Genomic DNA, 57,054 nt, shown 5'->3' with positions numbered 1-57,054 from the left:
CCCTCCTCGCTCTCCCTGTCCGGTTCCACCGTCGAACGTCCTGCCGGCTGCGAGCTGCTCGGCTTCGAGGGCGAGATCGCCCTCGTCATCGGCTCCCCCGCCCGCCGGGTCTCCCCCGACACCGCGTGGAGCCACGTCCGCTGGGTCACGGCCGCCAATGACCTCGGCGTCTACGACCTGCGCTACGCGGACAAGGGGTCGAACCTGCGGTCCAAGGGCGGGGACGGTTTCACCCCGGTGGGTCCCGGGCTCCTGCCGGCCGACGCCGTCGACCCCGCCGCCCTCCGGATCCGCACCTGGCACAACGGCGCGCTGGTACAGGACGACACCACCGCCGACCTCCTCTTCCCGTTCGCGCGGCTCATCGCAGACCTGTCCCAGCTCCTCACGCTCGAACCCGGCGATCTGATCCTCACCGGCACGCCGGCGGGAGCGTCGGTCGCCGGTCCGGGCGATGCGCTGGAGGTCGAAGTGACCGCGGGCGGCCTGTCCACGGGACGGCTGGCCACGACGGTCAGCGAGGGCACGACCCCCCTGGCCCCGTTCGGTGCCCGTCCGAGGGTGGACGACGTCCAGCGCGAGGAGGCCTACGGCTCCCGCGAGGCGGCCGGACTGCCCACGCCGCAGAAGGTCCTGACACCCGCACTGAAGGCGACGCTCGAAAGCGTCTCCACCGCCACCCTCTCCTCCCTGCTGCGCAAGCGGGGGCTGAACAACGTCAGCATCGACGGCCTGAGCTCCACGCAGCCGGGCCGGCGCGTCGTCGGACTCGCCCGCACCCTCCGGTACGTGCCGAACCGCGAGGACCTCTTCACCGCCCACGGCGCCGGGTACAACGCCCAGAAACGCGCCATCGACACCGTCGACGAGGGGGAGATCCTCGTGATGGAGGCCCGCGGCGAGAAGGGCACGGGCACGGTCGGGGACATCCTGGCCCTCCGTGCGCAGGTGCGCGGAGCGGCGGCGATCATCACCGACGGAGGCGTCCGCGACTTCGCCGCAGTGGCCTCCATGGACATGCCCACCTTCTACGCCAACCCGCACCCCGCCGTGCTGGGGCGGCGCCACATCCCGTGGGACACCGACGTCACGATCGCCTGCGGAGGGACGACCGTCCAGCCCGGCGACATCATCGTGGCGGACGCCGACGGCATCCTCGTGATCCCGCCCGCCCTCGCGGCGGACCTGGCCGAGGACGCCGTCGCCCAGGAGCGGGAGGAGACGTTCATCGCGGAGATGGTGGCCGACGGGCACGGCGTGGACGGCCTGTACCCGATGAACGCCGCCTGGAGGAAACGCTACGGCCAGTGGCAGGAACGGCATGCTCATGGCTGAGCCGGTAGCGACCGACGACGCCCCCGCGGCGGGCAGCAAGTCGCAGCAGGCCTACGGTGCCGTGAAGCAGCGGATCGTGGACGGCGCCTATCCTCCCGGACACCGGCTGGTCCTGGCCGCCATCGCGCAGGACCTGGGGGTCAGCGTCGTGCCCGTGCGGGAGGCCATCCGCCGTCTCGAGGCCGAGGGCCTGGTGACCTTCCAGCGCAACGTGGGAGCGACGGTCGCGGGGATCGACCCCACCGAATACCTCTACACCATGCAGACCCTGAGCCTCGTCGAGGGAGCGGCGACGGCGCTGTCCGCACCGCTGATCGACGCCGAAGTGCTGGACCGGGCCGCAGCGGTCAACGAGGAGATGCGCGCCTGCCTGCAGGACTTCGATCCCCTCCGCTTCACCCGGCTCAACCAGGACTTCCACGCCATCCTCTTCGAGCGCTGCCCCAATCCGCACATCCTCGACCTGGTGCACCGCGGGTGGAACCGGCTCGCGTCGCTGCGGTCCTCGACGTTCCGCTTCGTGCCCGAGCGCGCCCGCGACTCCGTCGAGGAGCACGCGCACCTGCTCTCCCTCATGGCTGACGGTGCCGACGCCGACACCATCGAACGCTTCGCGCGCCTCCATCGCAGCGCCACCCTCGACGCCTACCTGACGCACTTCAGCGCCACCGAAGCAGCCACCGACGCAGACCCTGACGCAGCACACGACCACGGTTAGGACCCACCCATGACGAGCCCCGGTGCACAGCCGATCGCAGCAACCGAGCAGCACATCCCGGAAGGACTGCCGTCCTCCCTCCAGCACTACATCAACGGCCGGTTCGTCGACTCCGTGGGCGGGGCGACGTTCGATGTCCTCGATCCGGTGTCCAACACCACGTACGCCACCGCGGCGGCCGGCCAGCAGGAGGATGTCGATCTCGCGGTGGCCGCCGCACGGGAGGCCTTCACCGACGGACCGTGGCCGCGGATGAAGCCCCGCGAGCGCGCCCGCGTGCTGAACCGGATCGCCGACGCCGTCGAGGCGCAGGAGGCCCGGCTCGCCGAGCTCGAGACCTTCGACACGGGCCTGCCGATCACGCAGGCGAAGGGCCAGGCCCTGCGCGCTGCCGAGAACTTCCGCTTCTTCGCGGACCTGATCGTCGCCCAGTTCGACGACGCCATGAAGGTGCCCGGCTCCCAGATCAACTACGTGAACCGGAAGCCGATCGGCGTCGCCGGCCTCATCACCCCGTGGAACACGCCGTTCATGCTGGAGTCCTGGAAGCTCGCGCCCGCCCTGGCCACCGGCAACACGGTGGTCCTGAAGCCCGCCGAGTTCACGCCCCTCTCCGCGTCCCTGTGGGCGCAGATCTTCAGGGACGCCGGGGTGCCCGACGGCGTCTTCAACCTCGTCAACGGTCTCGGCGAGGAGGCCGGGGACGCCCTCGTCAAGCACCCCGACGTCCCCCTCATCTCCTTCACCGGGGAGACCACCACGGGCCAGACGATCTTCCGGAACGCCGCGGCGCACCTGAAGGGACTCTCGATGGAGCTCGGCGGGAAGTCCCCGTGCATCGTCTTCGCCGACGCGGACCTCGACGCCGCCATCGACTCGGCCCTCTTCGGGGTCTTCTCCCTCAACGGCGAGCGCTGCACCGCCGGCTCCCGCATCCTCGTCGAGCGGCCCGTGTACGAGGAGTTCTGCGATAAGTACGCGGCCCGCGCGAAGACCATCGTCGTCGGCGATCCCCACGATCCGCGGACGGAGGTCGGGGCGCTCGTGCACCCGGAGCACTACGCCAAGGTGGCCTCCTACGTGGAGATCGGCAAGACGGAGGGCCGCCTCCTCGCCGGCGGCGGGCGCCCCGAGCACCTGCCCGAGGGCAACTACATCGCGCCCACGGTGTTCGCGGATGTCTCCCCCGACGCGCGGATCTTCCAGGAGGAGATCTTCGGGCCCGTCGTCGCCATCACCCCGTTCGAGGACGACGCCGAGGCGCTGGCGCTGGCCAACAACACGCGCTACGGGCTCGCGGCCTACGTGTGGACGAAGGACCTGACCCGCGCCCACACCTTCGCGCAGAACGTGGAGGCCGGGATGGTGTGGCTCAACAGCCACAACGTCCGCGACCTCCGGACGCCCTTCGGTGGCGTGAAGTCCTCCGGCCTCGGGCACGAGGGCGGCTACCGTTCCATCGACTTCTACACCGACCAGCAGGCCGTGCACATCACCCTCGGCTCCGTCCACACCCCGAAGTTCGGCAGCGTCACGGACTCGGCCGCCAACGAAGGCTGAACCTTCCCCGTTTGCCCGACGAAGAGAGAATCCCATGACCACTCCTGTTCCCACACCCTCGGTCCCGGCACCGGACATCGTCCGCTGCGCCTACATGGAGATCGTGGTCACCGACCTCGCCCGCTCGCGTGAGTTCTACGTGGACGTCCTCGGCCTGCACGTCACCGAGGAGGACGACGACGCGATCTACCTCCGCTCCCTCGAGGAGTTCATCCACCACAACCTGGTGCTGCGGCGCGGCCCGGTCGCCGCCGTCGCCGCCTTCGCCTACCGGGTGAAGTCGCCCGCGGAGGTGGACGCCGCGGAGGCGTACTACCGCGAACTGGGCTGCCGGACCGAACGACGCCGGGACGGGTTCACGAAGGGCGTCGGCGACTCGGTGCGCGTCGAGGACCCGCTGGGCTTCCCGTACGAGTTCTTCTACGACGTCCAGCACGTGGAGCGCCTCACCCAGCGCTACGACCTGTACTCGGCCGGCGAACTCGTGCGGCTGGACCACTTCAACCAGGTCACCCCCGACGTCCCGCGGGGACGTGCGTACCTCGAGGACCTCGGCTTCCGCGTCTCCGAGGACATCCAGGACTCCGACGGCGTCACCTACGCCGTGTGGATGCACCGGAAGCAGACCGTGCACGACACCGCCCTCACCGGAGGCAACGGCCCGCGCATGCACCACGTGGCGTTCGCGACGCACGAGAAGCACAACATCATCCAGATCTGCGACAAGATGGGCGCCCTGCGCATCAGCGACCGCATCGAGCGCGGGCCCGGGCGGCACGGCGTCTCCAACGCCTTCTACCTCTACATCCTCGACCCGGACGGCCACCGCGTCGAGATCTACTGCCAGGACTACTACACGGGCGATCCGGACAACCCGACCATCACCTGGGACGTCCACGACAACCAGCGCCGCGACTGGTGGGGCAACCCCGTGGTGCCATCCTGGTACTCGGAGGCCTCCCTCGTGCTGGACCTGGACGGCAACCCCCAGCCCGTCGTCGAGCGGGAGGAGCGCAGCGAGATGGCCGTCACCGTTGGCGCCGACGGCTTCTCCTACACCCGCAGCAAGGACGACGGCGTCGAGGGCTTCAAGCTCGGCACCCAGCTCTGACCGCCGCTCCGCCACCGAAGGAACCCGATGCTCGATCCGCAGACCATCAGCCAGATCGCCGACGAACTCCTCGACGCCGCCCGGACGAGGACCCCGGTCCCGCTGCTGACGGCCCGCTACCCGGGTATGACCGTCGAGGACTCCTACGCGGTGCAGCGCCTGTGGCGGCAGCGGAACGAGGACGCCGGCCGCACGCTCGTGGGGCGGAAGATCGGGCTCACCTCACGGGCGATGCAGGCCGCGACGGGCATCACGGAGCCGGACTACGGGGCGATCTTCGACGACATGGTGTTCGAGACGGGCTGCTCGGTAGCGTGGGACACCTACACGCATCCACGGGTCGAGGTGGAACTCGCCTTCGTGCTCAAGCATGATCTCGTCGGGCCGGGCTGCACGATCTTCGACGTCCTGAATGCCACCGACTACGTGGTGCCGGCCCTCGAGATCCTCGACTCGCGCATCGAGATGCAGGGGCGCACCATCGTGGACACCATCGCCGACAACGCGGCGATGGGCGCCATGGTCGTCGGCGGCAGGCCGGTGAGGCCGGACGCCGTCGACCTCCGCTGGGTGTCCGCCATCCTCTACAAGAACCAGGTGGTCGAGGAGACCGGCGTGGCCGCCGGGGTCCTCGACCACCCGGCCGCGGGCGTGCACTGGCTCGCCAACACGATCGCCGCCCACGGGGACGGCCTGAAGGCGGGCGACATCATCCTCGCCGGATCATTCACCCGGCCCATGTGGGTTCATGCGGGCGACACCGTCCACGCCGACTACGGACCGTTGGGGGCCGTCACATGCCGCGTCCACTAGGGGATTCCTTCCGCGAGGCGCTGGCCGCCGCCGACCGCCCGCTCGTGGGCATGTGGGTGTGCTCGGGTAGCCCGCTGGTCGCCGAGATCTGCGCCGGCGCGGGGCTGGACTGGCTGCTCGTGGACGCCGAGCACAGCCCGAACGGCCTCGAGTCGATCCTCGCCCAGCTGCAGGCCGTCCAGGGGTACCCGGTGCGGACGCTCGTCCGGCCACCCGTCAACGACGCCGTCCTCATCAAGCAGTACCTGGACCTGGGCGTGCAGAACCTGCTGGTCCCGATGGTGCATTCCGTCGCGGACGCCGAGGCCGCCGTCGCCGCGACCCGCTACCCACCGGAGGGCGTGCGCGGCGTCGGGTCGGCGCTCGCCCGAGCCGCCCGCTGGAACCGGGTGCCCGACTATTTGGCGCGTGCGTCATCGACGATCAGTGTCACCGTGCAGATCGAGTCGACGGTAGCCGTTGACGCGGTGGAGGACATCCTCGCGGTCGACGGCGTCGATGCGATCTTCGTCGGCCCGTCCGATCTCGCGGCGTCCATGGGTGTTCTCGGCCGGCAGGAACACCCCGAGGTGGTGGCCGCCGTCGAGCAGTGCCTCGCGGCCGCGACGCGGGCCGGCAAGCCGGCGGGTGTCAACGCCTTCACCCCGTCCGTCGCACGGCGGTACCTGGACAACGGGGCCGGGTTCGTCCTCGTCGGGGCAGACGTCGCCCTGCTCGCCCGCGGCTCCGAGGCCCTCGCCGCCGGCTTCATCCCGGCAGCCGACGGCGGTCCCCGCGCGAGCTACTGACGGCTCGGGGCCGGATACTGCTCCCGGACCCTGTGGTGGACGTCTGCCGCAGATGCCGCACCCGCGGCCGCCGCATGGACCAGCGCCGCCACCCGGGCGGTCCCGCTGCCCAGCCGGGTGGGGGACGACAGGTCGAGCACGTCGACCGCCAGCAGCACTTCGATCGCGAGGAGATCCGAGAGCAGTCCCAGGGCCTCCTCCGTCTTCCTGACACCGAGGACAGCCCCCGTGGCATGATCCTCGACGCCCAGATCCAGGACGGTCGAATTGAGTGTCGCGGGGGCCGCCAGAAGACGGAGGGCCGTGAAGCAGGCCGACGCGGCGTACCGGAGCTGGACGCCGGGCAGTGACGCCGGGCCCATCGCCGGAGGTGGAGTCCCCCGTTCCAGAGATCCCATGACGGCGTCCCACAGGTGGCTCATGCGCCGCTCGCTGAGCTGCCCCACATGGACGAGGGCCACGCGCAGGGCGTCGAAGGACACGGCCATCACGATGGGATGGAAATTGCCGTTGCTGATCATGGTGCCCGAGGTGACGTCGGCCAGAGGGTTGTCACTCGCGGAGTTCAGTTCGACCTCCACCGACCGGCGCGTGGCCGCCAGGAACTCCCGCAGGGCCCCGTGGACCTGGGGGACCACCCGGAACGACAGTGCATCCTGGACGGACCGTGGTCCTGCAGCGTCCAGCAGCCGGCTGCCCTGGAGCAGGCCCAGAAGGTGCACCGCGGCGGCGATCTGCCCGGGGTAGGGCTTGGCGCGGCCGACCGCGGGCAGGACGATGGACGGATTGCCGCCCGTCGCCTCGAGGGACAGGGCGGCGGCTTCATCGGCGGCGTCGGCGACCCGGGCGGCGTGGGCGGTCACGATGGCGCCGTGCCCCACGGAGACCCCGTTGGAGGAGATCAGGGCGAGGCCGTCCTTCCCCTCGAGGCGCAGCGGCGGGATCCCGGCACGGCGCAGCGCCTCCCCGCCCGGGAGGGTCACGCCGTCGTACCGGGCAAGGCCGGCGCCGACGGCCACCTGCGCGATACCCGCCATGTGGCCGATGTCCGCGGCCCCGATGGAGCCGGTTCCGGGCAGGACCGGATGCACCCCGGCGTTGAGCATGGACACCAGGGTGCCGGCTGCCGCGAGGCTCGCCCCGGAGCCCCCTCTCGCCATGCCGTTGATCCGCACGACGATGGCCGCCCGGACGACGTCCTGTGCGAGCGGCGGCCCGAACGCTCCTCCGTGGGTGTCCACGAGCATCCGCTGCTGCCGTTGGAGTTCCTCGCGACGGACGCGCTGGTCCTTGCCGTGCCCGACATTCGTGGAGAGCCCGTAGACCGGGATGCCTGACGCGATCGCCTCGTCGATCAGCACCCGGCCCGCCGCGATCCGCGCTCGCGCCGCCTCGCCGAGCCTCAGTTCTGCACCCTCGACGGCGGCCAGGAGGTCCTCGATGGTCAGGGGTTGGGCGTCGACAGTGACGGGGTCCATCATCGCCTCCAGGATCGGGTCCGCCGAGGAACGTCGCTGCGGACGTGGCGACACTGTACCCCTGCCGGCCCTTCATGGGGAGGCCGGCGGTGAAGCTCCGGGCCGCGCAGCCCACAGCAGATCTGCCTGCGGCAGCGTGCCATTGCCCGGGCACGGCGGCGGGACGAGGGTGGGGCCATGACCGACGAACGCAGATCACCATCCCTCGACGACACCCTGACCCAGCAGCTCATGAGCCACCGGATTCTGCTGCTCGGCACCGAACTGGACCAGGAGGGCGGCAACCGGCTGTGTACGCAGCTGATGCTCCTCTCCGCCGAGGATCCTCAGCGCGACATCAGCCTGTGGATCAACTCCCCCGGCGGATCCGTGCCCGCGATGCTCGCCATCCGCGACGTCATGCGCCTCATCCCGAACGAGGTCTCCACCGTGGTCCTCGGCCTGGCCCTGAGTGCCGGACAGTTCCTCCTCAGCTCCGGCACGCACGGCAAACGGTTCGCCCTGCCCCACGCGCGGGTCCTGCTGCATCAGGGCTCGGGAGGAATCGGCGGCACCGCGATGGACATCGCCATCCAGGCGGAAGACCTTCGGCACACGCGGGACACCGTGCTCGGGCTCATCGCCGCGGACACCGGCCAGCCGATCGAGCGCGTCACGGCCGATTCCCTGCGGGACCGCTGGTTCACCGCAGCCGAGGCCCGGGCGTACGGGTTCGTGGACAGGATCATCGACCACGTCGACGACATCCGGCCGGGCCGACGCCCCGCCGTCAGCCTGGGAGGCGTGCGATGAGCAGCTACACCATCCCCTATGTCACCGTGCACCACGGCAACGGGTCGCAGCAGACGCTCGACATCTTCAGCAGCCTGCTCACGGAGCGCATTATCTACCTCGGCACGCCGCTGGACGACGGCGTGGCCAACTCGCTCATCGCGCAGCTGCTCCATCTGGAGTCCGTCGGCTCGTCGCTGCCGATCGACCTCTACATCAACTCGCCGGGCGGGTCCATCAGCGCCATGCTCGCCGTGTACGACGCCATGCAGTACGTCACGTCCCCGGTCCGCACCACGTGCATCGGGCAGGCGACCTTCACCGCGGCGGTGCTGCTCGCCGGGGGTGAGCGCGGTGCGCGCTCCATCCTGCCGCGCGGACGCGTGGTGCTGCACCAGCCGACGGTCGACACGGGCAGGGGCACCATCCCGGACCTCATCCTCGAGGCCGACGAGGTGGAGCGGATCACGGCGCTGCTGGACGAGCTCCTCGCCCGGCACACGGGGAAGTCGGTGGAGGACATCCAGCGGGACACGGACCGGAACCTCGTCCTCGACGCCCGGCAGGCGGTGGACTACGGGGTGGTCGACACCGTGGTGGAGTACCGGAAGACCGACCTGCCGGGATAGGGACGCTCAGGCGGCGAGGTGGACCTGCGACGAACCGCCCTGGGCCATGCGGGCGGTGGCATGGGAACTCAGGGTCCGGACCGTCACGCCGAGCGAGCGGGCGATGGCGGCGAGGATCTCCGACGAGGCGTCCTTGCGTCCGCGTTCGATCTCGGAGAGGTACTGCGGCGAGATGGCTGCACGGCCTGCGACGTCCGTGAGCCGCTCGCCCCGGTCCAGGCGGAGGTCGCGCAGCACGTCGCCGTAGGCCTCCCGCAGGAGCGGTTCGCGCTCCCGGCCGGTTCCCGGGGTGCGCGGAGGACCGGCCGGGCGGCGTTCCTCCCGGGGCGGGACCTCCCGCGGTCGTCCGGTGGATGCAGGTGACGGAAAGTACAGAATCTCGCCCATGCAGCCCGACTGTAGTCCGGCGAGGAGCTCTATGGGGGCCGCTCTGCTCAGAGCGGAGCGGCCCCCGATCGCAGCTTCCTCGCGAACGATTCCCTGGCGTGGCCGCATTCGCTACGATCCGAGCATGACCCGACGTCCGTTCCGCCGCGCCCCGCAGGGGCCGGTCGACCTCCCCGCCGCCCTCCTCGCCGTCGTCGGCGGCTTCCAGGCCGCACTCGCCGCAGGCGCGCCGTGGGGAGAAGCGGCCTACGGGGGCGCCCACCGGGGTGTACTGCCGGCGAAGTACCGGGCATCGAGCGCCCTGTCCACGCTGGTGTACGCCGCGCTGGTCCAGGTCACCCTCGGCAGGGGCCCGGGCCCGACGGCGCGGCGCCGGATCCTCACGGCGGCGTCCGGACTCATGATGGTCGGCACGGCGATGAACCTCGCGTCGCGGTCCCGGATCGAACGGCTGGTGTGGACGCCGGTGGCGGGGACCCTCGCGGTCACGCTGCTGCGTGCGGCCCGCGCACCCCGTACGGGGGTTACGTCGGGTCCTGGAAATCCAGGACGACCTTGACGTCGTCGTCGTGCTGCTCGAAGGCGTCCCGGAAGTCGTCGATCCTCACCCGTCGCGTGATCATCCGCTCCAGCCAGGACTCGTCGGCTGCTGCGAGAGCTGCGGCCGCTGACGTGTAGTGCCGCTTGTTCGCGTTGACGGTACCGAAGATGACCTCGTTCTGGAGGACAGTGGTGCGGTTGAGATCGCCGATGTCCGTGGGGGTCTTCCCGCCGACCCCGGAGATCCCGGTCAGACAGGTGATCGAATTCTGCCCTCCCCCGGTGATGGCCTCGAGGATGACCGGGGCGACGCCGGTGCATTCGATGATGACATCGGGACGCACCTGCGAGTCCTGCAACGAGTCCGTGTGATAGACGGCGCCGAGGTCGCGCACCAGTCCGGGCTTCGGCCCCTCCGTGATGAGGTCGTACACGTGTACTTCCAGTCCGCGCTGGATACCGAGAAGCGCTGCCAGGAGGCCGACGGGACCCGCTCCGGTCACAGCAACGGTTTCCGGCGCGAAGTAGGCCCTCTGGCCGATCCGCTCGATCTGCTCCCACGCCTTGCAGACGACGGTCGTCGGTTCCAGGAGCACACCGACCCGCTGCAGGGCGGGGTCCAGCTTCACCAGGGCGTCCGCCTGGCCCCGCCACTGCTGGCGGGCGAACCCGTCGAGTTCCTTGATGCCATGTTCTGCATAGCGGCCGTTCAGGCACATGTCCCACTCGCCCGCGGCGCACGCCCCACACGGAACCGGGTCAGGCCTTCGGACGATGCCGACCACGATATCGCCCGGCGCCAGATCCGAGCCGGCAGGGGCCTCAGCAACCCGGCCCAGATTCTCATGCCCCAACACCAGGTGGTCCTGTCCCGGAGGAGCGACACCGAAGTCGCCGGCGACGATCTCGGAATCGGTTCCGCACAACCCCACCGACAACGTGTCGACGAGCACGTCGCCCTCCTCGGGGGGCGGCGCGGCAATGTCACGCAGCTCCAGTGAGTCCGCCACCCCGGGGGTGACCGTCAACGCACGCACGCTCTTCTCCTTCCGCTGGTCTGCCGGCAGGTGCCGATCCCTATCATCCGAAAGTCGGTGGCGGAAGCGCAGGCGGATGAAGCGACAGGAGACATCTTGACAGGGGCGCCTGCAGCGATGCTCGAGGCAAGGAACCGTCCCGCGCCGGTGGCGGGTGCTCCTGCCGACGATGGGCACTACCGTGGTCCTCGTGCTTGCCTCTGATCTATCCTCGCTGCGTCGGCCGATCATCGGCGCGCCCATGGCCGGAGGGCCCTCCACCCCTGAGCTGGTAGCAGCGGTCACCAATGCGGGTGGCCTGGGGTTCCTTGCCGGCGGGTACAAGTCGCCGGATCACCTCGCCCAGCAGATCAGCGCCACCCGGACCCTTACCGGGGGCCCGGTGGGGGTGAACCTCTTCGTCGTGTCCGCGGACGACGCGGACGGGAAGGAGCTCGAGGCATACCGCCAGGAGCTCCAGGTGGAGGCGGACCGGCACGGGGTCGAACTCGGACGGCCCCGCTGGGACGACGATGCGTGGGAGGGCAAGCTCGACGTCGTGCGCGCGGCGAAGCCGGAAATGGTTTCCTTCACGTTCGGCTGCCCGGCCGCCGCCATCCTGCGCGACCTCGACGAGCTGGGGATCCTCACCGCGGTGACCGTCACGGATGCTGCTGAAGCACGCACCGCTGCAGGCAACGGCGCCCAGGTCCTCGTGGTGCAGGGACCCGGAGCCGGAGGCCATCGCGCGACCTTCGATCCTGCCGCCGAACCCGGTACCCATCCGCTGACCGAACTTCTCGCCACCATCAGGACCATGACCGATCTGCCCCTGATAGCAGGCGGGGGCATCAGCACACGGCACCTCGCCACAGAGATCCTCGGTGCCGGGGCTGCTGCCGTCCACGTGGGAACGGCTCTGCTGCTGGCCGACGAGGCAGGAACAACCCCCGCGCACCGCTCGGCACTGAGGGACCCGCAGTTCACGGAGACGTCGGTCACGCGCGCGTTCACCGGACGACCGGCACGGAGCCTGCGCAACCGCTTCATGGACGACCACCCGACCACCGCCCACGCCTACCCCCACATCCACCACATGACCTCCCCCCTGCGCGCAGCCGCAGCAGTGCGCAACGATGTGCAGGCACTCCACCTCTGGGCCGGGACCGGGTACCGGCACATCCGGCAGGGCTCCGCGGCCGACATCGTCGCCGCGCTGACCCCCTGACGCGGGCCACATCATGACCGGGGGCCTCCTGTGACAACCAGTCCGAGCATCGGACGAGAACCCGCGGGACGGCAGGTGAGCCCGGCAACTCTCGGTCAGGCGGCCTGGGCGCTGATGTTCGTGGTCGTCTACATCGCCGTGGTCGCCGGCACGATCGTCGTCGTCGGGCTCTCAGGCATCGTCGACTTCACCCTCGCCACCCTGCTGCCGGTGTTCCTCGTGACGGTCACGGTCGCCGCGATCCTCGCCCTCTACCTCCACCTCGTCCGCCGGAATGGCCTCCGGCCGGCCGATCTCGGCTTCCGGCGCCCCACGCCCCGGCTGTTCCACCTGCTCTGGCAGATCCCGGTCATCATCCTCGTCTGCGGCAGCCTGCAGGGCCTCTTCCTCGTCGCCCTGACGTCCCTGGGCGTCGACACGGCGTCGGCCGGAACCGCCGACCCCCTCGCGGAGATCAGCAGCCTGTCCGGCCCGTGGATCGCCGTCTGCTTCCTGATCATCGCCGTCCTCACCCCGCTCTGGGAGGAGGTCCTGTTCAGGGGTGCCTTCCTGGACGGATTCACCCGGCGCTTCCGGCCCGTCGTCGCGATCACCCTGTCCGCAGCGCTCTTCGCCGCGGTCCACCTCGTCCTGCTGACGTTCGTCTACCTCTTCACCCTCGGCATCGCGCTGGCCCTGCTCCGACGGTTCCACCGGAACCTCTGGGCCCCGATACTCCTCCATGCCGCCAACAACGCGCTCGTCACCCTCACCGTCCTCGCCGTCGTCTGACTCAACCGGCCCACCCCGCCGTCCGGGCTCGACGACGGCGCCGCCCGCAGACCTACAGCTGGTCCTCCAGGTGGAAGACCTCCTCGAGGCGGAGGAAGCCCTCATCCGGGCGACCCTCGAGCGCCACGAAGAACGGTCCCATCTCCGTCTGCCACCGGGCATTGACCTCGGTCGCGGCCATGGCGGCCTGTGACGCGGCGAAGTCCTCGCACTCCACGTACCCGATCAGCAGGCCGTCCGGGCGCAGGAACAGCGAGTAGTTGTTCCATCCGGTGTCCTTCAGCGCCCGGGCCATGTCCGGCCAGATCGCCGCGTGGCGCTCCCGGTACTCGGGGATGCGCTCGGGCCGGACCTGCAGCTGGAAGCAGACGCGTTCCATGGGTCTCCGTTCGTCGTCGTTCATGGCGCGGGTGGGAAGGATCAGAGCGAGACGTGGCGGTGCTCGACGCCGAGCAGGGACGCCGCGGCCTTCACATCGGCGGCCCGATGGCCCACGCACAGCGCCCAGTGGTGGCCGACGCCGGTCCGGCTCCACTCGTCCACCCACACCCCGGGGTCTCCCCCGAAGTCCACGCGCGACGTCGTGTTCCCGATCGCGAGCAGCGGGCCGGGGACAACAGTGCCCTCGGAGGTGACGAAGACGTAGGAGCCGTCCGGGTCCTGCCCGATGCCGAACGTCGTCACCGGTCCCTGGCGGACGTCGAACTCGACGGACACGCCCCAGCCCCGCTTGCCGTGATAGACGCCGAGCCCGCGCAGCAGCGGCCGGGCGGCGCTGACCGCGAGGTGCGCCGGGCCGTCGTGCCCCATCTCCACCACGCCGTCGAAGAAGTTCAGGGCCTGGATCTCCGTGAAGGACCCGCCGGCGCCCATCGCCTGCGAAGCGAGCATCGCGATCGAGGTCCGCAGCTCGTACTCCCCCGCCATGGGGACACCACGGGCCGTGAGGATCGACGCGCCGAGGATCATGCCCGCCCCGAGCCGTTCGTGCTGCTCCCCCGCGAGACCGCGGTGGTAGTAGGCGAGGGAGTCGAGGTCGAACTCCGTGACGAGCCGGTCGAGCCCCACCGAGACCTTCGCGCCCCACGCGAAGTCGTCGTCGTCCACGGATCCGTCCACGGTGAACAGGCTGCGCGCGAGATCCACGCGCTCCCGGACCTGGCTCTCCGTTACCTCCCCGACGAACTCGCGCAGGTCGTCGAACTCGACCACCTCCACGTGGGAGCCGAACGTCGTCGAGACCGTGGTGAGATCGGTGGAGACGTCCAGCATGCCCGGGTACAGGTGTCCCATGAGGCCGTGGCGGGCGTGCCGGAGCCGGCCGCGCACGCCCGCCGCGTGGACCCACCGGCCGATGCGCTCCCAGGCGGACTCCTGCTTCAGGTGCCCGGACACCGAGCGGAAGGGGATGCCCGCTCGCCCGAAGACGTTCGCGACCTCCGGGACGGGGCACTGCCCGCAGTAGGCGAGCCACCTGCCGGTGTCGAAGTTCGCGTGATCCATGGCCTCCGTGGGTTGCAGGTCGATCACGAGGACCGGGGTCTGCGAGCGCTGAGCGATCGGGAGCACCATGGAGGACGTCAGGTAGGTGGTGAGGAAGATGACGATCAGGTCGCAGTCCGCGCGCCGGAGCTCCTCGGCCGCCCCGGCCGCCTCCCGCGCGTCGGACACGAAGCCGACGTCGGTCACGTCGGCGTCGAGCGCCTCGAGGCGTGAAGTGACGTACCGCACCGATTCCCGCAGCTGGGACAGGAGGTCGGGGAACTGCGGCCAGTATGCTCCGAGTCCTCCGGAGACGAGCCCGAGGCGCGTGGGACGACGGCGGACCGGCTCGAGCCGGCCAGGGAGCGCAAGGGGCGTGTCGGGTCCTGCCGCGGAATCGGTGGTCATGGGCGTGCTCCTCAGGTGGAGGGTCGGAGTCCCGCGGGAAGGGCGGGGCATCCGAGGACGCCCCGCCCTGCTCGGCGGCTAGAAGTCGTAGTCGTCGATGTTGTCCGCGTTGAACTGCGTGGGTGGACCGACCAGCACGATCCCGCCGTCGCCGATTTCACGCTCGCCGAGCTCGCCGGCCTCGAACGTGTCGCCGGCCTCCCCGGTGATGTCGCCGTCGGCCAGTGCCTTGCCCGCGAAGGCCGCGACGTAGCCGAGCTGCGCCGGATCCCAGAGCGCGAACTCGGTGACGGTGCCGTCCTTCACGAACGGCCGCATCTCGTTCGGCAGGCCGAGGCCCGTCAGTGCGACCTCGCCCTTGTACTCGGAGGTGGAGAGGTACCGGGCGGTCGCGGCGATGCCGACCGTGGTGGGAGAGATGATGCCCTTCAGGTCCGGGTAGGCCTGCAGGAGCCCCTGCGCCTCCTGGAAGGACTTCGTGTCGTCGTCGTCGCCGTAGACCTTCGCGACGAGCTCGATCTCCGCGTAGTCGGGGTTGGACGCCAGTTCCTCCTCCATGAACTTGATCCACTCGTTCTGGTTCGTGGCGTTCGCGGTGGCGGAGAGGATGGCGATCTCCCCCGCTCCACCGATCTGCTCGGAGATGAGCTCGAGCTGGATCAGCGCCACCTCCTTCGCGTCCACCTGGCTGACGAAGAGGTCGCGGTAGTCGGGGTTGGTGTCGGAGTCGAACGCCACGATCTTCGCGCCGGCGGTACGGGCCTCCTCGAGGGCGGGGCCCACGGCATCGGGATCATTGGCGGCGATCACGATCACGTTGGTGCCGCGCTGCGTCTCGGCATTGATGAAGGACACCTGGCTCGATGCGCTGGCATCCAGCGGGCCCACCACCTCCGAGGACGCGAAACCGGCCTCCGAGGCGCCGTCCTCACCGCCGCCCAGCACCACGTCGGTGTAGGGGTTGTTGAGCTGCTTGGGGATGAAGGTGATCGTCTGCTCGCCTTCCGACCCGCTGCCGCCCTCGCCCCCGCTGTCGGAGCCGGTGTCGCCGCCGCAGGCGCTGAGGACGAGCGCGGCGCTCGTGGCGAGGGCCGCGACGGCCATCCGCCGTCGGGTGGATCCGGAATGGATAAACCTCATTGTTTCTTCCTTTCGATGTGCGCTGGGAACCAGTCGCCGGGTGCAACCCCAGGGGGACGGCCTAGGGAAGTGGTGCGGTGCGGACACGCCTGGCGTGGCGTGCCTCGCGGATGGCGGACGCGATGTTGGGCGCCACCACCGAGATGATGAGGAGGGAGCCCGTGACGATGATGAGGACCACCTCGGAGACGCGGTCCAGCTTGAGTGCGTAGTTGATGGTGCCGATCAGCAGCACCCCGGCCAGGATCCCGGGGATGGACCCCTTGCCGCCGAAGATCGAGACTCCGCCGAGCAGCACCGCGGCGATCACCGCGAGTTCCAGGCCGCTCGCGTTGTCGCTCCGGGCGCTCGAGTACCGGAGCGTCCAGTAGATGCCGGCGAGCGCGGACACCGTGCCGGTGGCCAGGTACAGCAGGAACTTGGACCGGGCGACGTCGATGCCGACGAACGTCGCGGCCTCCCTGCTGTACCCGAGGGCGAAGAGCCCCCGGCCGAAGGGCGTGAAGTGCAGGACGACGGCGAACGCGACGATGAGCACGACGACGCCGATCATGACCGTCGGGATGCCGGTGCCGCCGATCTTCGAGGTGGCGAAGGCGGTGAGCCCGGGCGGGAAGTTCGCCACGGCGTTGTCGCCGATCACCACGAGCGCGAGGCCGCGGAAGAGCGCCAGCGTGCCGATCGTCACTGCCAGGGACGGTAGCCCGAGATAGGCGATGAGCACTCCGTTGAAGGCTCCCGCGACGAGTCCCGCCAGCAGGCACACCACCAGGACGAGCGCGATCGGCATGCCGCCCTGCCAGAGGACACCCATGAGGGCGCTGGTCAGCCCGGCGATGCTCGCGACCGAGAGGTCGATCTCCCCGGAGATGATGACGAGCGTCATCGGCAGCGCGATGAGCAGGGTCGGGATGACGTCGAGGAGCAGGAACCCCACGGTGACCGGTGACGCGAACCGCGGGATCGTGAGGCAGGCGTAGAGCACGACGACGATGAGCACGTAGATCATGACGGCGTCGCGCCCGAGGAGGATCCGCGCGGCGCCCGTACGCCCCTTCGGGATGGCGAGCACCTTCGTGGTGTCGGCCTTCCGCCCCGCCGGACGCGCCTGCTTCGGCTGCTTCTCCTCGGGGGTCCTGGTGCCTGGGGCGGACATGCGCCTGCCTTTCGCTGGGGTGCCGTTCTCCGGCGGGTGGCCTTCGGTCGGGGTGGCGTTCTGCGCACCGGGCTGGTCGTCGAGGCGGTCAGACATTGCGGGCCTCCGCGATCCGGAGCTTGCGGGCGGACCGGACACTGGCGATGCGGTCGATGACGACGGCGGCGAGGATCAGGACGCCGACGATGGCCTGCTGCCAGAACTTGTCGACGCGCAGCGCCGTCAGGGCGCTGGTGATCGTGGTCAGGAGGAGGGCGCCGATCGCGGCGCCGAGCACGGTGCCGCTGCCACCGAAGATCGCGACGCCGCCGACCACCGCGGCGGCGACGACGTCGAGCTCGAGGCCCGCCCCCGTCGTCGCGCCCACCGAGTTGAAGCGGCTGGCGTACAGGACGCCGGCCAGGCCGGCCAGCAGTCCGTTGACCACGAAGGCGAGCAGGACGCGGCGGGTCACCGGGATGCCGAACAGGCGGGCGGCGTCGGGGTCCGACCCGATCGCGTACAGGTCCCGTCCCTGCCGGGTGCCGAGCATGTAGACCGCGACGATCGCGACGACGCCCACCGCGATGAGCGTGATCAGGGGGAACCCGAGGAACGTGTCCACGGACAGGTCGCCGAACGCCTGGGGCCGGTCGCCGGCGAAGTACTGGGTACCACCGGCCCAGGCGTTGTTGATGCCCCGATAGATGTAGAGCGTGCCGAGTGTGATGACGAGGGCCGGGACCTTCGCGATGGTGATGAGGAGACCGTTGAACGCGCCGAGGGCGGCGCCGAGGAGCATCCCGAGGACGAAGACCACGACGATCGGCACATCGGGCGCGGCGGCGAAGAGGCTGCCGGTCCCGAAGGCGACGAGCCCGAGGATGGATCCGACGGACAGGTCGATGTTCCGGGTGATGATCACGAGGGTCTGACCGACGGCCAGGATCATCAGGATGGTCGCGTTGAGCAGCAGGTCCTTGATGCCCTGTTCACTGAGGAACAGCGGGTTCAGCGCCGCGGTCACGGCGACGAGCAGCACCAGGGCGAGGATCACCGGGAGTTCGCGGAGCTTCAGGAGCGAGGCGAGGACCGAGGTCCTCTCGTGTCCGGGAGCCGGGCGGGCGGGCGCGTTCTTGCTGTCGAGGCTCATCGCGAGGACTCCAGGGATGCTGTTGCGGCATGCATGACGGTTTCTGCGGTGGCCTCTGCGCGGTCGAGCCGGCCGGTGATCCGGCCCTCCCGCATGACCAGCACGCGGTCGGCCATGCCCAGCACCTCGGGCAGCTCGGAGGAGATCATGAGGATCGCGATGCCCCGTCCCGCCAGCTCGGAGATGAGGCGGTGCACCTCCGCCTTGGTCCCGACGTCGATGCCGCGCGTCGGCTCGTCGATGATCAGGAGCTTCGGGTCCGTGGCGAGCCACTTCGCGAGGACGACCTTCTGTTGGTTCCCACCGGACAGGGTGGAGACGGCGTGTTCGGGTGAGCCCGCCTTCACCTGCAGCCTCCTGCCCCAGGTCTCGGCGGCCTCGCGCTCGGCACGCGCCCTGATGATGCCGAACCGCGCGAGGGAGTGACGGAGCGTCAGGGCCGTGTTGCGCTCGACCGACAGGTCCATGACGAGCCCCTGCTTCCGGCGGTCCTCCGGGACGAAGCCGATCCCGGCGTCGATCGCGGCACGCGGGTCCTTGCGGCGCAGCGGCGTGCCGGCCATCCGGACGGTGCCCGACTCGTAGCGGTCGATCCCGAACACGGCGCGGGCCACCTCGGTGCGCCCGGCTCCCACCAGCCCGGACAGTGCGACGATCTCGCCCGCGCGCACCTCGAAGTCGATGTCGTGGAAGACGCCCGGCCGGGTCAGTCCCTCGACCTCCAGGACGACGTCGCCGGCCTCCGTCTCGGTCTTCGGGAACAGGGCGTCGATGTCGCGTCCCACCATCTCCCGGACGATCGCCTCCACCGACGTGGCCCGCGTCTCGTGGGTGGCGATGTAGGCGCCGTCCCGCATCACCGTGATGCGGTCGCACAGGCCGAAGACCTCGTCGAAACGGTGGGAGATGAACAGGATGCCGCTGCCGGCGTCTCGCAGGCGTCGGGCGACGGCGAACAGGCGGTCCACCTCGACGCCGCTGAGCGCCGCCGTGGGCTCGTCCATGACGAGGATGCGGGCGTCGAGGGAGATGGCCTTGGCGATCTCGATGATCTGCTGGTCGGCGATGGACAGTCCCTCGGCCACGCGGTCGGGGTCGATCGGGACACCGAGCTGGCCGAACAGCTCCCTCGCGCGGCGCCGCATCTCGACGCGGCTGATGAGGCCGAAACGGCCCCGGGGCTGCCGCCCGATGAAGATGTTCTCGGCGACCGTGAGATCGGGGAAGAGCGTGGGTTCCTGGTAGATGACGGAGATCCCGGCAGCCTTGCTGTCGGCGACGTTGCGGAAGCCGACGCTCTGCCCGCCGACGAGGAACTCCCCCGCGTCCGGGTGGTGCACCCCCGCCAGGATCTTCACGAGGGTGGACTTCCCGGCGCCGTTCTCACCGACCAGCGCGTGGATCTCGCCTGCCGCCAGGTCGATGGTGCCGTCGGCGAGGGCGACGACCGGACCGAAGGTCTTCAGCGCCCCGCGGAGCGCCAGCACGGGGGTCCGCCCCGGTGCGGACGGGTCCGTGGCGTCACTGCCAGGGCCATCAGGGTGCGTCACTGCGACTCCTCGGGAAGAAATGAATCGTTTCAGATTCGATGTCCTCGAATAGTAGGCGCGACCCACAGGGCCGTCAACAGGCCGAGATCGGACTGTGACCCCGGCGCGACCGCGGGGTCAACCCGTCAGCCGGGGGCGTGGACCCGGGCCTGCGAGCTGCGGCGTTCCACGAGTTCGGGATCGAAGATCACCTGGCGGCGGCGGGCGGTGGGCCCCTCGATCTCCTCGAGGAGCAGCTCGACGGCGGTGCGCCCCATGAGCTCGGTCGGTTTGCGGACGCTCGTCAGCGGGACCACCGTGGAGGCGGAGAAATCGATGTCGTCGTACCCGATGAGCGCGAGGTCCTCGGGGATCCGGAGGCCGCGGATCAGCAGGACCGCCTGCATGACGCCGATCGCGAGGAGGTCGTTGGCGCAGAAGATGCCGTCCGGCAGCTCCTCGTGCCGGCGCCGGGCGATGGTCTCCCCGACGTCCCGGCCGGCCAGGACCGTCATGGCATCGGCTTCGAGGACCTCCAGCACGGCGCCGTCGTGCTCCGCGATCGCCTGGCGGGCACCCGCCAGACGGTCCGCGACCTGGCGGTAGTCGGCCCTGGTCCCCACGAACGCTATCCGCCGCCGGCCCGCCTCGAGCAGGTGCCGGACGGCGATGTAGCCGCCGGCGACATCGTCCACGGACACCGAGCTGCAGCGTCGCTGCGGGTCGACGCGGTCCACGAGCACCACGGGCATGCCACGCTGGCGCAGCGCCTCGACGCGTGGGCCCACATCCCCGACCGGCGAGATGAGCATGCCCTGCACACGCTGCTGCTCGAAGACGTCGATGTACCGGGCCTCGCGCTCCGCGTCCTGGCCGCTGTCGCCGAGCACCACGGTGCTCCCGTTCTCGGCAGCACAGTCCTCTGCCGCGCGGGCGAGCGAGGAGAAGAAGGGATTCCCGACGTCGAGCACCACCAGGCCGATGGTGCGGCTCTGGCCCGCCCTCAACTGCCGGGCGGCGTCGTTCCGCACGAAGCCGAGCCCGTCGATCGCGGCCTGCACGCGCTCGCGGGTGGCCGTGGAGACGCGCGCAGGATGGTTCAGCACGTTCGAGACGGTTCCGACCGCCACTCCGGCCCTGTCCGCGACGTCCTTGATGCTGACTGGTCGGCTGCTCATGGGGACTCCGGCTGTCTCGGAGGTCTCGTCGCGCGTCGGCGGGGCGCCGACAGGACGGTTGACACTCGGTCTCCCGCAAGGATAGCTTTGAAACGTGCTAATGAAACGATTCAAAAGCACGGCGCATCCACTTCCTCGTCCGGGCCCCGTCCGGACGGGCGACAGAACCCGAGAATCACCGCCGGTGGAATGAAGCACCCGGCCCGCACGCTGGAGAGAGTACATGACTGTCATCGACGACATCGCGGCAGAGCTGGACCAGCTCGCCATCGAAGTGCCCTCCTGGGCCTACGGCAATTCCGGGACCCGGTTCAAGGTGTTCGCGACGCCCGGCACGCCGCGCACCGTCCACGAGAAGATCGCCGATGCCGGCGTGGTCAACCGACTGACCGGCCTCGCCCCGAGCGTGGCCCTCCACATCCCCTGGGACAGGGTCGACGACTACGCGAGCCTCGCCGCGCATGCCGGCGAGCACGGCGTACGCCTCGGCACCATCAACAGCAACACGTTCCAGGACGACGACTACAAGTTCGGCAGCCTGACGCACAGCGACGCCGCCGTGCGGAACAAGGCGATCGACCACATGTACGAATGCATCGAGGTCATGAACGTCACCGGCTCCCGCGACCTGAAGATCTGGCTCGCGGACGGCTCGAACTACCCGGGGCAGGCCGACATGCGGTCCCGGCAGGACTGGCTGCAGGACTCCCTGCGGAAGGTCTACGACCGCCTCGGCGAGGGCCAGCGGCTGGTGCTCGAGTACAAGTTCTTCGAGCCGGCGTTCTATCACACGGACGTCCCCGACTGGGGTACCTCCTACGCCCACTGCCAGCAGCTCGGCGACAAGGCCCTCGTCTGCCTCGACACGGGCCACCACGCGCCCGGGACCAACATCGAGTTCATCGTGGCGCAGCTGATCCGCCTCGGGAAGCTCGGCTCCTTCGACTTCAACTCCCGCTTCTACGCGGACGACGACCTGATCGTCGGGGCGGCGGACCCGTTCCAGCTCTTCCGCATCATGGCCGAGGTGATCCGCGGCGGCGGCCTCGACCCGTCCAGCGGGATCGCCCTCATGCTCGACCAGTGCCACAACCTCGAGGAGAAGATCCCCGGGCAGATCCGCTCGGTGCTGAACGTGCAGGAGATGACGGCGCGCGCCCTGCTCATCGACCGCCCCGCCCTCACCGCAGCGCAGGAGGCCGGCGACGTCCTCGGCGCGAACGCCCTTCTGATGGACGCCTTCTACACCGACGTCCGCCCGGGCCTGGCCCGGTGGCGCGAGTCGAAGGGACTCCCTGCGGATCCCCTGACCGCGTACCGCGACAGTGGATACCAGGACCGGATCAACACCGAACGGCAGGGCGGCCAGCAGGCCGGATGGGGAGCATGACAGTGACGACGAAGCAGCCGACGACGGCCACACCTACCAACGGCACAGCCAACCAGACCGTCAGCGACCTCATTGGGCGCTCCAACCGGCTCGGCGCCGACAAGCGCACCACGAACTACGCCGGCGGCAACACGTCCGCCAAGGGCACGGGCGTCGATCCCGTCACGGGCGAGGACGTGGAGCTGCTCTGGGTCAAGGGATCCGGAGGTGACCTCGGCACGCTCACGGAGTCCGGGCTCGCCGTCCTGCGGCTCGACCGCCTGCAGTCCCTGCGCTCCGTGTACCCGGGGGTGGAGCGCGAGGACGAGATGGTCGCCGCGTTCGACTACACCCTCCACGGAAAGGGCGGGGCGGCGCCGTCCATCGACACCGCCATGCACGGGCTCGTCGACGCCGCGCACGTGGACCATCTGCACCCCGACTCCGGGATCGCCGTCGCGACCGCGGCGGACGGCGAGGCCCTGACCAGCACCATCTTCGGGCCGAAGGTCGTCTGGGTGCCCTGGCGGCGGCCCGGGTTCCAGCTCGGCCTCGACATCGCCGCCCTCAAGGAGGCGAACCCCGAAGCCATCGGCACCATCCTCGGCGGCCACGGCATCACCGCCTGGGGCGACACGTCAGCGGAGGTCGAGGCGAACTCGCTGTGGATCATCGAGGCGGCGGAGCGGTACATCGCCGAGCACGGCCGTCCGGAACCCTTCGGGCCGGCGCAAGAGGGCTATGCCGCACTGCCCGAGGAGGAGCGCCGGGTGAAGGCCGCGGCCCTCGCGCCGACCATCCGTGGCCTCGCCTCCACGGACAAGGCACAGGTGGGCCACTTCACCGACGATCCCCGCGTCCTCGACTTCCTCGCGTCCACCGGGCACCCGCGCCTCGGGGCGCTCGGGACCAGCTGCCCCGACCACTTCCTGCGTACCAAGGTGAAGCCGCTGATCCTCGACCTGCCGGCGGACGCCGACGTCGAGAGCTGCCTGCTGCGCCTGCGCGAACTGCATGCTCGATACCGCGCGGACTACGCCGCCTACTACGACCGCCATGCGACGCCGGACTCCCCCGCCATGCGCGGCGCGGACCCGGCGATCGTGCTGGTGCCCGGCGTCGGCATGTTCTCCTACGGCGCCACCAAGCAGACCGCCCGCGTCGCCGGGGAGTTCTACCTCAACGCCATCAACGTCATGCGGGGCGCCGAAGCCATCTCGACCTACGCGCCGATCGAGGAGAGCGAGAAGTTCCGCATCGAGTACTGGGCCCTCGAGGAGGCCAAGCTCGCGCGCATGCCGAAACCGAAGTCCCACGCGGGGCGCATCGCCCTGGTGACGGGAGCGGCGTCGGGCATCGGCAAGGCCATCGCGACGCGCCTCGCCGCGGAGGGCGCCTGCGTGGTCATCGCGGACCTGGACATCGAGAGCGCGAGCAGGGTCGCCGAGGATCTCGGCGGGTCCGACGTCGCCATCGGCGTGCAGGCCGACGTCACCGATCCGGCCCAGGTGCTTCAGGCCGTGAAGGCCGCCGTGCTGGCGTTCGGGGGGCTTGACCTCGTGGTCAACAATGCCGGCCTGTCCATCTCCAAGCCCCTGCTCGAGACCACGGAGAAGGACTGGGACCTGCAGCACGACGTCATGGCGAAGGGGTCCTTCCTCATGTCGCAGGCAGCCGCGAAGGTGCTGATCGAACAGGACATGGGCGGGGACATCATCTACATCTCCTCCAAGAACTCCGTGTTCGCCGGGCCCAACAACATCGCCTACAGCGCCACAAAGGCGGACCAGGCCCACCAGGTGCGGCTCCTCGCCGCCGAGCTCGGGGGGTACGGGGTGCGCGTCAACGGCATCAACCCGGACGGCGTGGTCCGCGGTTCCGGCATCTTCGCCGGCGGCTGGGGTGCCAAGCGGGCAGCGGTCTACGGCGTGGAGGAGGAGAAGCTGGGCGAGTACTACGCCCAGCGGACGCTGCTCAAGCGCGAGGTGCTGCCGGAGAACGTCGCCAATGCCGTGGCCGTCCTGACCTCCGCCGAACTCTCCCACACCACGGGGCTGCACATCCCCGTGGACGCGGGCGTCGCCGCGGCGTTCCTGCGCTGACATGGCGGTCGACCCGACACCGGTGTTCGTGGCCGTGGACATCGGGGCGTCCTCCGGCCGGGTGATCCTCGGCAGGCTCACGGACGCCGGTCCGGAGCTCGAGACCGTCCATCGCTTCCCCAACGGCGCGCATTTCCTCGGCGGCGCCCTGCGGTGGGACGTCGAGGCGCTCTTCGCGGAGGTACTGACGGGTCTCCGTCTGGCAGGTGAGGCCGCGGCGCGGGCGGGTGGCACCGTGGCGAGCATCGGCATCGACACGTGGGCGGTGGACTACGGGCTCGTCGACGACGCCGGCACGCTCCGGCACCTGCCCTTCAGCTACCGGGACGACCGCACCGCGGCGAGCATCGACGTCGTGCATGGTGCCGTGCCGCCCGAGCGGCTGTACGCGCGCACCGGGCTGCAGTTCCTGCCGTTCAACACGGTCTACCAGCTCGCCGCCGAGCGGTCGCTCGAGGGTGTCCAGGCGCTGCTCATCCCCGACCTGCTCGCGTACCGGCTGACCGGCGAGCGCCGCACGGAAGCCACGAACGCCTCCACCACGGGACTGCTCGACGCCGCCACCGGCACCTGGGCGGCCGATCTCTTCGGCCCGCTCGGCCTGCCCCCGGAGCTCTTCCCGCCACTCGTCGAACCCGGCACGGTGGTCGGCCGCCTGCTGCCGACCGTCGCGTCGGCGACGGGCCTCCCGGCGGCCACCGCCGTCGTCGCCGTCGGGTCGCACGACACCGCCTCCGCCGTCGCCGCGGTCCCCGCGGACTCCCCGCACTTCGCGTACATCTCCTCGGGCACGTGGTCGCTCGTCGGCGTCGAGCTCGACGCCCCCATCCTGACCGGGGAGAGCCGCGCCGCGAACTTCACCAACGAGCGGGGCGTCGACGGGACCATCCGCTACCTGCGCAACACCGGCGGACTCTGGCTGCTGCAGGAGTGCCTGCGGGAATGGAGCATCGAAGGGCCCGAGCCCGATCTCACCGGGCTGCTGGCCGCCGCGGCGACCCTGCCGGCCGACGGGCCGACCATCGACGCGGACAGCACCGACTTCCTGGCGCCGGACGCCATGCCCGCGCGCATCCGGCGGGCCGCCGGGGCGGGGCGGGACGTCCTGCCGACGCGGGAGGCCGTGGTCCGATGCATCCTGGACAGCCTCGCCGCAGCCTATGCGCGGACACTGCAGGACGCCGTCCGGCTGTCAGGCCACCGCATCGACGTCCTCCACGTGGTGGGCGGAGGGTCGCAGAACACGCTGCTGTGCCAGCTGACCGCCGACCGCACGGGACTGCCGGTCCTCGCAGGCCCGGTCGAGGCGACGGCGCTCGGCAACGTCCTCGTCCAGGCGAGGGCCGCCGGCGTGCTGGGCGGCGGCCTGCCGGACCTCAGACGAGTCGTCGTGGCGGGAGTTGCTCCCGTGCGCTACGAACCGGGCACTCCCTCCGGCCTCAGCATCGTTCGGCCCACCGTGAGGACTTTCCTGTGACCGGCGCCGTTCCCATGCAGCACCGTTCTCGAGGCATAGCAGTCTCGGATTCAGACCGAGATCCCCGCCGGGCGGTTCGGCGCCCCGACCGATCCGCGGAGCAGTAGCTCCGACTCGAACAGCAGGTTCCCCGGCTGCAGGGGACGCCCCAGGATCTGATCGAGCAGCGCGGTTGCCGTCGCTGCCCCGATATCGTAGACGGGTTGCGCGACCACCGTGATGGGCGGTTTCATGAGCTGCGCCCACGGCATGTCGTCGTACATCATGAAGGACACGTCCTCGGGAATCCTCATATCGAGGTCCTGGATGGTGCGAAGTACGTCCAGGGCGATCAGGCTGTCGGATGCGATGATCGCCGTGGCCGGAGAAGCGCATTGCAGCAGTTCTTCGACGATCTCGCGGATGGGCTGTGGTTTGCCCGCGCTCAACCGGATCAGATCCTCGGATACCGGGATGCCGGCGGCACGGAATGCCCTGCGCATTCCGGCCAGACGTTCGGACACGGGGTTGGTGCCCAGGTCAAGCTCCTCACCGGGCGACCAGCTCCCGACGTCGAGCGACGAGATGTACCCGATGCGGGTATGCCCGACCTCGATCAGGTGACTCACCGCTTCGTAAGCCGTGCCGTCCATCTTCGCCATGGCGGCACTCACTCCCAGGGCGGGGATCTGGCGGTCGAGCAGCACGAGCGGACGACCCGATTCGACGACGTCCCGCAAGTGACCGACGGACAGTTGCGAAGCAGGCGCCACGATCATGCCGTCGACGCGCTTGTCCAGCAGGACCCGCACGGCTTCCGCCTCTGCCGTGACATCCTCGCCCGTATTGATGAGGATCACGTCGAAACCCTCTGCCTTGGCGGCATCCGAGATGCCCCGCATGGCGAGGCTGAAAAAGGGGTTCTCGATGTCTCCCACCACGACGCCGAGCGTCTTGGACCTGCCGGTATTCATGCTCCGCGCCACCTCGTTCGGGCGGTACTCCAGAGCCGCGGCGGCGGCCAGCACCCGGGAGCGGACCTCATCACTGACAGCACCGTAGGCGCCCAGTGCCCGTGCGGCCTGCGCCTTCGACACCTTCGCTTCCCGTGCGACATCTGCGACCGTCGCGTCCTTGCGGCGAGAGGATGAACTTCCCATCGTGACCTTTCCGTAGAGGTTGACCCTCAGCGGATCAGTGTGTAGATTCCTCAGCAACCCAAATGTGAGCCCGGTCTCACTCTAACCGATTGAGACCGGACTCAACGAGGGGTGGGCCTTCCTTCTTCCAGCAACTTCCCGGCTGTCCGGCACCGAAGTGCCATCATCGATTGGACGAAACAGTGAACAGACTCTTCCGCTTCCGCCCCGTGGCTGCCGCCGCGGCCACCACCCTGACCGCGCTGCTGGTCCTCACCGGATGCGGGTCCTCCCCCTCGGCATCCCCGGAGGAGAACCCCTACGGCCTGATCGAGCCGGGCACCATCCGCGTGGCGAGCCTGGGTGATTCCAAGCCCTATACGTTCACGGATGAGAGCGGGAACTTCACGGGTTTCGACGTCGAACTCTTCCAGGACGTAGCCGGACGCATCGGCGTCGACGACGTCGTCTTCACCGGCCAGGATTTCTCCGGCCTGCTGTCGGCCGTCGCGAACGGGCAGTTCGACGTCGGTGTCGCGGCCATCGGCATCACGGAGGAGCGCAAGCAGACCGTGGACTTCTCGGAGGGCTATCTCGCCGGCTACCTCACCGTCATCACCACGAAGGACTCAGGCGTGAAGGACGCCGAGAGCCTCGCCGGTCATCGGTTGGGCGTCGTGCAGGGGACCTTGCAGGAGGCGTACGCGGTGAAGAACTTCACCGACACCGACCTCGTCCGCTTCCCGGACAACAACTCCGCCATCGCCGCGGTCAACGGCGGGTCCGTCGATGCCCACTTCCTCGACTACGAAGCGGCCAAGGACTACACGGAGAAATTCGGCCTGGTCTCGGCTGCGGATATCCCGTCGTTCGACGCTCCGGCAGGGTTTGCTCTCGCCAAGGGCAACGACGAGTTCAAGGCCGCGCTCGATGAGGGTCTGGCCGAGGCGATGGAGGACGGCACCTGGAAGGAGCTCTACGAGAAGTGGTTCCCCGGCTCGCCGATGCCTGAGCAGTACCTGCCGTCCGCGGAACGCACGTCCGAGCCGACCCCCGAGCCGACCCCGAGCAACTAGTTCGGTTCGCGTCCACCCGAGAACCTCCTCGGGGACACCATCCAAGGGTGCGGGCCGCAGGCCGGCCCGCACCCCGGCTACAGACACTGAGAGCTTGACATGGACTTCCTGGACAATCTGACCAAGACATTTCTCGACTTCGACGCGATGCTCGCCGTCCTGCCGCAGCTGCTGGGGGTCGGCCTGGTCAACACGTTGATCATCTCCGCCGCAGCGACGGTCATCGGGGTGGTGCTGGGAATGGTGGTCGCCGTGATGGGTATATCGACATCACGCTGGCTCCGGATCCCGGCCCGGATCTACACGGACCTGTTCCGGGGGCTACCCGCCATCCTGACGATCCTGCTCATCGGTCAGGGTTTCGCCCGGATGAGCCAGGAGATCTTCGGGCCTTCGCCGTATCCCCTGGGCATCATCGCCCTCAGCCTCATCGCCAGCGCCTACATCGGAGAGATCTTCCGAGCCGGTATCCAGAGCGTCGAGAAGGGGCAACTGGAAGCCTGCCGGGCCCTCGGTATGGGTTACGGCAAAGCCATGGCGCTGGTCGTCATCCCCCAAGGCGTGCGACGGGTCCTCCCAGCCCTGGTGAACCAGTTCATCGCGATCGTGAAGGACTCCTCCCTGGTCTACTTCCTGGGCCTCCTGGTCTCCGAACGTGAACTCTTCCGCGTCGGCCAGGACGCAGCGGTCCTGACAGGAAACCTCTCCCCCCTGGTGATGGCGGGAGTTTTCTACCTGATCATCACTGTCCCCCTGACCCACCTGGTCAACTACTTCGATGCCCGGTTCCGCAGCGGACGGCGCCGCCCCACAGCCCCCAGCAGCGGGCTGAACGAAGTCAAAGAACTCGATGCGGTCACACCGCACATCACAGGGAGCAACACATGAGCACCTCCACCAACACCTCCGCCGATCTCCTCACCTTCAGAGGGTCCAGCCTGGAAGTCCGGGACCTGACGATGGCCTTCGGCGACATCAAGGTCCTGCGCGGTGTGAGCCTGACGATCGCCCCGGGAACCACGACCTGCATCATCGGGCCTTCCGGCTCGGGGAAGTCGACCCTGCTCCGCGGCATCAACCGCCTCCACGAACCCGCCGGCGGTGACGTGCTCCTCGATGGAGAGAGCGCACTGAACCTCAGACCGGACGTCCTCCGCAGCCGCATCGGCATGGTCTTCCAGCACTTCAATCTCTTCCCTGACCACACCGCACTCGAGAACGTCGCCCTCGCCCTCTGGAGCGTCAAGGGCATGCCGAAAGCGGAAGCCAGGGAACGCGCCCGACGCCGGCTCGCCGAGGTCGGCCTCGCCGAACGCGCCGACCACCGTCCCCGGGACCTTTCCGGAGGCCAGCAGCAACGCGTCGCCATCGCCCGGGCCCTGGCGATGGAACCGGAAGTCATGCTCTTCGACGAAGCCACCTCCGCACTGGACCCGGAACTCGTCAAGGGCGTCCTGACCCTCATGGCCGGTCTCTGCGAGCGCGGGATGACGATGGCCGTCGTCACCCATGAGATGGGTTTCGCCCGCAGGGTCGCCGACCAGGTGGTCTTCATGGACGAGGGTGAAGTCATCGAAGCCGGCAAACCCGCCGACCTCTTCGACAACCCCCGGAGCGAGCGCCTCCAACGATTCCTGTCGGAGGTCCTCTGATGCGCGATGCCGGCCTCCTACGCACCGCCGTCCTCGGGTTCGGCGTATCCGGCAAGGTCTTCCACGCCCCGCTCATCGAGGCGGACCCGGGCTACTCACTGGACGTGATCGTGACCGCGAACCCCGCACGGGCCGGCCTCGCCGCACACTCCTATCCCGGGGCCCGGATCATCGGTACGGCAGAGGAACTTTTCGCCGCTCTCGATTCAGGGGAACTGGAACTGGATCTCGTCGTCCTGGGGACACCTCCCGGCACTCATGTGGAATTGGCGAACGAAGCCTTCGCCCGCGGGCTCAACGTCGTCGCGGACAAACCCTTCGTACCCACGAGCGCGGAGGGCGAGATCCTCATCGGGCGCGCCGCCGAGGCCGGGGTGATGCTCACCGTGTTCCAGAACCGTCGATGGGACGCCGACTACCTGACACTCAGGAGACTGCTCGATGAAGGCGCCCTGGGACAGGTCCGCTCCTTCGAATCCCGGTTCGAGTGGTGGATGCCCGAAGGTTTCGGCAACTGGCGGGACGAGGTCACCGTCGTCGAGGGCGGGGGGATCCTCCACGACCTCGGAGCACACCTCATCGACCAGGCCATCGAACTCTTCGGTCCCGTTTCCGAGACCTACGGCGAGACCGCCCTACACACCCCCGGCAGCGGCGCCGACCAGGACAGCTTCGTGTCGCTGCAGCACCGGTCAGGAGTTCGATCGCGGCTGTGGATGAACGGTCTGGCAGCACAGGTCGGAGCCCGGTTCCATGTCCTGGGATCCACCGCCGGATACACCAAGTGGGGGCTGGACGGGCAGGAAGCGGCCCTGGCAGCCGGAATGCTCCCCACCGATGAGAAGTACGGCGTGGAGCCCGAGAACAGGTGGGGCCTGCTCGGTGTGGACGGCGGGACGGTGCCCATACCTGCCGAGCGCGGCCGCTACCCCGCGTTCTACGCCCTGCTGGCCGCAGCGCTGCGGGACGGGACACCGCCCCCGGTCGATCCCGCCCAATCGGTCGAGGTCCTGCGGATCATCGAGAAAATCCATGGCGCCGGCTGACCGGCCGACCCCTCCCCAGAAAGAGAGCAATCCATGACCTCCTCCCCCTCCCGCGTGGCCGTCATCGGCGGCGGCATCCTCGGCGTCTCCGCCGCCGTCCACCTGCTGCGCGGTGGTGCGTCTGTCGTCCTCGTGACCGAAGCCGAACTGGCCAGCGGCGCCTCCGGGCGGTCCCTGTCCTGGTTGAACTCCGCAGGCGAACGCACCACCCCCTACCACGAGCTGCGCGTGGCCGGCATCGATCGGTACCGCACGCTCTTCGCTGCAGACCCGAGCCGGGAGTGGCTCCACTTCGACGGCGGCCTCCATTGGGCCGCCGACGGTGAGGACGACACCACCAAGGACCGGCACTCCTACGAGAAGGCGCATGGTTACGATTCGAGACTGGTCACCCCCGAAACGGTCGGCGACTACACCACGGGTATCAATCCCGCATCCGTCCCCGGCACGGCCATCTTCAACCCGGGCGAGGGATGGGTCAGCCTGCCGCACCTGATCGAATTCCTCATGGACGAGTTCAAGCACCGCGGGGGCGAACTGGTCACCCACGCAGGCAGGACCTCCGTCCAGGTCGCGGACGGACGAGCCACCGGAGTGACGACCGCGCAGGGCGAGCAGTACCACGCCGACGCGGTCGTGGTGGCCTGCGGTCCGCAGACCCCTGCCGTGGTCAAGGAACTCGGGGTGGAGATCGCCGACGCCTCACCGGTGTCGATGCTCGTCCTCACCGAACCGGTAGCCCAGGAAGTGCGACCCGTCATGAACACCCCCCGCGCGGCGCTCCGACCGAATCCCGGGAACACCCTGGCGCTGGACCATGACTGGTACGAAGAGAGCATCACCGAGAACGCGGATGGCACCTACAGCATCCCGGAATCCGTGGTGCAGCAACTCGCGGACGAAGCCTCCGTGCTGCTCCAGGGGGAACCGGCGCTCAAGGCTGCCTCGTGGAAGCTGGGGCGCAAGCCGATCCCGGGTGACGGTGAACCCGTCTTCGGCGAGCTGCAGGAAGTCCCCGGATGCTTCGTCGCCTTCACCCACTCCGGGGCGACGCTCGGACTCATCGCAGGCGAACTGCTGGCCGAGGAGATCCTGACCGGTCAGAAGCATCCGATGCTCGCGACGTTCCGGCCCGAGCGTTTCCACTGACAGAACCTGCTTCGAGCACGACGACGACCTCCGGGTCGAGGGACCTGCACCACCCTCGACCCGGGGGTCGCCCTGTCTGTACGGACAGAAGCATTGCGGTGATCCCGGTCGATCGGATGCCGGCCGGTCCATTCGTCCTGATTTCTCCCGACCCGTTGACTTCTCCTCCTGCCGCGGCGAAGATTGAGCATAATTGATACCGGTACCAACTTGTATCAGTCGTCGCCTCGTACACGAGAGCGGTTCCCACCAGCAGGAGGAGAAAACGAGTTGCTCGGCTTCAACAAAGAGGAAACCCAGGCCCAGATCAGGAGCGCGATCGCTCTTCGCCCCGAGATCGAGAAAACCGTAGCGTTCATCGAGGAGCGTGGTTACGACAACATCTACTTCATCGGCGCCGGCGGCACCTACGCGGCTGTCCTGCCCTACGAGCTCTACTTCCAGGCGCACTCCACCCTTCCGGTGCGTGCGGCAATCGGCAAGGAGCTGATGCTGGCCCAGGACGCCGCCTTCGGTGAGCGCTCCATCGCCGTCTTCACCTCGATCTCCGGCACCACCGAGGACGTGCTCGAAGCCATCGAGTTCGCCAAGTCCCGGGGTGCCTACACGATCGGTTTCACCGGGTACGACGACAGCCCCTTCGCCCGGGCCGTCGACTGCCCGATCATCTCCGCACCCAAGACCTGGTTCGATGTCCAGCTCCTGCTGTTCACCACGGGGGTCCTCAGTCGCCGCGGCGAGTTCGACGACTACGAGGCATTCGCCGATGAGCTCACGCACCTGCCCGACGCGATCGTCGCCGCTGCGGAGCGGGCCGAGCCCATCGCAGAAGCCTTCGCCAGGAAGCACGCCGACACCGACTACTACTTCGTCGTGGGAGCAGGCAATCTGTGGGGCTACGCCTACCTCTACTCCATGTGCGTGCTCGAAGAAATGCAATGGCTGCGCACCACGCGCGTGCATGGCGCCGAGTTCTTCCATGGATCGCTCGAGCTCATCGAGAAGGACACGGCACTGCTGCTGTTCAAGGGTGAGGACCAGAGCCGGCCCCTCATGGACCGCGTCGAGAACTTCGCAGTGAAGTACAGCGACGACGTCACCACCATCGACACGAGGGACTACGCGCTCGAGGGCGTCAGCGAGCGCTTCCGACCCTTCATCGGCCCGATGGTCATCGACGCGGTCACGCATCGCTTCAGCAAGCACCTCGAGGCCGTCCGGGGGCACTCGCTCGATCTCCGACGCTACTACCGCGTCGTCGAGTACTGAGTTCCCCGGGAGACGTATCCGGTTGCGGGGCCGATACCGGCCCCGCAGCCGCTCGATCATGAAAAGAGCAGATGTGAGAGTTGCGGGCTTCGGCGACAACATCGTCGACCGGTTCATCGACCGCCGGATCATGTATCCCGGTGGCAACTGCGTCAATTTCGCCGTCTACTCCCGACAACTCGGGGTCGAATCCGCCTATCTGGGGGTGTTCGGGGACGATGACCACGGGCGCTTCATGCACGGGATTCTCGACAGCCTCGGCATCGACCTGCGCCGCTGCCTGTTCCGGGACGGCCCCAACGGCGCGACCGATATCGAGGTCGTCGACGGGGAGCGGTTCTTCCGCAGCTGGAACGAAGGCGGCGTGACCGCCAGTGCCCCCTTCCACCTCACGCCCGACGACATCGTGTACCTGAGCGGTTTCGACCTCATCCACTCCAGCGTCTTCTCGGCCTCCGTCCCGGAGTTGCCCGCGCTCCGCACCACCGGTGCGCTCGTCTCCTTCGACTTCTCCGACGACCCGGCGCACCGGACGGACGACTACCTCGACGCCGTCGCACCATTCGTGGATCTTGCGCTCGTGTCCTTCGCCGGCATGAACGAGGCGCAGGTCGAGGACGAGGTGCGCCGCATCGCCGCCCATGGTTCACCGCTCGTGCTCGCCACCCGCGGCCCGTACGGCGCTGCACTGTTCGACGGTGCGGTCTTCCACCGGGTGAGTGCGACCGGCACGGATCCCGGGCGCTTCAAGGACACGATGGGCTGCGGCGACGCCTTCCTCGCCGCGTTCACCCTCTCGCTGCTCCGCTCAGGATGGTCGCGCGCCACTCCTCCGTCGTCGGGTGACATCCGGGAAGCTCTCGCCGACGGCTCCCGCTACGCGGCGCTCCAGTGCTATGTCGAAGGGGCGTTCGCGCACGGACGACGCTTCGACAATGAGGAATACTCGAATCATGAACAGCGTCGAGTGTCCCCAGCCGGAAAATAGGCGGCGATGACGTCGGACCGCCCCCGTCCCACCTCCTCCCCCACCATCTCCGAAGTAGCCGCCGCGGCCGGAGTGGGGCGCGCCACGGTGGCGCGCAGCCTCGGTGGCTACGGATCGGTGAGTGAACCGACCAGGGCACACGTACTGGCTGTGGCCGCGCGCCTCGGCTACCGGGCGAACACGCTCGCGCGCAGCATGACCACGGGGGTCACGAAGACCCTCGGCGTCGTGCTCGCCGACATCGCGAATCCGTTCTTCGCCGGCGTCCTGCGGGGCCTCTCCGACACCGCCAAGCGGGAGGGCTACGACCTCCTGGTACTCAGCACCAACGAGAAGCTGGCCGAGGAACAGGCCGCCGTCGGCCTCCTCCTGGACAAGCAGGTCGACGGACTCGTCATCGCGTCGGCCGCCACGGCCGGTGACGATCTGAGTCACCTCCTGGTCGCCAGGGAGCGGAACACCCCGCTCGTGCTCATCGACCGACTGGTGAGCGGGTTCGACGCGGACTCGGTGGTCATCAACAACCGGGAGGCGGCGAGGGAGGCAGTCACCACCATGATCGACGCAGGACACACCCGTATCGGTTTCGTGTGGGGGCCGGTCACGGTGCAACCCGCAGAGGATCTGGGGACCATGCGCTCGGTCATCGCCGGAGCCCTATGGAGCGATGGTGAACGACTCAGCGGATACCTCGATGCGCTGCTCGAAGCCGGCATCGAGTTCGACACCTCGCTCGTGACCCACGTGCTGAAGACCGAGGGCCAGGCGGCTCGGGCCGTCTCCGGGATGCTCGCCCTCGCCCAACCGCCGACGGCGTTCTTCACCACCGAGACGGACGCGACGGTGGGGACCCTACGGGCATTGCGCACCCGCGGCCTGCGCTACCCGGACGACGTCTCGCTCCTGGGCTTCGACGACACGCCCTGGGCAGCGGTGATGGACCCGCCCCTCACGATGGTCGCCCAGCCCATGCAGGAGGTCGGTGCGAGGGCCGCCGCGATCGTCATCGGACGTATCAAGGGCGACGATTCCGACGTCGTCCACGACGTCCTTCCCGCTCGACTCGTCCAGCGCCACTCCGTGCAGCACCGCGCCGTCCGCGCCCTGCCTCTCTGACTCAGAAATCTCGGCGAAAGACTAGGCAGGGTCCTCTCTCCTTGCTATCGTCTGATACCGGTATCAATATTGATACCCGGCACCACTTCTGATCCAACGGCGGGTCTGCGCTGCAGCTGGCCGTACCAGCGAAAGAGAGAACGATGCTGAAAGTCAGGCAGATCGGATTGGCGGCGGTTGCTGCCATGGCCGTCACCCTCACGGGCTGCGGGTCGTCAGCTCCGCAGAAGACCGCGGACCTCGCGGCCGAGCCCGAATACTCGGGCACGCTGAGCATCCTCACCAAGTTCGGTGGTGAACCCCTCGAGAGCTACTTCTCCGACCTCGCCGCCGAGTACACGGCGATGCACCCCGATGTGAAGTTCGAGCTCATCCAGGAGACCGACCAGAGCATCAAGGACAAGACGAAGACGCTCACCGCGTCCCAGGCGCTCCCCGACATCTACTTCACCTGGGCCGGTGACTGGGCAGCGAACTTCGTCGAGGCCGGATTGGCCGCCGACCTCACACCGGTCATCGAGCCGGGTACCGAGTGGGGTGACACTTTCGGCGAAGCATCCCTGAGCGCGTTCCAGTACGACGGCAAGTACTACGCCGTGCCGCTCTACAACAACGGCAAGTTCATGGGCTACAACGAGAAGATCTTCGCCGAGGTCGGCATCCAGCCTCCCACCAGTTTCGACGAGCTCATCAGCGCGTGTGGCACCATCCGGGACGCCGGGTACGAACCCGTCGCCTTCGGGAACAAGGACGGCTGGCCGGCACTGCACTACCTGCAGCAACTGTTCGCCTACAACGTCCCGCAGGATACGCTGCAGGCCGATTTCGACCCTGAGACCGCGACCTGGGACGACGAGGGATACGTCAAGTCGCTCGAGCAGTTCTCGACCCTCGTGGAGGAGTGCACAGGCTCGGGCGCCGATTCGAACGGCGTCCTGTACACCACCGCCCAGCAGGCGCTCGCCGAAGGGCGTGCCGCGATGTACTACCAGGAGATCCTCGAGTTCGACACGTCTGCGGCGGAAGGCACGCCCCTCAGCAAGGACGGCTTCGGGATCTTCCCCCTGCCCGTCCCGGCAGGCGCCGAGGGCGATCCTGGCGCCATCGAAGGCTCACCCGAGGGGTACATCATCAACGCCCGCTCCGAACGGGCCGCCCTCGCAGCCGACTTCATGAAGTTCGTCACCGAATCGGAGAACGCCTCGACGCTCTCCGCACCCCCCTACGGCCAGCCCAGCGCAGTGGTAGGAGCGGTCACCGCTGACAGCTCGAGCCCGGGCGTCGTGAACGGCATCGAAATGGTCAATGACGCATCCTCCACCGTCATCTGGCTCGACTCCGTGACCGTCCCCGACGTCGCCGACGCATGGCTGGCCGGCGGCGAAGCCCTCATCAGCGGGGACAGCACCCCCGAGGACATCCTCTCCAGTGTCCAGGCCGCATCCGAAGCCTCCAAGTGACCGATCGTGACCACCAATGAACTGACGCGGGGGCCCGTGCTGCCGGCCCCCGCGTCGGGGTCCCGCACACGGCCCTCCAGGAAGCGCCGACCCGGCACCTCCAGGGTCACGTCGCTGCGCGCACTCGTCTGGGTCCTGCCCGCCGTGCTGATGCTCGCGGTCTTCGTCTACCTCCCCCTCGCGCAGAACTTCGGCTTCAGCGTCCTTGAATGGGATATCTACACCGGCAGCCAGAGTTTCATCGGCGCTGAGAACTACCAGAAGATGTTCGCCGACCCCGTCTTCTGGCACGCCCTGGCCAATAACGCCTGGTACTCGGTGATCTCGATCCTGTTCCAGGTGTGCGGCGCCCTCGTTCTCGCAGCCCTCGTCGAGGGCCTGCGCCACGATCGGTGGAAGCAGGTATTCAGGGTCCTCTACTTCATCCCGTCGGCCATCTCGCTGACCGTCGCAGGGCTCCTGTTCTACTTCATCTACGAACCGGAACTGGGGCTCCTCAACGCAGCCCTCGAGAGCCTCGGACTGGGAGATCTGACCCAGTCATGGCTCGGCCAGGAGAACACGGCGATCTTCGCGATCATCGCCATGAGCCAGTGGCAGGGCTTCGGCTACTGCACGCTACTGTTCGCCGTCGCCCTGCAACGGATCCCCTCCGAACTCTACGAAGCCGCCTCCATCGACGGAGTGGGCCCCGTCCGCCGCTTCTTCTCGGTCTCCCTCCCCCTGGTCCGGGAAATGACAGGCCTGATGATGATCGTCACGGTCTCGGGCGCTTTCCAGGTGTTCAACGAGGTCATGGTCATGACCACCGGCGGACCCAACAACTCGAGCCAGGTCCTCGGCACGTGGCTCTACCGCAGCGGATTCGTCCGCAACGATTTCGGCTACGCCGCCGCGATCGCCACGGCGATCTTCTTCATCACCCTGTCGCTCGCACTGCTGCAGCTCTGGATCTCCCGCAAACGAAGGGTGGAATGGTGAAACGCAGCACCGCACTAGGAGTCATCGGCTCGACCTTCGTCTGGGCCTTCCTGCTCGCCCTCGCCGTCGTCGTCATCTACCCCCTGCTGTGGATGACCCTCAACGGCTTCAAGACCAACGCCGAACTGTTCGGCAACCCGTTCGCGCTGCCTCTGGAGTTGCGCTGGGAGAACTACGCGAACGCCTGGAACCGGGGTGTCGGCAACTACCTCATGGTGAGCGTGCTCGTCACCGTCACCTCGACCATCGCGACGGTCTTCATCGGCGCATGGGCGGCCTACGGACTGACGAGGATCAAGATCCCGTTCAGTCGCACGTTCCTCATCATCATCCTCGCCGGCCTGATGCTGGCACCTACCGTGGCTCTCATCCCGCTGGTGCGCATGTTCCAGGCCCTGGGCCTCTACAACACGTTCTGGGCACTGTTGATCCTGTATACCGCGTTCCGTATCCCCTTCACCGTGTTCCTGATCCGCGCGTACATGATGGACCTCCCCGTACAGATCGACGAGGCGGCAGCTGTCGACGGCGCGTCGCGGGCCCGCGCGTTCTGGCAGATCATCCTGCCGATGTGCAAGCCGATCATCGTCTCGACCGTGATCCTCAACATCCTCTTCACGTGGAACGAATACCTGTTCGCCATGGTGTTCACCAGCGGCGGGGACTTCCAGACGTTGCCCGTGGGACTTACCAACCTGATGGCCAAGCACGGCACGGACTACCCCGTCGTGTTCGCGGGCATGGTCATGGCCGCACTGCCCATGGTCGTGCTGTTCATCGCCGGTCAACGCTACTTCATCCGGGGGCTGGCAGATGGAATCGGAAAATGAGGGATCGAATCGGAGACCCGAGGTTGCGTCGCGAGCAGGTCAGCGAGTCGGATGTCTCGTAGCAGGTGACCGCAGGGCCACGGGCCCCTTGGCCGTCGAGGGATCGACGACGACGCCGCGCTGCACCATCTCCGCGAGCCCACGGTTCACGAGGCGGCGCGCGGCGCTCCGGGCGGGCTCGTGCAGAAGACTCCCGCCCTTCTCGTCGAGGGCACGGGCGGCATCCGCCGGATCGAGGCCCTGTCCGCGCGGCAGGCTCCGGAGACGCCTCAGGAGCCAGTCCTCGAGGGCCGCGTCGATCGGCTTCACCTTGCGGGCCCGGCAGGCGTCGCTGCAGTAGAGCACCGTGTCCCAGGTCCGCTCCCACTTCTTCCGCCACTCCATGCGGCGGCCGCACGACCTGCAGAACTTCGGCTCGGTCGAAGCACCGGGACCGGGCCCCTGCGCGGGCGGTCTCACCCGCGGCGTCACGTGCGTCCGACCTCGGTCCGGATGGTGGCGAAGCCGAGCCGCACGGCGATGTCCAGGCGGCGTGCATCGGAGGCCTGCTCGACGACGTCGGCCACCGGGCTCACCACGCCCTGCTCGTCCGCGCTGCTGTCCGTGGTCACGGCGGTCCTTCCTGCCATCCGTGCCGGTCCTGCGGCGGGCAGACGTGGGAGAGGACTGCAGCTCGGTGGTGCATCAAGCATAGGAGACGCTGCTACGCCATCAACGACGCATCACCCTCGACGCCGGCTACCTCCGCGAGCACGGCCGGCTCGGTTACACCGCGACCGTGAACCGCGCCCAAGGTGCCACTGCCAACACCGTGCGCGCCATCCTCGACGAGCGGACCGACTAGGCCCTCCCCCGGCCGCAACACCAACCGCCTCTACGTAGCCCTCGAGGACGACAACGACCAGACAGTGCCCCTCGGAGGGGTTCTGGCGACGATCACCGCGAATCACGACCGCACCCTGCCGCCCATGAGGCGGTTCGGATAGAAGCCGTTCGTACCGATGACGTCGCGACCCTCGCCTGCGTCTACAACGATGGCTGTATCCACCTACATCTGCGAGGGCCTGCCGACCGTGGGACAGCGCACCCTGCCGGCGGCCGACGCGCTCACCCCAGCGTTCGACCAGATCGGCTCGAACAGCGCCGAGTAGGGGCTGCGTCAACGTAAGTTGATATAAGATCAATTATCGGCGAAGAAGAAAGAGTATTGCGGGAGAACGCTTCGGCGGCTGCTGCTGCGGCTGCTGCAAAGGTGCACTCTTCTCCGCCATGAGTGGTGCCGTCTCGGTTGGCAGCTGGGTCACACTCATGGCAACCACTCAGGCTGGCGTGGACTGCCGATTCCTACCTTGGTAGAGGTGGCGGTAGTTCGAGGGTGTGGTGTTGAGTTTCCGGCTGAAGTGGATCCGGAAATTTGCTGTCGTTCCCAAACCGGTCCTGGAGGCGATCGCTTGCACCGTCAGGTCGGTGGTCTCCAGGAGTCGGCACGCTTCGGCGATGCGTTGCTCGTTCAGCCACCTCAGCGGTGTCGTTCCCGCTTCGGCCGTGAATTTCCGGGCGAAGCTCCCGGAAGCCCAGCCGGCATGGGCGGCCATCTCGCCCACCGTGAGCGGTTCAGTCAGATTCTGTCTGGCCCAGGCGCAGGTGTCGGCGAAAAGGGCCAAGGGTGCGGCGACCACGCGTTCCATGAACTGGACCTGACCCCCTTCCCTGTGCGGGGCGACGACCATCCGTCGCGCGATGCTGTTGGCCGCTTCGGTTCCGAAGTCCTTGCGAACCAGGTGCAGGCATAGGTCGATGCCTGCCGCGACGCCAGCGCTGGTGCTGACGCTGCCTTGGTCGATGTAGAGGACGTCCGCGTCGACGGTGATGCCCGGGTACAGGGTCTGAAGGCGTTCGGCGTTTCTCCAGTGGGTGGTTGCACGCTTGCCGTCCAGGAGGCCGGCGGCCGCGAGAGCGAAGGCGCCTGTGCACACCGACACGACGCGGGCTCCGCGAGCCGCTGCCTGACGCAGGGCCTCACAGACCTCGGCGGGCGGATCGTCGAGCGGTTCGTATCCGGGAACCACGACTGTGTCCGCGGACAGGAGGGCGTCCAAGCCATCGGGGGCCAAGATGGAGTACCCGGATGTAGTGAGCACCAATCCGGGCTGGGCTGCGCAGACCCGGAAGGAGTACCGTTCCCGTTCATCCATGTGGCCGAAAACCTGCGCTGGAGTGGCAAGGTCAAAAGCAACGACACCCGGCAGTGCCAAAGCGACGACTCGGTGCATACGGTCACTGTACTGACGGATACATCCAGTGGACAGAATCCTTTCCATTCATGGCGTTTTTGCCGTGCACTTCCACTACCGGTGAATGACAGCATGACTGCATGATGATCCTCGGGGCGCAGAAAACGACAGTCGCCGCTCCTAAGGGCCAGGACTATCCCCCTGGCTCTGATCCCGCGGGTAAGGGCCACATCGGCTGGCTGGTGGCCGGTGCCCTGATGGTCGGGGTCGTCGCCGCACTCCTGCTGGCTGCGGCTCCCTTCATCCCTGCGACGGAGAGCGGCGTGACTGCGGGCATCCTGCTGGGGTTCGCACTGGGGTGGGCCCTGCTGGCTGTGCTCTCAGTGAGGTTCACGGACCAGCCGCAGAAATGGGCCTTGGGCCCCGCACTGTTCATGGGTTTGGGCGGCCTACTGTTGGTGGTGTTCGGCGCCCCGCTGCAGGAAGTACTCGCGTGGTTGTGGCCCCCGGCCCTTCTGGTGCTGGGTGTCTGGATGATCGTCAGAATCCGTCGGCAGCTGCCCAGCCGTAGCGCCCGAGCGCTGCTCTACCCCGTGATCGCGCTGCTCGTCATCGCGTCACTGGCGAGCGGGTACGAGACCGTACGCGGAGCCGCCACGGCGGGAGCCACTCCGGGGCACGGACGGTTAATCGATGTCGGCGGTCACCGCCTCTACCTGGACTGCACCGGCTCGGGCAGTCCCACCGTGGTGCTCGAACCCGGCGCAGGCCTGACGTCGTCGAGCCTCGCCCTGATCGCGCCGAAGGTCGCGCAGGACACCCGCGTCTGCGTCTACGACCGCGCCGGGCGCGGCTGGAGCGAACCGGCGACCGTGCCGCAGGACGGCGCGCAGATCGCCAACGACCTCCACACGCTGCTGCAGCGCGCAAACGAGCCCGGACCGTATGTGCTGGCCGGTCATTCCCTCGGGGGCCTCTACGCCCTCACCTTCGCTGCCCGCTACCCCGGGGAAGTCGCCGGACTGGTGCTGGTGGACTCGACCGCACCGGCATTGGATCCGGGACCCAGCACAGCGGAGCCCGCGCGCCCCAATGACACCACCCACCGTCTCTCCGCACTGATCGCCGCCGCAGGACGGCTCGGCATCGGCCCACTCCTCGGTGTGGAATCGGGCAACCACCTGCGCAGCACGGTGGACGAATACCTCCTCGCCGGGTCCTCGGTGCAGCAGGGCGCGGCCCTGAGGACCCTTGCGGACAAGCCCCTGGTCGTCCTGACGGCCGGCAGTGGCACCAGACCCGGATGGACTGAATCCCACGACGCGCTGGCCACGCTGTCGACCAACAACCTGCACCGCGTCGTCGACGGGGCCACGCACGGGTCCCTGCTCGACGACGACCAGGACGCCGCCGAGACCGCCCGGGGCATCCTCGACGCCGTCACCGCGGTACGGAATGAAGCGGGCCTGCAGTGAATTTCATGCTCGGGTCAGTGACGAAGGATGAGAACCGTTTCTGTTGGACCTGCTGCAGCACTCGTGGTTTACAACCCGGACATGAAGGCCCGGTAACTCTCTAACATGACACTCATCATTAAACGTGCGAACTTCCGCGACCCCGACCTGAAGATTTTCCTAGAAGCCCATCTCGCCGACATGGCACCACTTTCACCACTTGAGAGCCGGCATGGACTGGACATGGCAGCGCTGCAGAAGCCGACAGTTCGGCTCTGGGTTGCGCTGAACGAGCAGCGAATAGCGGGCACGTGTGCGCTGTCGGCATTGACCCCAGACCACGAAGAACTCAAGAGCATGCGCACCGACCCAGAACTACGAGGGAAGGGCATCGCTTCAAAGTTGCTCAATCATGTGGTGACCGACGCAAGGGCGCGAGGCATAACGCAAATCTCACTGGAAACCGGCAGCATGGATTTCTTCGCGCCGGCCAGGACGCTGTACGCCAAGAACGGTTTTGATTATTGTGAACCCTTTGGCTTCTACACTGATGACCCCTACAGCTCCTATATGACGCGCGTGCTTCGGTAGACACTTGCGGAAACTTTCCACTGACTCAGCAGTAAAGAAAAGCAACCCCGCCTCGAACCATTACGTTGAGCTTTTTCGGCGTCGATTTTTTAGGATGAACAAATGCGCCTTGCCGTTGTGTCCGACATTCATGGAAACCTTCTGGCTATAGAAGCCGTCCTGGCCGACATGGCCCGCCAATCGATAGATCACAGCGTAAATCTGGGTGACCTGCTCTCCGGGGGGCTGCAGCCCCGACAAACAGCAGAGCTGTTGATAGACGTCGGCATGAAGACGGTGGCCGGCAACCACGAACGCCAGATACTCACGCTGGGACCAGAACATATGGGCGCTTCAGACCGGCTCGCAGTTCAAGAGATCACCCCTGCGCAGCGGGAATGGTTGGCCTGCCTGCCGTCGACCCTGGTGGTTACGGATGGAGTACTGGCGTGTCACGGGTCACCGGATGATGACCTCACTTACCTTCTGGAGACCGTCGAACCAGCCGGCGTCAGACAAGCAACCGACAGGGAAGTACGGCAAAGACTGGGCACGCACACAGACTGGTCCCTCGTGCTGTGCGGACACACTCACCTACCCCGAGCTACGCGACTCCCGGAGGGTTCTTTGGTAGTCAATCCCGGCAGCGTCGGGTGGCCAGCATTCGACGATGACAAGCCATACCCGCATGTGATGGAAGCTGGCACTCCGCACGCCCGTTACGCGGTTCTCGATGACGTAAGTGGGCGATGGGACGTTGAATTTCGGTCGGTTGTCTACGACTGGGAATCTGCTGCCCTCATAGCCGAAGCCCACGACCGTCAGGACATGGCTCGCGCCCTTCGCACCGGACGAGTCTGAGTCAATGTCTGACTATCCGAGTCTGAGTGGAGACCACTTTCGCAGTCTGATTTGAGCCCACCCTCGCGTGATAACTTGCCAATGAACTAACCAATTAGAGGTTGTCAACGGAGGCGGACATAACGTGAGGTTATCGGCGGACAAGGAGGGGTTCACTGGACGGTCCGTCGTCGACTGGCTTTGCCGCCACAGCCATGCCGCCGCCCTACTTGCGAGGTGTACTAGTTGCGGATCCGAACCTGGATCCGCTTATCAAACACCGGAACAGTGCGGCATTTGCGGCCCGGCCGATGATGCTTTTGCTTTCGAGAAGGCCGGTAGCTCCGGCAGCTGCTACGAGGATCAAATTATTGATTTCGCCGAACCTGCCGGAGCCCTTGACGTATACCCCCCAGGGGTATATCTTCGAGGTGTTGGCAGCCCCGCTCTCGGTTCCCACAAGCACGACAGGTCCCCCACGCGAACCTGAAAGCGCAACTTCGCGAAAACACAACACGTCTGTACGACTTCCCTTCGCTCGTCGGGGCGATGTCATCCGGACGAACAGCCCGCCTTCGAACGGGCTCTCACTTCATTCGAACACCCCCAAGTCTGGAAACGTCCCCCATGTCACAGGCCAGTCGTCAGCTCCCGAACACCACGAGCCACGCAACCCAAGGAGTACCCGAAAAGCGACGCCGGCCATTCCGGCGCACACTGAAAACCACCGGCATCGTCGCTCTCACCGCACTGGGACTGACCCTTGCGTCCACAGCGGCCAACGCGCTTCTGGAACAGCAGGAGAAGTCGAGTACCGCCCAGTACGGTGACCTCGTGGAAGTCGCCGGCGGCGAGGTCAACGTCGTTCGGGCCGGCACCGAAGGTGCACAGCCCCTGGTCCTGCTCAGCGGCCTGGGCACGATCGCTCCGGCGCTGGACTTCGCCCCTTTGATCAGGGAACTCGATGCTTACGACGTCATCGTCGTCGAGGGCTTCGGATACGGCTACAGCGACATGAGCGCACCCGAACGGACCGTGAAGAACATCAGCACCGAGATCCACCAGGCCCTGTCCTCACTCGACCTCGAGAAGCCATACGTTCTGGCCGGACACTCGATCTCCGGCTTCTACACACTCGACTACGCCAACCGGTATCCGAGCGAAGTATCCGCCGTGGTAGGCATCGACCCCAGCGTGCCCACCCAGCTAGAGGAGCATTCCGCGGCCAGCGGCGGCATCAATATCATCGGGATACTGTCCACGATCGGCGTGGTCCGAACAGCGGTCTCGGTCGCTCCCGGAGCGGTGGACCCGGCAAGCGACGACTTCACCACAGATGAATTGGAGCGCATGCGCCAAATGACAATCTGGAACTTCGGCAACGCGGCAGTCGCCGACGAAAGCGCCCGAGTCGCCAGCAACGCCGCAGCACTCCAGGGAGTGACCTACCCGGAGAACCTGCCCGTTCTTCACTTCCTCGCCAGTGACAACGTGGCCACCAATCCCAACTGGCTCGAGTCGCACAAGAACCAGCTCAAGAACGTCCGCCACCACGAAATCGTCGAGCTCAACGGCCCGCACAACCTGCACTGGACGCAGTCAGCGGCCATGGCTCAGAAAATCACACAATTCCTCCAGGACAGTGCCACATCTCAAGCGTCGCCCACACCCCTTGGTGCATCGACCGAGGTGACCCAAGGGAACTAGAAAATACCCCCTCCAGACAACCGAGTAACGCCACATAGTGGCGTTACTCGGCTCCTCGCAGGACACTCATTCGGCGGCCTCTACGTGCTCACCTTCGCGGCCAAACATCCCGCGGACGTCGCCGGGTTGGTTGTGGTCAACTCGACGGTTGTAGATCTCGGCGCGTATGTGCCGCTTCAAAGGAGCCGGAAGCCGTCCCAGCTCCCGCGGCAGACCCGGGCGCCGCCCCTCGGCGCAGAGATGCTGCCCGACGCGAGGAAAACCCGTCAGCCGAGACCCTTGAGGTGACGCCCTCGGCACGGCAGACTGAGCACACCAGTCTCATCCGGCACATCAGCGCCACACCATGGTCTCGTTCACGCTCCACGGTCAGCAGGACAGCGCTGCCCCGACCCCTGGAGCCACACCATGAATGACGCCGTCATCGAAAGCGGTTCCCTCCGCCTCGCGCAGGAGAGCGACCTCATCGCCACCCTCGAGGCCCTCGAGATCAGCACCGATCTCCCCCGCGCCGTGGCGGACGCAGCCGAGATCAGAGCCTTCGCGGAGACACTCGGGCGGCTCGACGTCGCGTTCTGGGCGGAGGTGACCGGGCTCGACGCGCTGGCCCGCACGGACGGCGCGCCCGGCGCGAGGACTCGGGGCCAGGAGATTCTCGAATGGGCCACGGAGCAGGGCGACGCGCGGCTCGCGAGCCGCTGCCATGCGCTCATCGCGATGATGGACCTCATCGCAGGCCACTCCGGCTCCGGCGCGGAGCAGGCGACGATCGCCGTCACACTGCTGGACGGCACCGAGAAGCCCCGGCTCCGGGCGAACTTCCTGACACGCCAGGCGCTCGGCCTCCTGGTCGCCGGCCTCCTGCAGCACGGCTTCGACGTGTCCCGACGGGCGCTCGCCCTCGCGGACCAGCTGGCCGACCCCGAACTCCTGGCCCGGATTGCGTCGAACGCGTTCCACTCCGCACTCGACGAGTCGATGCCGGACGAGGCCCGCTTCTGGATGCGGCGGCTGGAAGCCGTGATCGCTGCATCGCCCGACCTCGAAGCCGAACTCTCGGACGTCCTCGCCCGCGGCCATCTGGCGGACAACCGTCCCTGGGACGCCCTCGACGTGCTGGAGCGGGCCGGCGACGACGACGCCTCGACGTCGCAGCCGGAGACGCGGGCCACCCGGATGCTCCTGCTCGCGCAGGCCCACCATGGGGTCGGCAACCTGCCCGCGGCGCGACGTGCCCTCGACCGGGCGGAGCAGATCACGGTGAGTCATGCACTCGAGGAGGTCGCCTCCACCGTCCTGGAGGAGCGCGCCGCCATCGCGGCGTCCGCGGCCGACTTCCGGCTAGCCTACGAACTCCACCGGCAGTTCCACCAGGCGGCGCGGAGCCGGTGGATCGAGGCCCGCCGCTCCCGGGTGGACCACCTGTTCGCCGAGCAAAACGTCACCGAGGCGCTCGAGCGCGCGGAGCAGGCGGAAGCGGCCGTCGCCGTCGACCCCCTGACGAAGGTCCGCAACCGACGGTGGGTGGAGGACACGCTGCCCGACGTCGTCCGGACCTGGCAGGCCGGAGGACCGTGGACCGCGTCCCTGGCCATCCTCGACCTCGACCACTTCAAGCTGGTCAACGACCGCCACGGCCACGCCGCGGGCGACGACGTGCTGGTCGCCGTCGCCGCGGCCCTGCAGACGTGCGGCGGGGTCCAGCACGTCGCCCGGATCGGAGGCGAGGAGTTCCTGCTGGTCCTGCAGCAGGACGCCGATCAGGAGCAGGTCGCGGACCGGGTGCTGTCCGCCGTCCGGTCCCTCCGGTGGCCCGGGATCGACGGCGGCCTCCGCCTCACGGCGAGCATCGGTTTCGCCGGCTGCGACCAGGGGGCGACGACGTCCGATCTGCTGCAGGAGGCGGACCGCCGCCTGTACAGCGCGAAGCGGGCCGGCCGGGACAGGGCGGTCGGCCCCTGGTCGAGGTAAGCGTGCGCTCCGCGGCACCGACGAGGGTTCATGGTTCGGCTGCGCCCGGGGGTGGAGACCAGACGTCACCCTTCTTGGTCACGCCGCAGCAGGCAGGGGCGGTGTCGATGCCACCTCGGTGCCCACATACCTCGGGCCCGCGTCAGGGCGCGCGCTCGTCCTTCGTGGCCTGTTCGATCTTGAGGAGGCCACCGGCGATGACGCTCGCCTTGGCAAGGACGTCCAGTTGTGCCGGGTTGTACAGAGCCGTGAGCGATTCGATGACCGTGTTCTGGGTCACCTCGAGGCCTTTCGACAGGTGCTTCCCCGGGTCCGTGAGCCACGAGTAATCCCTGATGGCATGGGCAATGGTTGGTGCATAGCGTTCGGCGAGTGCGGCGCGAACGGTTTCGTCGGCGTCAGGAGCCAACTCGTCGAATTCCTTGCTCACCGGATCTGTGTCCTCCCTGACCATCTTCCGCAGATCCTGCATCGCGTCGTCGTCGTACAGTTGGGAGTAGATGAGCATCAACGATTGGTCCTGCTTGGACAGGCGGGGTGCAACGTCCTCGAACCCTGCCGGGACGCCCGTCACGGAGGACCCCTGAAGGATCGCCTGAATCTCCGCCCTGGCACGCTGCAACCTCTCGATGCTTACCGCGAGGTCCGCGTCGATCGCCCTCAGCGCCTCGGACGACGAATCGCCATCGAGGGCAACTTCGTCGATCTGGTCGAGCGGTACACCGAGATCCCGTAGGCGGCGTATTTTCAGGAGACGGACGAGGTGCCTGACCTGGTACTGCTTGTAGCCATTGGACATCCTGTCCGGCTGCTCGAGCAGTCCGACCCGATGATAGTGACGCACGGTATTCACCGTCGTCCCGGCCAGCTCGGCGATTCCTTGGGTGCTCCAGGCCATGCTCGTCAGCCTTCTTCGTTCATCGTCACCGGTTCAGTCGCGACGCACCTGCTATGTGTCGGTCGACCCTTCAAAAGGAAACTCCATGTTCCCACCACACGGTCAAGATGCAGAGAGAACCCTCCTGCGGAACCGCAGTGGAGGCGGTACCGGACAGACCGGTCGATGGCGGTGCCACCGATGAGTCAATGACGCCAGACGCCCAGAGCCCCGCTTGAGGTCTCCGTCACCAGCCCAATACTCCGACAAGCCCGGTCGCAAGCGCCGAGATGACGACGGTCCATACCACGATGGCGATCGCCTGCCAGAGCAGGACCCGCTCCTTCCTGACGCCCGACGCCGCGAAGAACGTAGCGGTGAGTTGCGTGGGAAGAGCGAGTGGGGCGAGGAGACTCGCGCCCGGCACCCCGAATCGGGAGAGCCAGCCCTGCAGGCGCCGCTGTCCCTTCGCGCGCCGGGCTGACGGAGCGGCGGATGCAGGACCTGCCGGCTCGCCCCCGCCTCCTCGAGAGGCGACGACCTTCTCCCGGACACGGGAGCTGATGGTGACGACGGCGAGCACGCTCAGGAAGTTGCCGATCATCGCCGAGACCGCTGCCACCACCGGATTGATCCCGAGGAGGATGCCGATGCCGGCGGCTCCCTCGCCCTCGATGTACGGGATCATCCCGGCGACCGCGACTCCCACCGGTTGCACGATTTCGGGTAGCTGTTGAACCCACTCCTGCATACCCTCATACGGGTTGTCCATTATGTCCTCCTTCGAATGCACGACGAGCGTGGATCAATCCACTGTCCTCACGCTTCTAAGGCGGCGCCGATTGCGCTCTGCCATGGCGTGATGTTGTGTGCTGGAACCAGTAAAGAGGCTGTGCCGACAACAGGGTCAAGGCCTCCAAACGAGTCGTTGGTCACACCGTCTGCTGGGGTGTCCTACCTCACCGCTTCGCCTCCTGCTCCTCGCCGGAAACGGCGGACAAAGTCCGGGCGGGCACGGCGCCCCCTCTCAAGTCCGAGCGTTTCAGCTCACCGTTGCCACCCACACCATGACAAGGCCGCGGTTCTGACGCGTGCCGGGAATGCAGCGCGAGGTCCCGGTGCCACCTGCTTCGAGGCGCCGGCTACGAGTCACGGAATTAACGGGCGCGATTTTCCTTGAACGACTACGCATTGCTCGTGGTGCGCCTCCTGTCAGATGCGAGGACGCTGGTGGGACCGAGCCGTGACGACCAGGAGGTACTCATGAGCTACATCACGACCGAGGACGGCACCGAGATCTTCTACAAGGACTGGGGTCCCGACGACGGACCGCCTGTTCTCCTCAGCCATGGCTGGCCGCTGAACAGCGACGCCTGGGAGGCGACCGCGCATTTCCTTGCCACTAAGGGTTACAGGGCTATTGCTCATGATCGGCGAGGGCACGGCAATTCCACGCAGACGTGGCACGGCAACGAGATGGATACCTACGCCGACGATCTCGCAGCCTTGCTCAACACGCTCGACGTCCGGGGCGTCACGCTCATCGGCCATTCCACGGGTGGTGGGGAAATCACACGTTACGTTGGCAGGCACGGCAGCGATCGCATTGCGAGAGTCATCCTGGTGTCGGCGGTGCCACCACTGATGGTCCGCACGGACGACAACCCCGGAGGACTTCCGATTGAAACCTTTGATGCCATCCGGGCGGGAGAGGCAAGCAACCGCTCTCAGCTGTACCGCGATCTCGCTGACGGCCCGTTCTTCGGCAACAACCGCACCGGCGACGTCCCCCAGGGAACCCGCGACGCCTTCTGGCGGCAGGGGCTCGAGTCAGGCACCCGAAACGCCTACGAATGCATCGCAGCCTTCAGTGCCACCGACTTCCGGCCGGACCTCGCCACGTTTGACGTCCCCCTGTTGGTGATCCACGGCGACGATGACCAGATTGTTCCCTTCGACATCAGCGGCAAACTGTCCGTCCAGATCGCCCCGAACGCGCAGATCAAGGTTTACGAGGGCGGCGCTCACGGTCTACCCGACACTGAACGCGATCGCCTGCATGCGGACATCCTCGAGTTCATCTCCTCACCATCGAACCCTGAAGGGACCCCAACCCGCCATGAGCAGCTCCAGCAAACCTGACACCATCGTGTTGATCCACGGGCTCTGGGTCACACCTCGCAGCTGGGAACAATGGAAGGCCCGCTACGAATCCAAGGGCTTCACCGTTATCGCCCCCGCCTACCCGGGATTCGAGATCGAGGTGGAGTCGCTACGCGAAAACCAACACGTGATCGCGAACCTCACCGTGCCGGACACCGTCACTCACCTGGCAAGCATCATCGGGGCTCTGCAGGCCCCGCCGATCATCATGGGGCACTCCTTCGGTGGGGTCCTCACGCAGCTGCTCCTCGCGCAGGGATTGGGAGCGGCTGGTGCTGTCATCAATTCGGCCCCGACCGAAGGTGTGCGTGTCACCCCCTTGTCGCAAGCGCGTTCCCTGTTCCCGGCGCTGAAGAACCCGGCCAACTTCCGTAGAGCGGTCGGATTCACCCCGGATGAATGGCACTACGCCTTCACCAACACCCTCAGCCGGGAAGACTCCGACACGGCCTACAACAGGTATGCGATTGCTGCCCCGGGAAACTGGGTATGGGCTTACGGGCTCCTCGCGAACTTCCAGCCGGGGCACCAGGAGACATGGGTGGATTACTCGGTCGACAGGGCACCTCTACTCTTCATTGGCGGTGGCGCGGACCACATCATGCCACCGGCGGTCAACAGGTCGAACGCCAAGCATTGGGCGAAATCCCCGGCACTCACGGAGTATCACGAGTTCGAGGGCCGGTCCCACTGGACCTGCGCTGAACCCGGATGGGAAGAAGTCGCCGACTACGCCCTCGCCTGGGCCCTCGCCCACGCTCGAACCGTCCCGTCTACGGCAACTGCCTAGAGGCCGGCTTCCTCCGCCCCGGAAGGTGCCTGATGCTCAGTGTGTGCTGGGGTACACACTGAGCAATCCAGCGAGTTGCTCGAAAGCCACATCCGAGTTCGCGTGGGCAGTGGGGACGGCCCGGTTGATGCCCGTCAAGTGACTTCGTCGTCGAGAGAGCTCATGAACACTTCGCATGTGGGAGCGCTTCCTTCTCACCTTCCGTACCGCTTGCTACGATCTGCTGGAGAAGGATCGCTGGCCTCCACTCGCCGGTCTCGAGGAACGGAACTCCATGGACGGGCAGGAACCGTCGAGACCGCTCATCGGGCGCTCTGAGGACAAGATCTGGTTGGCCGGCCTCCTATCGATGGCCGTTGAAGGGCGCGGAGCAGTCGGCGTGATCCGTGGCGACGCAGGCATCGGGAAGACCTTCCTTCTGACGTCGATCATTGATGAACACCCGCAGTTGCAGCATGTCCTTATTGTCGGCGTCGAAGCCGAAGCGGACCTCCCCTACGCTGCGCTCCAGCGGCTGGTTCTACTGCATCGGGCAATGCTGGATGACCTTATGGAGGCACAGCGTTCCGCCCTGTTGGTCGCGGGCGGACTTGCCCACGGCCCACCAGCCTCGCGCGCTCTGGTGGGCTTGGGGTTGCTGAATCTGCTGGCCCGTATCTCCGACGATGCGCCATTGGTCTACTTCATCGATGACGCGCAGTGGGTGGACTCGGAATCGCTGGATGCTCTCGCCTTCGTCGGGCGGCGCCTTGTCGCTGAACGTATCGCGCTGCTGTTCGCAGCCCGCACCAGTCCATCTGAACTCGCAGTACTCGAGCACTTCCCTTCACGCACTCTTGCTGGTCTCGACCACGAGAACGCACTGACGCTGATATCTGCATCGTCAGTACAAAAGGTCGATCTGCGGGTAGCTCAGCACATCGCCCGTGCTACTGGCGGAAACCCATTGGCTCTGGTGGATCTCCTCTCCGAGCTCACTGAGCGTCAGTTGCGTGGCGAAGATCTTCTGCCCGACCCTGTGCCGCTGGGGAAGCACCTTCAGGTGCACTACCTCAAGCAGGGCCGCGAACTTCCGCCCGAAACGCAGACCTGGCTTCTTGCAGCAGCGACGGAGCCCGATGGCAACCTCGATGCGATCACCGCTGCCAGTGATGCACTCGGCCTTCCAAGAGACGCATCAAGGCCCGCAGAAATCGCGGGCCTTGTTCGTGTCGATACAACGGTGAAGTTCCGGCATCCGCTTGTGCGCTCCGCCATTTATAACGGCCTGCCCAGCCACGACGTCCGCACCATGCATGGCCATTTTGCCCACGTGGCGAAGCGCAGGGGTGACACGTACCGATGGGTAACGCATCGGGCAGCGGCAACCATCGGATTGGACGATGAAGTAGCTGACGATCTCGAGACAGCGGCAGATTTGGCGACAACGCGCGGGGGGTACATGGCCAGGATGAACCTACTGGTTCGCTCCGCAGCCCTAACATCGGCGGCACACATCAAGGACCAGCGTCTGCTTGCCGCCCTTGAAGCCGGAATCGCGGCAGGAGCTCCTGCCCAAGCAGGCGCAATACTTCGAAGGCTCGACGCAGATCGGCTCGATGACCTATCCAAGGGCCGGCTGTTCATGGCGCGGTGTGATCTGGACACTCTCGCACCCGTTCGGGGACCCATTTACGCGCATCGACCTCAACAACTCCTTCGAGCGGCACGACTGTTCCGCACCTCTGCGCCCGCACGGGCCAAGATCGCGATCACCAGCGCATACTGGGCGCTCGTACAAGCGGACTATATGGTGCTCGGGACGTCCTCCCGAGAAGTGGCGGAGGAAGCACGTCGAATCTGCGAAGCAGCGCCGACCACCGATTTGCTCACCCAGGCCCTAGCCGCGTTGAGCAGTCTCATCCTTGACGGGCTCGAGGTCGCTGCTCCCCAGGTGCGGAACGTCGTCAGGCAGGCGACGACACCGCAGACCCCTGACGAGGAGATCCTGCAGGGCTTTGTTTGCCTAGCCTATGCCGCCTGCCTTCTGCGGGATGCCGAAGCGTGTGAGGCGATTCTTCAACGGGCAGAGCATGCAGCGAGGAATCGGGGTGCCACCCTGGTGCTCTGCCGCATCCTGCTGCTCGGGGCATATTTCAACATGCAACAGGGCCGAATCAAGAGCGGCAGGGAGCGTCTGACCAGCGCCGCAGAAATCATCGCCTTCATGGGCCTGCCCAGAGTATGGACAGACATGGTCACCACCCTTCCGGTTCTTCGGGGGTGGTGCGGAAGTGAATCGGTCACTGAAGACGACGACGTGACATCCGAAGCACGGGTCTTTGGATATGGCATGAGCAGTTCATCACGCCTCATCGGAACGATGCTTCTTCGAGCGTCGGAAGGCCGATACAAGGAAGCCTGGGCAGCCGGCCGACAAGTCAGGTACGACGACCCGTTCTTCACCGGATCCCTGTACCTACCGGATCTCATCGAATGCGCCGCGCGGGCTGGTGACCATCAAAGTGCAACACGACTCTTCGAGCGATTCAGGGCTGAGCGGAAGTCTTCCGATAGCACCTGGGCGGCAGCACTGGAAGCGCGAACTGCGACTCACCTTGAGGACAAGGACAAGGACATGGCGTCGCGATTCGAATACGCCCTGGACCTGCTCACCGGGCCCGTCTTCGAAATGGACGCCGCACGCACCCACCTGTTGTACGGGGAATGGCTGCGTCGACGGCGCCGGCGAGGCGCTGCGACCCGCCACCTCTCCGACGCACTACTCCTATTTCAACGAATTGGCGCGCCGAGCTGGGCCGAGCGCGCCCGACGTGAACTAGCCGCCCTTGGAGAGGTGCATACGCAGGCCGCGAGGACGCCGGCAGCAGATCTCACTCCGCAGGAACGGGCTGTTGCCAGGCTCGCCGCTCAGGGCAGCACCAACGCCGAAATATCGATGCAGCTCTTCGTCAGTTCGAACACAGTGGACTATCACCTCCGAAAGGTGTTCCGGAAACTCGGTGTCACGTCACGTCGTCAGCTGCAAGGCATCGACCTCGGCTGAACTGTTTCGGTTGGTCGACCCTGATGGTTACGGGTCGGGTCACCCGGGCTCTGGCCGACACACCGCAGGCTCAGCAAGCCCCTCACGAACGAACTCCTGAGCCGGTTACGAGATATCGATTATCGGCGAGCCGCTTCGCCTTCGTAACGCACGACCATCCATCTTCGTCGCCACTTCTCACCAAGGTCGCCTCCGAGACGGGCAGCGCGGGTCGTGGGGTCAGGTCAGTGCGGTGCATGGGCTGTGATGAGGTGTTCGGATACGTCCCAGAGGCGGTGTGCGTCGTCCATGTCGCGTAACGGTGCCCAGTACTCCTGGATTACTGGGGGCCCACCGGCAGTGCGCCTGGGTCCGAAGAAGTAGTCGCCCCCGTAGTCGGGATCGGTGGCTGCCATGAGCGCGGGCAGTGCCGCGTTCTGCGGGCTGCCTGCAAGGCCGATTTGTGCGAGGAGCCCGATAAGGCGGCGCTCCGGGGGGATCCGGTCGCGGCCCATGGCAGGCTGTGCGGCCAGGAGGTTGGTGGGTGAGATTCCTGGGTGTGAAAGATTGCTGCTGATACCCCACCCGTTGGCTCGGCTCCTGGCCTCGAGTTCCCGTGCGAAGAGGCCCACGGCGACCTTCGACCCGGTGTAGGCCTTCATGACGTCGTAGCTCTGCTCGTAGTTCAGGTCGTCCCAGTTCATCGCGCCCTTACGGGCGGCGACGCTGGTCTGATGGGTGATGCGCGCCCGGCCCTCGCGCAGGAGTGGTAGCAGGCCCAGGGTGAGGGCGAAATGGCCCAGATGGTTCGTCCCCCATTGCAGCTCGAACCCGTCCCGGGTCATCTGACGTGTGGGCGGGCGCATGACGCCTGCATTGTTGATCAGGATATTGATGGGGCGTCCCTCGGACGCGAGTGTGGCTCCGAGGGACGCTACTGAGTCCAGCGAGGACAGGTCCAAGGATCGGGTGCTCACCTTTGCGCCCTGGATGGCGAAGCGGATGCGCTGCGCTGCGGTGTCGCCTTTGTCCCGGTTCCGCACAGGCATGATGACTTCGGCGCCGGCCTGAGCCAACCTGGTGGCGATAATGGTGCCGATCCCGTCGCTCGCACCAGTAACGACGGCAAGTTTCCCGCTCAGATCGGGAACGGAGAGATCGTATACGCGTGGCATCAGTGGTTCCTTTGCTCAAGTGTCGACAGTCACCGGATCGGTGCCTGACTTCATGCTTCACCGCTTGCCGCACTGCAGCTAGGACCTGTCGATCCACGGCTACCGGATCCACCCCTACCACCCGGACACCTGCAGCCTGGATCTCGTGGGGCGGCTCAGGACACGGTGACGTGTGTGCCGATGACAGTAAGGAGTTGAAGTTTTTCGTGGCTGTCGCTGCCGGGCACGGCCGTGTAAACCAGCAGCCGATGAGACTGATCCGGATCGAGCAAGGTCTGGCAATTCAGGTCCAGCCGGCCTACTGACGGGTGGATGAACCTTTTGATCTCCGGTGGTTGGACGCCCACTTCCTGGGTTTCCCAGACACGGCGGAAGGCCTCGTTGTCCTGCAGTAGCGCGGCGAGCCCGGCCGCCCGCGAGGTCGGCCCTCTGAGCGCGATGAGCTGGCGCAGTCCGGATGCATATACCCGTGATAGTTGCTCACGCTCCGCGGGTGGGTACGCTTCCCTGGCGGTAGGGTCGGTGAACCACCGATAGCCGATGCTTCGACCCGGCCCGGCTCGCTTGGACGCGTCGCCGAGAAGGGTCATTCCGAGCGGGCTTTGCCGCAGGGTCTCGCCCACCTCATTGATGACCTCCGCAGGCGTATCGGTCAGCCGATCGAGGATTCGCAGCAGCCCGGGACTGACAAAATCACTTGCAGCTCCCCGCCCTGGTGGGTTGTGACCGGCGAGGCGGAAGAGATGATCGCGCTCCCCCAGCGTCAGGTGCAGCCCCTGGGCGATGGAGGAGATCATCTGCTCCGATGGGCGCGGACCTGTGCCGCGTTCCAGCCTGGCGTAGTAGTCGGCCGACATGTGGCACAGCGCAGCCACCTCCTCTCGGCGAAGACCATGGGTCCGCCTGCGCTGACCACGCAGAAGCCCGACGTCCTCCGGCTGCAACGATTCCCGCCGATACCGCAGGAACGCACCCAATCCTTCCCGATCCATCACCTTCACCCTCCTCGTCATAAGGGCCGACTCACATCCAGCCTCACCCGTATTCCCACTTCTACTTCTACTCCGGACGGAATCCGATAACCACGGCCTGCCGATCCACCTCTTCCGTCCGTCAAGTTGTTCGTCGTGGAACAGGCCGGCAACGCCGTGGAAACGGGCGCGTCCCACGCTTGAGCCATGACACGTTCTACTGGTTCCACGGCCGCGTCGCTTCGGTGCGATTCCTGCGGGCAGCTGCCCGAGCCAGGGAAGGTCCGGCTGACGGTGGCCAATGTCGCCGTGATGCTGCCCATCGAACTGGTTGTCCATGCCGTCGTCGTCCAGACGCACCTCAGCTACCCGCTCAAGGTCCTCATCCTCGCGCTCACCGCGACCGCACTGGTGATCTGGGTGGCGGAGCCCTCCGTCATGAGGTTCCTCCGGGCCTGGCTCCACGCGCCGGCC

Annotated in this window: 53 protein-coding genes (2 of these 53 cut by a window edge); 35 read left to right on the top strand and 18 right to left on the bottom strand. The window is 67.3% G+C overall.

The window, feature by feature from the left end; translation table 11 throughout:
- The 6 genes in view from CXQ92_RS11040 to CXQ92_RS11015 are tightly spaced (at most 50 nt apart) and all read left to right on the top strand, a layout consistent with a single transcriptional unit that may run on beyond the window.
- Positions 1–1,335, top strand: partial view of a fumarylacetoacetate hydrolase family protein gene (locus CXQ92_RS11040; protein WP_104167772.1) — the 3' portion only. It extends 126 nt beyond the left edge of the window; 1,335 of the gene's 1,461 nt are visible here — the last part of the coding sequence; its start codon lies off the left edge, out of view; the stop codon is at positions 1,333–1,335.
- On the top strand, positions 1,328–2,053 hold the full coding sequence (locus CXQ92_RS11035) for a GntR family transcriptional regulator (protein WP_104168210.1): 726 nt from the start codon (positions 1,328–1,330) through the stop codon (positions 2,051–2,053). Before CXQ92_RS11040 ends, CXQ92_RS11035 begins: the two co-directional genes overlap by 8 nt.
- A gap of 9 nt (positions 2,054–2,062) precedes the next feature.
- Positions 2,063–3,613 carry a 5-carboxymethyl-2-hydroxymuconate semialdehyde dehydrogenase gene (gene hpaE, locus CXQ92_RS11030; RefSeq protein ID WP_104167771.1) on the top strand — a complete coding sequence of 517 codons (1,551 nt, stop codon included), beginning with the start codon at positions 2,063–2,065 and terminating at the stop codon, positions 3,611–3,613.
- A 34-nt stretch (positions 3,614–3,647) separates the two neighbouring features.
- Positions 3,648–4,724 (top strand): 3,4-dihydroxyphenylacetate 2,3-dioxygenase, encoded by a 1,077-nt coding sequence (gene hpaD / locus CXQ92_RS11025; RefSeq protein ID WP_104167770.1) that lies wholly within the window; start codon positions 3,648–3,650, stop codon positions 4,722–4,724.
- 27 nt (positions 4,725–4,751) lie between these two features.
- Positions 4,752–5,537, top strand: coding sequence for a 2-oxo-hept-4-ene-1,7-dioate hydratase (gene hpaH / locus CXQ92_RS11020; protein WP_104167769.1), 786 nt, complete (start codon positions 4,752–4,754; stop codon positions 5,535–5,537).
- Positions 5,538–5,587: 50 nt separating this feature from the next.
- On the top strand, positions 5,588–6,325 hold the full coding sequence (locus tag CXQ92_RS11015; protein WP_104168209.1) for an HpcH/HpaI aldolase/citrate lyase family protein: 738 nt from the start codon (positions 5,588–5,590) through the stop codon (positions 6,323–6,325).
- On the opposite strand, the gene CXQ92_RS11010 is transcribed toward CXQ92_RS11015, so the two are convergent.
- Positions 6,319–7,803 (bottom strand): aromatic amino acid ammonia-lyase, encoded by a 1,485-nt coding sequence (locus CXQ92_RS11010; protein WP_181033630.1) that lies wholly within the window; start codon positions 7,801–7,803, stop codon positions 6,319–6,321. The two genes, CXQ92_RS11015 and CXQ92_RS11010, sit on opposite strands and share 7 nt — an antisense overlap.
- 177 nt (positions 7,804–7,980) lie before the next feature.
- Between CXQ92_RS11010 and CXQ92_RS11005 the strand changes: the two genes are divergently transcribed.
- A complete protein-coding gene (locus CXQ92_RS11005; RefSeq protein ID WP_104167767.1) occupies positions 7,981–8,595 on the top strand; it encodes a ClpP family protease in 615 nt (204 codons plus the stop codon).
- On the top strand, positions 8,592–9,203 hold the full coding sequence (locus CXQ92_RS11000; RefSeq protein WP_104167766.1) for a ClpP family protease: 612 nt from the start codon (positions 8,592–8,594) through the stop codon (positions 9,201–9,203). Before CXQ92_RS11005 ends, CXQ92_RS11000 begins: the two co-directional genes overlap by 4 nt.
- A 6-nt stretch (positions 9,204–9,209) precedes the next feature.
- On the opposite strand, the gene CXQ92_RS10995 is transcribed toward CXQ92_RS11000, so the two are convergent.
- Complete coding sequence (locus CXQ92_RS10995; RefSeq protein WP_104167765.1) at positions 9,210–9,590, bottom strand: helix-turn-helix domain-containing protein; 381 nt, start codon at positions 9,588–9,590, stop codon at positions 9,210–9,212.
- 124 nt (positions 9,591–9,714) lie between these two features.
- Here CXQ92_RS10995 and CXQ92_RS10990 point away from each other — a divergent pair, with 124 nt between their 5' ends.
- On the top strand, positions 9,715–10,149 hold the full coding sequence (locus CXQ92_RS10990) for a hypothetical protein (protein WP_181033629.1): 435 nt from the start codon (positions 9,715–9,717) through the stop codon (positions 10,147–10,149).
- Here the strand turns inward: CXQ92_RS10990 and CXQ92_RS10985 are convergent.
- Entirely contained in the window at positions 10,115–11,167 is a 1,053-nt protein-coding gene (locus CXQ92_RS10985; protein WP_181033628.1) for a glucose 1-dehydrogenase, read from the bottom strand. The two genes, CXQ92_RS10990 and CXQ92_RS10985, sit on opposite strands and share 35 nt — an antisense overlap.
- Positions 11,168–11,357: 190 nt before the next feature.
- Here CXQ92_RS10985 and CXQ92_RS10980 point away from each other — a divergent pair, with 190 nt between their 5' ends.
- Both CXQ92_RS10980 and CXQ92_RS10975 read left to right on the top strand, forming a co-directional pair.
- Positions 11,358–12,374: a nitronate monooxygenase gene (locus CXQ92_RS10980; protein ID WP_258069865.1), complete on the top strand. Its 1,017-nt coding sequence runs from the start codon at positions 11,358–11,360 to the stop codon at positions 12,372–12,374.
- A 75-nt stretch (positions 12,375–12,449) separates the two neighbouring features.
- Positions 12,450–13,145 carry a CPBP family intramembrane glutamic endopeptidase gene (locus CXQ92_RS10975; RefSeq protein WP_258069864.1) on the top strand — a complete coding sequence of 232 codons (696 nt, stop codon included), beginning with the start codon at positions 12,450–12,452 and terminating at the stop codon, positions 13,143–13,145.
- A gap of 52 nt (positions 13,146–13,197) precedes the next feature.
- On the opposite strand, the gene CXQ92_RS10970 is transcribed toward CXQ92_RS10975, so the two are convergent.
- The 7 genes from CXQ92_RS10970 to CXQ92_RS10940 all read right to left on the bottom strand — a co-directional run bounded on the left by CXQ92_RS10970 (position 13,198) and on the right by CXQ92_RS10940 (position 21,170).
- Positions 13,198–13,548, bottom strand: a complete 351-nt coding sequence (locus tag CXQ92_RS10970; protein ID WP_306738550.1) for an L-rhamnose mutarotase — start codon at positions 13,546–13,548, stop codon at positions 13,198–13,200.
- Between the two features lie 17 nt (positions 13,549–13,565).
- On the bottom strand, positions 13,566–15,035 hold the full coding sequence (locus CXQ92_RS10965) for an L-fucose/L-arabinose isomerase family protein (protein WP_104167762.1): 1,470 nt from the start codon (positions 15,033–15,035) through the stop codon (positions 13,566–13,568).
- A 78-nt stretch (positions 15,036–15,113) separates the two neighbouring features.
- Entirely contained in the window at positions 15,114–16,175 is a 1,062-nt protein-coding gene (gene rhaS, locus CXQ92_RS10960; protein ID WP_181033627.1) for a rhamnose ABC transporter substrate-binding protein, read from the bottom strand.
- A gap of 61 nt (positions 16,176–16,236) precedes the next feature.
- Positions 16,237–17,427, bottom strand: coding sequence for an ABC transporter permease (locus CXQ92_RS10955; protein ID WP_258069863.1), 1,191 nt, complete (start codon positions 17,425–17,427; stop codon positions 16,237–16,239).
- Complete coding sequence (locus CXQ92_RS10950) at positions 17,420–18,463, bottom strand: ABC transporter permease (protein ID WP_104167760.1); 1,044 nt, start codon at positions 18,461–18,463, stop codon at positions 17,420–17,422. Before CXQ92_RS10950 ends, CXQ92_RS10955 begins: the two co-directional genes overlap by 8 nt.
- Positions 18,460–20,013 carry a sugar ABC transporter ATP-binding protein gene (locus tag CXQ92_RS10945; RefSeq protein WP_181033626.1) on the bottom strand — a complete coding sequence of 518 codons (1,554 nt, stop codon included), beginning with the start codon at positions 20,011–20,013 and terminating at the stop codon, positions 18,460–18,462. Before CXQ92_RS10945 ends, CXQ92_RS10950 begins: the two co-directional genes overlap by 4 nt.
- Positions 20,014–20,138: 125 nt before the next feature.
- Positions 20,139–21,170, bottom strand: coding sequence for a LacI family DNA-binding transcriptional regulator (locus CXQ92_RS10940; protein ID WP_104167758.1), 1,032 nt, complete (start codon positions 21,168–21,170; stop codon positions 20,139–20,141).
- A gap of 223 nt (positions 21,171–21,393) precedes the next feature.
- Between CXQ92_RS10940 and rhaI the strand changes: the two genes are divergently transcribed.
- From rhaI to CXQ92_RS10925, 3 genes are read left to right on the top strand one after another with little or no spacing between them, the layout of a single operon-like run.
- Positions 21,394–22,560: an L-rhamnose isomerase gene (gene rhaI / locus CXQ92_RS10935; RefSeq protein ID WP_104167757.1), complete on the top strand. Its 1,167-nt coding sequence runs from the start codon at positions 21,394–21,396 to the stop codon at positions 22,558–22,560.
- Positions 22,557–24,641, top strand: coding sequence for a bifunctional aldolase/short-chain dehydrogenase (locus CXQ92_RS10930; protein WP_104167756.1), 2,085 nt, complete (start codon positions 22,557–22,559; stop codon positions 24,639–24,641). Before rhaI ends, CXQ92_RS10930 begins: the two co-directional genes overlap by 4 nt.
- 1 nt (position 24,642) lies before the next feature.
- Positions 24,643–26,118 carry a rhamnulokinase family protein gene (locus CXQ92_RS10925; RefSeq protein ID WP_104167755.1) on the top strand — a complete coding sequence of 492 codons (1,476 nt, stop codon included), beginning with the start codon at positions 24,643–24,645 and terminating at the stop codon, positions 26,116–26,118.
- 50 nt (positions 26,119–26,168) lie between these two features.
- Here the strand turns inward: CXQ92_RS10925 and CXQ92_RS10920 are convergent, their stop codons facing one another.
- Positions 26,169–27,257, bottom strand: a complete 1,089-nt coding sequence (locus CXQ92_RS10920) for a LacI family DNA-binding transcriptional regulator (RefSeq protein ID WP_104167754.1) — start codon at positions 27,255–27,257, stop codon at positions 26,169–26,171.
- 182 nt (positions 27,258–27,439) lie between these two features.
- On the opposite strand from CXQ92_RS10920, the gene CXQ92_RS10915 reads away from it, so the two are divergent.
- The 11 genes from CXQ92_RS10915 (at position 27,440) to CXQ92_RS10865 (ending at position 38,803) form a co-directional block, all read left to right on the top strand.
- Positions 27,440–28,312, top strand: coding sequence for an ABC transporter substrate-binding protein (locus tag CXQ92_RS10915; protein ID WP_258069862.1), 873 nt, complete (start codon positions 27,440–27,442; stop codon positions 28,310–28,312).
- 99 nt (positions 28,313–28,411) lie between these two features.
- The gene (locus CXQ92_RS10910; protein ID WP_104167752.1) at positions 28,412–29,200 is read left to right on the top strand and encodes an amino acid ABC transporter permease; all 789 of its coding nucleotides are present in this window, start codon (positions 28,412–28,414) and stop codon (positions 29,198–29,200) included.
- Entirely contained in the window at positions 29,197–29,964 is a 768-nt protein-coding gene (locus CXQ92_RS10905) for an amino acid ABC transporter ATP-binding protein (RefSeq protein WP_104167751.1), read from the top strand. Before CXQ92_RS10910 ends, CXQ92_RS10905 begins: the two co-directional genes overlap by 4 nt.
- Positions 29,964–31,010, top strand: coding sequence for a Gfo/Idh/MocA family oxidoreductase (locus tag CXQ92_RS10900; RefSeq protein ID WP_104167750.1), 1,047 nt, complete (start codon positions 29,964–29,966; stop codon positions 31,008–31,010). The genes CXQ92_RS10905 and CXQ92_RS10900 overlap by 1 nt, the downstream gene beginning before the upstream one ends.
- Positions 31,011–31,043: 33 nt before the next feature.
- The gene (locus CXQ92_RS10895) at positions 31,044–32,159 is read left to right on the top strand and encodes an FAD-binding oxidoreductase (RefSeq protein WP_104167749.1); all 1,116 of its coding nucleotides are present in this window, start codon (positions 31,044–31,046) and stop codon (positions 32,157–32,159) included.
- A 270-nt stretch (positions 32,160–32,429) separates the two neighbouring features.
- A complete protein-coding gene (locus CXQ92_RS10890) occupies positions 32,430–33,428 on the top strand; it encodes an SIS domain-containing protein (RefSeq protein ID WP_104167748.1) in 999 nt (332 codons plus the stop codon).
- A gap of 73 nt (positions 33,429–33,501) precedes the next feature.
- A complete protein-coding gene (locus CXQ92_RS10885; protein ID WP_104167747.1) occupies positions 33,502–34,416 on the top strand; it encodes a PfkB family carbohydrate kinase in 915 nt (304 codons plus the stop codon).
- Between the two features lie 6 nt (positions 34,417–34,422).
- On the top strand, positions 34,423–35,532 hold the full coding sequence (locus CXQ92_RS10880; protein WP_104167746.1) for a LacI family DNA-binding transcriptional regulator: 1,110 nt from the start codon (positions 34,423–34,425) through the stop codon (positions 35,530–35,532).
- Positions 35,533–35,675: 143 nt separating this feature from the next.
- On the top strand, positions 35,676–36,992 hold the full coding sequence (locus CXQ92_RS10875) for an ABC transporter substrate-binding protein (protein WP_104167745.1): 1,317 nt from the start codon (positions 35,676–35,678) through the stop codon (positions 36,990–36,992).
- 6 nt (positions 36,993–36,998) lie between these two features.
- Positions 36,999–37,973: a carbohydrate ABC transporter permease gene (locus tag CXQ92_RS10870; protein ID WP_258069861.1), complete on the top strand. Its 975-nt coding sequence runs from the start codon at positions 36,999–37,001 to the stop codon at positions 37,971–37,973.
- Positions 37,967–38,803 (top strand): carbohydrate ABC transporter permease, encoded by an 837-nt coding sequence (locus CXQ92_RS10865; RefSeq protein ID WP_104167744.1) that lies wholly within the window; start codon positions 37,967–37,969, stop codon positions 38,801–38,803. The genes CXQ92_RS10870 and CXQ92_RS10865 overlap by 7 nt, the downstream gene beginning before the upstream one ends.
- 39 nt (positions 38,804–38,842) lie before the next feature.
- Here CXQ92_RS10865 and CXQ92_RS10860 read toward each other — a convergent pair whose 3' ends face one another.
- From CXQ92_RS10860 to CXQ92_RS10855, 3 genes are all read right to left on the bottom strand, one after another.
- Complete coding sequence (locus CXQ92_RS10860) at positions 38,843–39,262, bottom strand: DUF2256 and DUF3253 domain-containing protein (RefSeq protein ID WP_258069860.1); 420 nt, start codon at positions 39,260–39,262, stop codon at positions 38,843–38,845.
- Positions 39,263–39,270: 8 nt separating this feature from the next.
- Entirely contained in the window at positions 39,271–39,414 is a 144-nt protein-coding gene (locus CXQ92_RS18170) for a hypothetical protein (RefSeq protein WP_181033625.1), read from the bottom strand.
- 708 nt (positions 39,415–40,122) lie between these two features.
- A complete protein-coding gene (locus tag CXQ92_RS10855) occupies positions 40,123–41,076 on the bottom strand; it encodes a helix-turn-helix domain-containing protein (RefSeq protein ID WP_104167742.1) in 954 nt (317 codons plus the stop codon).
- Between the two features lie 101 nt (positions 41,077–41,177).
- Here CXQ92_RS10855 and CXQ92_RS10850 point away from each other — a divergent pair, with 101 nt between their 5' ends.
- The 6 genes from CXQ92_RS10850 (at position 41,178) to CXQ92_RS10830 (ending at position 47,579) form a co-directional block, all read left to right on the top strand.
- Positions 41,178–42,512 (top strand): alpha/beta fold hydrolase, encoded by a 1,335-nt coding sequence (locus CXQ92_RS10850; RefSeq protein WP_104167741.1) that lies wholly within the window; start codon positions 41,178–41,180, stop codon positions 42,510–42,512.
- A gap of 105 nt (positions 42,513–42,617) precedes the next feature.
- Entirely contained in the window at positions 42,618–43,082 is a 465-nt protein-coding gene (locus tag CXQ92_RS10845; protein ID WP_104167740.1) for a GNAT family N-acetyltransferase, read from the top strand.
- Positions 43,083–43,184: 102 nt separating this feature from the next.
- Positions 43,185–43,922 (top strand): metallophosphoesterase, encoded by a 738-nt coding sequence (locus CXQ92_RS10840; protein ID WP_181033624.1) that lies wholly within the window; start codon positions 43,185–43,187, stop codon positions 43,920–43,922.
- Positions 43,923–44,528: 606 nt separating this feature from the next.
- Positions 44,529–45,608, top strand: a complete 1,080-nt coding sequence (locus tag CXQ92_RS10835) for an alpha/beta fold hydrolase (RefSeq protein WP_104167739.1) — start codon at positions 44,529–44,531, stop codon at positions 45,606–45,608.
- Positions 45,609–45,611: 3 nt separating this feature from the next.
- Positions 45,612–45,896 (top strand): alpha/beta fold hydrolase, encoded by a 285-nt coding sequence (locus CXQ92_RS18870; protein ID WP_146067469.1) that lies wholly within the window; start codon positions 45,612–45,614, stop codon positions 45,894–45,896.
- Between the two features lie 120 nt (positions 45,897–46,016).
- Positions 46,017–47,579: a diguanylate cyclase gene (locus CXQ92_RS10830; RefSeq protein ID WP_104167738.1), complete on the top strand. Its 1,563-nt coding sequence runs from the start codon at positions 46,017–46,019 to the stop codon at positions 47,577–47,579.
- Between the two features lie 142 nt (positions 47,580–47,721).
- Here CXQ92_RS10830 and CXQ92_RS10825 read toward each other — a convergent pair whose 3' ends face one another.
- On the bottom strand, positions 47,722–48,477 hold the full coding sequence (locus CXQ92_RS10825; protein WP_104167737.1) for a MerR family transcriptional regulator: 756 nt from the start codon (positions 48,475–48,477) through the stop codon (positions 47,722–47,724).
- Between the two features lie 226 nt (positions 48,478–48,703).
- Positions 48,704–49,228, bottom strand: coding sequence for a small multidrug efflux protein (locus CXQ92_RS10820; protein ID WP_104167736.1), 525 nt, complete (start codon positions 49,226–49,228; stop codon positions 48,704–48,706).
- 491 nt (positions 49,229–49,719) lie between these two features.
- On the opposite strand from CXQ92_RS10820, the gene CXQ92_RS10815 reads away from it, so the two are divergent.
- From CXQ92_RS10815 to CXQ92_RS10805, 3 genes are all read left to right on the top strand, one after another.
- Positions 49,720–50,598 carry an alpha/beta fold hydrolase gene (locus tag CXQ92_RS10815; protein WP_104168204.1) on the top strand — a complete coding sequence of 293 codons (879 nt, stop codon included), beginning with the start codon at positions 49,720–49,722 and terminating at the stop codon, positions 50,596–50,598.
- Entirely contained in the window at positions 50,576–51,409 is an 834-nt protein-coding gene (locus CXQ92_RS10810) for an alpha/beta hydrolase (RefSeq protein WP_104167735.1), read from the top strand. Before CXQ92_RS10815 ends, CXQ92_RS10810 begins: the two co-directional genes overlap by 23 nt.
- Before the next feature lie 175 nt (positions 51,410–51,584).
- Positions 51,585–54,455 carry a LuxR family transcriptional regulator gene (locus CXQ92_RS10805; RefSeq protein WP_104167734.1) on the top strand — a complete coding sequence of 957 codons (2,871 nt, stop codon included), beginning with the start codon at positions 51,585–51,587 and terminating at the stop codon, positions 54,453–54,455.
- A 224-nt stretch (positions 54,456–54,679) separates the two neighbouring features.
- On the opposite strand, the gene CXQ92_RS10800 is transcribed toward CXQ92_RS10805, so the two are convergent.
- Complete coding sequence (locus CXQ92_RS10800; protein ID WP_104167733.1) at positions 54,680–55,609, bottom strand: SDR family oxidoreductase; 930 nt, start codon at positions 55,607–55,609, stop codon at positions 54,680–54,682.
- Between the two features lie 155 nt (positions 55,610–55,764).
- Complete coding sequence (locus tag CXQ92_RS10795) at positions 55,765–56,604, bottom strand: helix-turn-helix transcriptional regulator (protein WP_104168203.1); 840 nt, start codon at positions 56,602–56,604, stop codon at positions 55,765–55,767.
- A 183-nt stretch (positions 56,605–56,787) separates the two neighbouring features.
- On the opposite strand from CXQ92_RS10795, the gene CXQ92_RS10790 reads away from it, so the two are divergent.
- A protein-coding gene (locus tag CXQ92_RS10790) for an amino acid-binding protein (protein WP_104167732.1) crosses the window boundary here: on the top strand, positions 56,788–57,054 show its 5' portion. The gene runs 567 nt beyond the window's last position; 267 of the gene's 834 nt are visible here — the first part of the coding sequence; the start codon lies at positions 56,788–56,790; the stop codon falls past the right edge of the window.

The organism is Arthrobacter sp. SX1312, from assembly GCF_002929295.1.
Lineage (GTDB): Bacteria > Actinomycetota > Actinomycetes > Actinomycetales > Micrococcaceae > Arthrobacter_D.
This window is presented reverse-complemented; position numbering and strand designations above follow the sequence as displayed.

Excerpts from the sequence above, each read along its gene's own strand:
- CXQ92_RS11035 (WP_104168210.1), top strand. The coding sequence starts at position 1,328 with ATGGCTGAGCCGGTAGCGACCGACGACGCCCCCGCGGCGGGCAGCAAG.
- hpaE (WP_104167771.1), top strand. The coding sequence starts at position 2,063 with ATGACGAGCCCCGGTGCACAGCCGATCGCAGCAACCGAGCAGCACATC.
- hpaD (WP_104167770.1), top strand. The coding sequence starts at position 3,648 with ATGACCACTCCTGTTCCCACACCCTCGGTCCCGGCACCGGACATCGTC.
- hpaH (WP_104167769.1), top strand. The coding sequence starts at position 4,752 with ATGCTCGATCCGCAGACCATCAGCCAGATCGCCGACGAACTCCTCGAC.
- CXQ92_RS11015 (WP_104168209.1), top strand. The coding sequence starts at position 5,588 with ATGTGGGTGTGCTCGGGTAGCCCGCTGGTCGCCGAGATCTGCGCCGGC.
- CXQ92_RS11010 (WP_181033630.1), bottom strand. The coding sequence starts at position 7,803 with ATGGACCCCGTCACTGTCGACGCCCAACCCCTGACCATCGAGGACCTC.
- CXQ92_RS11005 (WP_104167767.1), top strand. The coding sequence starts at position 7,981 with ATGACCGACGAACGCAGATCACCATCCCTCGACGACACCCTGACCCAG.
- CXQ92_RS11000 (WP_104167766.1), top strand. The coding sequence starts at position 8,592 with ATGAGCAGCTACACCATCCCCTATGTCACCGTGCACCACGGCAACGGG.
- CXQ92_RS10995 (WP_104167765.1), bottom strand. The coding sequence starts at position 9,590 with ATGGGCGAGATTCTGTACTTTCCGTCACCTGCATCCACCGGACGACCG.
- CXQ92_RS10990 (WP_181033629.1), top strand. The coding sequence starts at position 9,715 with ATGACCCGACGTCCGTTCCGCCGCGCCCCGCAGGGGCCGGTCGACCTC.
- CXQ92_RS10970 (WP_306738550.1), bottom strand. The coding sequence starts at position 13,548 with ATGAACGACGACGAACGGAGACCCATGGAACGCGTCTGCTTCCAGCTG.
- CXQ92_RS10965 (WP_104167762.1), bottom strand. The coding sequence starts at position 15,035 with ATGACCACCGATTCCGCGGCAGGACCCGACACGCCCCTTGCGCTCCCT.
- rhaS (WP_181033627.1), bottom strand. The coding sequence starts at position 16,175 with ATGAGGTTTATCCATTCCGGATCCACCCGACGGCGGATGGCCGTCGCG.
- CXQ92_RS10955 (WP_258069863.1), bottom strand. The coding sequence starts at position 17,427 with ATGTCTGACCGCCTCGACGACCAGCCCGGTGCGCAGAACGCCACCCCG.
- CXQ92_RS10950 (WP_104167760.1), bottom strand. The coding sequence starts at position 18,463 with ATGAGCCTCGACAGCAAGAACGCGCCCGCCCGCCCGGCTCCCGGACAC.
- CXQ92_RS10940 (WP_104167758.1), bottom strand. The coding sequence starts at position 21,170 with ATGAGCAGCCGACCAGTCAGCATCAAGGACGTCGCGGACAGGGCCGGA.
- rhaI (WP_104167757.1), top strand. The coding sequence starts at position 21,394 with ATGACTGTCATCGACGACATCGCGGCAGAGCTGGACCAGCTCGCCATC.
- CXQ92_RS10930 (WP_104167756.1), top strand. The coding sequence starts at position 22,557 with ATGACAGTGACGACGAAGCAGCCGACGACGGCCACACCTACCAACGGC.
- CXQ92_RS10925 (WP_104167755.1), top strand. The coding sequence starts at position 24,643 with ATGGCGGTCGACCCGACACCGGTGTTCGTGGCCGTGGACATCGGGGCG.
- CXQ92_RS10920 (WP_104167754.1), bottom strand. The coding sequence starts at position 27,257 with ATGGGAAGTTCATCCTCTCGCCGCAAGGACGCGACGGTCGCAGATGTC.
- CXQ92_RS10910 (WP_104167752.1), top strand. The coding sequence starts at position 28,412 with ATGGACTTCCTGGACAATCTGACCAAGACATTTCTCGACTTCGACGCG.
- CXQ92_RS10905 (WP_104167751.1), top strand. The coding sequence starts at position 29,197 with ATGAGCACCTCCACCAACACCTCCGCCGATCTCCTCACCTTCAGAGGG.
- CXQ92_RS10900 (WP_104167750.1), top strand. The coding sequence starts at position 29,964 with ATGCGCGATGCCGGCCTCCTACGCACCGCCGTCCTCGGGTTCGGCGTA.
- CXQ92_RS10895 (WP_104167749.1), top strand. The coding sequence starts at position 31,044 with ATGACCTCCTCCCCCTCCCGCGTGGCCGTCATCGGCGGCGGCATCCTC.
- CXQ92_RS10880 (WP_104167746.1), top strand. The coding sequence starts at position 34,423 with ATGACGTCGGACCGCCCCCGTCCCACCTCCTCCCCCACCATCTCCGAA.
- CXQ92_RS10875 (WP_104167745.1), top strand. The coding sequence starts at position 35,676 with ATGCTGAAAGTCAGGCAGATCGGATTGGCGGCGGTTGCTGCCATGGCC.
- CXQ92_RS10865 (WP_104167744.1), top strand. The coding sequence starts at position 37,967 with ATGGTGAAACGCAGCACCGCACTAGGAGTCATCGGCTCGACCTTCGTC.
- CXQ92_RS10855 (WP_104167742.1), bottom strand. The coding sequence starts at position 41,076 with ATGCACCGAGTCGTCGCTTTGGCACTGCCGGGTGTCGTTGCTTTTGAC.
- CXQ92_RS10850 (WP_104167741.1), top strand. The coding sequence starts at position 41,178 with ATGATGATCCTCGGGGCGCAGAAAACGACAGTCGCCGCTCCTAAGGGC.
- CXQ92_RS10845 (WP_104167740.1), top strand. The coding sequence starts at position 42,618 with ATGACACTCATCATTAAACGTGCGAACTTCCGCGACCCCGACCTGAAG.
- CXQ92_RS10840 (WP_181033624.1), top strand. The coding sequence starts at position 43,185 with ATGCGCCTTGCCGTTGTGTCCGACATTCATGGAAACCTTCTGGCTATA.
- CXQ92_RS10835 (WP_104167739.1), top strand. The coding sequence starts at position 44,529 with ATGTCACAGGCCAGTCGTCAGCTCCCGAACACCACGAGCCACGCAACC.
- CXQ92_RS10830 (WP_104167738.1), top strand. The coding sequence starts at position 46,017 with ATGAATGACGCCGTCATCGAAAGCGGTTCCCTCCGCCTCGCGCAGGAG.
- CXQ92_RS10825 (WP_104167737.1), bottom strand. The coding sequence starts at position 48,477 with ATGGCCTGGAGCACCCAAGGAATCGCCGAGCTGGCCGGGACGACGGTG.
- CXQ92_RS10820 (WP_104167736.1), bottom strand. The coding sequence starts at position 49,228 with ATGGACAACCCGTATGAGGGTATGCAGGAGTGGGTTCAACAGCTACCC.
- CXQ92_RS10815 (WP_104168204.1), top strand. The coding sequence starts at position 49,720 with ATGAGCTACATCACGACCGAGGACGGCACCGAGATCTTCTACAAGGAC.
- CXQ92_RS10810 (WP_104167735.1), top strand. The coding sequence starts at position 50,576 with ATGAGCAGCTCCAGCAAACCTGACACCATCGTGTTGATCCACGGGCTC.
- CXQ92_RS10805 (WP_104167734.1), top strand. The coding sequence starts at position 51,585 with ATGTGGGAGCGCTTCCTTCTCACCTTCCGTACCGCTTGCTACGATCTG.
- CXQ92_RS10800 (WP_104167733.1), bottom strand. The coding sequence starts at position 55,609 with ATGCCACGCGTATACGATCTCTCCGTTCCCGATCTGAGCGGGAAACTT.